Genomic DNA, 55108 nt, shown 5'->3' with positions numbered 1-55108 from the left:
AGTCTGCTCAGGATAAAATCGTTTATGCCAACAACGGTTCATTGAGTGATACCGACCGAGCATCGGTAGCAACCGATCTGCAGGGTATCCGCGACCAGCTGGTAAACCTGGCGAACAGCACGGATGGTAATGGCCGTTATATCTTTGCGGGTTTTAAAACCGACACAGCGCCATTTGATCAGACAGACGGTACCTATAAAGGCGGCAACACAGCTATCACTCAGCAGGTCGATTCTGCACGTGATATGCAGATTAGCCATACCGGTTCCGATGTGTTTGATAAATTTACCAGCAACGCAAAACCAGAGCCTGCCGGAAGTACGCAGGAAACCAATCTTTTCAAAATTCTGGATACCGCTATTGCGGCACTGAATACACCGGTTGCTGGCGATCAGGCGAAAACAGATGCTCTGGTGGCAAGCATTGATAAAGCCAACCGTGGGTTAAGCAACTCGCTGGATAACGTGCTGACCGTGCGCGCCGATCTGGGCACCAAACTGAATGAACTCGATAAGCTGGATGCGTTGGGTGATGACCGTGCGCTGGGCCAAACTCAGCAGATGAGCGACCTGGTTGATGTTGACTGGAACTCGGCGATTTCGTCTTACACCATGCAGCAAGCGGCGCTTCAGGCATCCTATAAAGCATTCAGCGATATGCAGGGAATGTCCCTGTTCCAGCTTAACAAGTAACAATTTTAGCCTCTTAAAACATGTCTTGAAACTGGATATGTTTTGTCTGCCCAACCCGGAGATTCCGGATTGGGCTTTTTTTTAAAGATTTTGTACTTGCATAGCCATCACTCGGGCATTTTCTATCAGGCGAATAATGAGTGCTATTGCCCCACAGACAGTGGCCAGGGCCACGACGCCTTGCCAGCCTGCCACGGCGTACACTTTGCTCCCCAACGCCGAACCGAGTGCCATCCCAATAAAGACCACGGTAAACAGTAGAGCATTAAGTCGCCCACGAGCCTGTGGCTCGAGGCTATAGACCAGATTTTGATGGGCGACCAGGCTTGACTGCAATCCGAGATCAAAACCGACGGCTGATATCGCAATCAGAACGAGCTGCCCGTGGGTGCCTACTGCGGGCATCAGGAACATCAGTGCAAACGACACGGTCACCAGCGCAGCACCGAGTTGGGTGACTTTGCCTGCACCGAGTTTATCTGCAAGATTTCCTGCCAGCGGGGCGGCAAGCGCGCCTGCGGCTCCAGCGACACCAAATCCACCTGCGACTGCGCTACCGAGGTGATACCGTTCCAACAGCATCACTGCCAGCGTTGACCAGAACGCGCTAAATGAAATGGACAGAAAACCCTGAGCCAGTGCTGCACGGCGCAGGGCCGGATAGCGACGCCACAGGTGTTCCATTGAGCGCATCAGGGCTGGGTAGCTGAGCGTGGAGTGAATCGCAAAGCGCGGTAACACGGTCCACATTACCACCCCGATAAAGGCGATGCTGACGGCAGCCAGTTGATACATCACGCGCCAGCCGAAGGCTTCGCCCACCAGGCCGCTGACGGTTCGGGATAGCAGGATGCCCAGCAGCAGACCGGTCATGACCGTGCCGACGGTTTTTCCCTGTTTGCCCTCCGGTGCAAGAATGGCTGCGGCGGGGACAATATCCTGCGCCATTGTCGCAGCCATGCCGATCATCAAGCTTGCCAGCAACAGCGAATGGAGTTGTCCGGTCACACTACAGCCGAGAAGAAAGAGCGCCAGCGCGGCACTTTTGATAAGAATTAACGTCCGGCGATCGTGACGGTCGCCCAGCGGCAGGAGAAACAATATACCCAGCGCATAACCCGCCTGTGTCAGCGTCGGGACCATCCCCATACCCTCAATACTCAAGTGCAGATCGGCGCCCATTAAGGGTAAAAGCGGTTGAGCATAATAAATGGATGCAACGCTGAATCCTGCGCCAATCGCAAGGATAAAAACAACCCAGCGGCTGGTGGTCTGAGTGATAGTGGTTTTGTTCATTAGGTGTACCTCATTCATGGAATGAGGCTATTTTTCAGCAATGACACTTGAGGCGGTAGCCAGCGGGGTGGTAAAACATCTATACGCGTAACGTATAGCCAGAATGATAATGAAACGAACAGAGCGTATAGATAGAGTCGAATTAATGCGGACCTTTGTACGCATCGTGGAATCAGGATCGCTTTCTGGTGCCGCCCGACAGATGGAAACAACCCAGGCGACCGTCAGCCGACGGTTACAATCACTGGAAACACTTCTCGGCGTGCGATTATTGTTGCGTACCACACATGCGACGAAGCTCACTGATGATGGCGAACGTTGTTATCAGCACGCCAGAAAGGTGATCGACAGCTGGCTGGTGCTTGAGGATGAAGTAGGGCAATCCGAGGATGAACCGGTCGGCACTCTTCGTGTGAGAGCGCCTCATGCTTTTGGTCAGGAGCAGCTTTTGGTGCCATTGAGCCAATTTTTAACCCGCTATCCGCAGCTGTCCGTTGACTGGATGCTCAATGACAGAACCGCTGATTTTCTGAGTGATAATATTGATTGCGCGATCCGGGTGGGCGCGGAGATTGATCCAAATACGGTTTCGGTATTGCTGGCCGAAGTCCCGCGCTGCGTTGTTGCGGCACCTTCTCTGTTGGCACAGTACACCGCGCCGGAGACACCTGAGGATCTTTGCGCATTCCCGTGGATAGCGCTCAAAAGTTTTTATCATCAGCATATCGAACTGTTTGAGGGGATGTCTGAGCCACCAAAACGCATTGCTATCTCCCCGCGTCTGAGCACCGACAGCCTGTATGTTACACGCAACATGGCGCTGAGCGGATTAGGCCTGGCGGTAGTATCAAGCTGGACGGTTGAAGAGGATATTCGTGAGGGGAGGCTAATTCATGTGTTGCCGGGCTGGCAACCGGCTGCGCTTCCGGTTCATTTGGTTTATCCGTGGTCGCGTTATTATCCGGCACGCTTAAGACGTTTTCTGGAAATGATGCGTGAAGTCATGCCGCAAATAGCCGGAATGCGCAAACCCATCCCGTAAACAAGAGGCAAAAAAAAAAGCCGACCCTCAAGGTCGGCTTTTCGTTATGACAGCGAGTTATTCAGCTGGCTGTGGGCGTGTCGCCGGAGCGGTTGCCTGGTGAGTGGCGCTATGACCACCCGCAGAACCACGGCCATCGAAATCGAACGCAGGGCGCACCCAGTCACTATGACGTGGCGCTTCTGGTACGTATTCCGGTGCTGGAGCACGCGTCATCGGTGCAGTCGCATAGTGGTGTTCAACCACTGCGGCAACAACAGGCTCTGGTTTTACAACCGGGGCTGGAGTCGGTGCTTGTGGCTCAGGAGTCACTTCAACAGGCTGTTCAACAACCGCTTCTGTGACAACTTCTTCTTCTACCACTGCTTCAGCGGGCTGAGCTTCTTCTGCAACCTGTTCAGCCACCACGGTATCTTCCTGGGCGATGAACTGCGGCTGTTCGTCTACCGGCGCAGCAATCACTTCCGGATGCGTGGTTTCGATTTCAGCGGTTTCAACAACCGGCTGAGGCTCGATAACTGGCGCAGACTCTACAACCGGCTGAGGTTCAGCAACGACCTGCTGTGTCTCTTCAACCACAACGGCGGCAGCTTCAGCCACTTCAACTGGAGCAGCAACGATTGGCTCAATGGCTTCAGGGGCCACGTTTTGCTCTTCAAACTGCTGTTCCTGAGGACGTGCAATCGGATAGCGGATAAAGACTTTACCGGAGGCCAATTCTGGTGACGCACAGGCCACGGTCAGAGGCATCGGAGACTGAGTTGGGTAACGCTCGTCACGATAGCGACGACGACGCTGACCGCTCACGCGCAGGTGGCGCGGAGAGCGACGGGAGCGACGTGGCATACCGTTGTTATCACGTGCTTCACCGTTGTCATCGTGCTCAGGAGTCGCTTCAACAACTGCAGGCAGATCCAGTTTTGCCAGCTGTGTGTTCTGGGCGGTTTCAACAACCGGTTCAACAACAGGGGCGATAACCTCAGACTGCTCAGTCTGGAAACGAACTTTCTGCGACAGTTGACGCTGCTTACGGCGCGGCATGACCTGGACGCGTTCTTCCTGCTCAGCATCTTGCTCAACCGGCGCTTCGGTGTTAACAACTTTCGCTTCCTGCTGCGCCTGACGTTTATCGTCATTGCGACGGCGGTTACGTTCGCGACGCGGCTGCTGCTGGTCGTCACGCTGTCTGGTGTTTTCAGACTCATCGCCCGCTGTCTGGCGGATTTCACGATCTTCCACTTTTTGCTGCTGTGGCTTCTCGCGACGGTTGCGACGGTTGTCTTCGCGCGCCTCACGACCTTCGTTATTGTCTGAACGGTTATCGCGATTATCGCGGTTGTCACGATTATCGCGGCGATCGTTACGATCGTTACGGTCATTACGATCGCGACGGTTGTTCTGACGTTTACGACGATCCTGCGGACGCTCTTGCTTCTCTTCCTTCGGCGCAACTTTAGGTTGTTCCGGTTGAGGTTCTTCGCTGGCGAACATTTTCTTCAGTGCGCCGAAGAAACGGCTCAGCAAGCCAGGTTCAGACGGTGTAGCGTTAGCTTCTGCCGCAGGCTTCTGCGCAGCAGATTTCGCTGGCGCTTGTTCCAGGGCAGGAGCCGGAGGCGCTTCTGGCATGATGAAAGTCGCCAGCGCCGGCTGTTCAGGCAGTTTGCGCTCTGCAGGCTCTGCATCAGACGGCATTGCCATCTCTTCTTCATGCAGTTTCGGCAGCAGGTAGCTCAGGGTGCTGGTCTCTTCGCCTTTGCGCACGCGCAGGACAGAGTAGTGCGGGGTTTGCATCTGATCGTTTGGCACGATGATGCAGCGCACGCCGCCCTGACGCGTTTCAACGGCGCTAACCGCTTCACGTTTTTCGTTCAGCAGATAGGAGGCAATAGGTACTGGAACAATCGCGTGAACCTCTTTGGTATTCTCTTTCAGCGCTTCTTCTTCGATGAGACGCAGAATGGAGAGAGAGAGAGATTCATTGTCACGCACGGTACCCGTACCGCTACAGCGAGGGCAGACGTGATGGCTTGATTCACCCAGTGACGGGCTCAGGCGCTGACGCGACATTTCCAGCAGGCCAAAGCGAGAAATATGGCTGATCTGGATACGTGCACGATCCTGACGAACGGCTTCACGCAGACGGTTTTCCACGGCGCGCTGATGGCGAACCGGGGTCATGTCGATGAAGTCGATAACGATCAGGCCGCCCAGGTCGCGCAGACGAAGTTGACGGGCAATTTCATCTGCAGCTTCAAGGTTGGTATTGAAGGCCGTTTCTTCGATATCGCCGCCGCGAGTTGCGCGTGCGGAGTTGATGTCGATAGCGGTCAGCGCTTCGGTGGAGTCGATAACGATAGAACCGCCAGAAGGCAGGCGCACTTCACGCTGGAAGGCGGATTCGATCTGAGATTCAATCTGATAGTGGCTGAACAGCGGGATTTCACCGGTGTACAGTTTAATTTTGCTGGTGAAATCCGGACGACCCAACGCTGCGATGTGCTGGCGAGCCAGCTCTAGCACTTTCGGGTTATCAATCAGGATCTCGCCGATGTCCTGGCGCAGGTAGTCACGGAACGCACGTACAATGACGTTACTTTCCTGGTGGATCAGGAATGGCGCCGGGCGGTTTTCTGCTGCTTTCTGGATGGCTTCCCAGTGCTTCAGACGGAAACCCAGGTCCCACTGCAGCGCTTCTGCAGATTTGCCAACGCCTGCGGTACGCACGATCAGGCCCATGCCATCAGGCAGTTCCAGGCTCGCCAGCGCTTCTTTCAGCTCGGTACGGTCGTCGCCTTCGATACGGCGGGAGATACCGCCCGCACGCGGGTTGTTCGGCATCAGAACCAGATAGCTGCCTGCCAGACTGATAAAGGTGGTCAGCGCAGCGCCTTTGTTGCCGCGTTCTTCTTTATCAATCTGAACGATAACTTCCTGGCCTTCGCGCAGCACATCTTTGATGTTCGGACGACCGTGGGAGTTGTAATTGGCAGGGAAGTATTCGCGGGCAATCTCTTTCAGAGGAAGGAAACCGTGACGCTCAGCGCCGTAATCGACGAATGCGGCCTCAAGGCTTGGTTCAATGCGGGTGATTTTGCCTTTGTAAATGTTCGCTTTTTTCTGTTCGTGTCCAGGACTTTCGATATCCAGATCGTACAGACGCTGCCCATCCACAAGGGCGACACGCAACTCTTCTTGCTGAGTTGCGTTGATTAACATTCTTTTCATCGTAACTTACTCATTATTCTTACATTGACGACTAAGCTGCGGGCAAGGTGACGCTTTCCGGGGTATGAACCGATGGCCTCGTGACTATTGACGTCGCCAACCTCACGGTTGTCGCGCGCTTAAGAGGCGCAAAGTGTCGGTTGCCTGTATTTCATACGGAAATACAGCGCGATTATTCAGGGGAACAGCCTGGGAACACTCTCCAGAGAAGATTCCATTTACCGGTAAGTACTGCAACCCGCAGCCCGCTAACTGTCTGAAAGATCAATACGTCTTACGCCATTGCTGCGTGGATGATCGGTCAGACAAAATGGGTCATTCCGTCGACATCCTTACAAAACCCGGATTTAACGCGGAAAACGGCTTCATTATTCCATTGCTAACCCAGATATAGCAAGATGACTTTTACCATTTATCACCCGGTTACTCACAGTTTCTTCACTTCAACGAGATGATTGGTTTAATAACCGCCAAATCGATTGCGCGCGAAGAACACTGTCCGGATGAAAGTAAATATAAGCATAGAAAAATGAGTGGCGCTAATGCGGATCGATATTTAGAATCGCCAACCATGAAAACAGAGACTCCATCCGTAAAAATGGTTGCTATCGCTGATGACGAAGCGGGGCAACGAATCGACAACTTTTTGCGCACTCAGCTGAAAGGCGTGCCAAAAAGTATGATTTATCGCATCTTGCGTAAGGGCGAGGTGCGGGTGAACAAAAAACGCGTCAAACCTGAGTACAAACTGGAAGCGGGCGATGAAGTGCGTATTCCGCCAGTGCGTGTCGCCGAACGTGAAGAAGAGGCTGTTTCGCCGCATCTGCATAAAGTGGCGGCGCTGACTGACGCTATTCTGTATGAGGACGATCATATCCTCGTGCTGAATAAACCTTCTGGTACAGCAGTACATGGTGGCAGCGGTTTAAGTTTTGGCGTAATCGAAGGTCTGCGCGCGTTGCGCCCGGAAGCGCGTTTCCTTGAGCTCGTTCACCGTCTGGACCGCGACACCTCCGGCGTGCTGCTGGTGGCGAAAAAACGCTCTGCTTTGCGTTCGTTGCATGAACAGCTGCGCGAGAAAGGGATGCAGAAAGACTATCTGGCGCTGGTACGAGGCCAGTGGCAATCCCATGTCAAAGTGGTGCAGGCGCCTCTGCTGAAAAATATTCTGCAAAGCGGTGAGCGCATCGTGCGCGTTAATAGCGAAGGCAAGCCGTCAGAAACCCGCTTTAAGGTTGAAGAGCGTTATGAGTTCGCCACGCTGGTGCGCTGTAGCCCGGTTACCGGACGCACGCATCAGATTCGTGTGCATACGCAACATGCCGGACATCCGATTGCGTTTGATGACCGCTATGGCGATCGTGAATTTGACAAGCAGTTGGTTAAAACAGGGCTGTCTCGCCTGTTCCTGCACGCCGCTGCGCTGAAGTTTACCCATCCTGGCACGGGTGAAATCATGCGCGTCGAAGCGCCGCTGGATGACCAGTTGAAGCGCTGTCTGAAAGTCCTGCGCGGCTAATTTAGCCCGACGGCGTTGCGCTTACACGGGCCTACGGGATTGTAGGTCGGGTAAGCGTAAGCGCCACCCGACGATTCCCCCGCACAGTGCATTCCTGGGCCGGGTAAACGCAGTGTTACCCGGCAACATTCATGCAGAAAGCGGATTACAGTGTTCGCGCCTCAGCATCTGGCACAGCGCAATCAGCGGCAGGCCGACCAGCGTATTCGGGTCGCGTCCGTCCAGTTTCTCAAACAATGCAATCCCCAACCCCTCGCTTTTAAAGCTCCCTGCACAGTTAAGCGGGCGCTCTTTACGCACGTAATCCTCAATCTCCTGCTCGCTCAAATGACGGAAGTGAACGTCAAAAGGTTCGCATTCGGTTTGGAGATGGCCTGTAGCGGAGTTGTAGAGCGCGAGGCCCGTGTAAAAGGTGACGATCGAGCCACGTGCTTTCATTAATTGCAGACGCGCGTTCTCTTCGGTATGCGGTTTACCCGTAATTTCCCCGTCCAGCACGCAAACCTGATCGGAGCCTATAATCAGGTGATGTGGATAACGTTCGGCAAGGCTTTGCGCTTTCTCTTGCGCCAGTCGTAACACCAGATGGCGAGGAGATTCAGCAGGTTGCGGCGTTTCGTCCGTGACAGGCGCGGCGCATTCAAATGGCACGCCTAACTTTTCAAGCAACGCACGGCGGTAGGGTGAAGTGGAAGCAAGCACGAGATTTGGCATATTTTTTTCACCAGATATAGCGTATCGATGCCAGCCATTTTAAACTACAGGCCGCAATGTGTGCGAATAATTGGCAAAAGGCAGCCCTGGTTGCCTTTTTCTTTGACTCTATGACGTTACAAAGTTAATATGCGCGCCCTATGCAAAAGGTAAAATTACCCCTGACTCTTGACCCGGTTCGTACGGCTCAAAAACGCCTCGATTATGACGGTATCTATACCGCCGATCAGGTCGAACGTATCGCCGAGTTTGTGGTCAGTGTGGATACTGATGTGGAATGCTCCATGTCGTTCGCTATCGATAACCAGCGCCTTGCCGTTTTAACCGGTGATGCAAAGGCCACGGTAACGCTCGAATGCCAGCGTTGCGGGAAACCGTTCACCCGTCATGTTCACACAACGTATTGTTTCAGTCCGGTTCGTTCAGACGAGCAGGCTGAGGCACTCCCGGAAGCGTATGAGCCGATTGAGGTTAACGAATTCGGTGAAATCGATCTGCTTGCATTGGTTGAAGATGAGATCATCCTCGCCTTGCCGGTAGTTCCGGTGCATGATTCTGAACACTGTGAAGTGTCCGACGCGGACATGGTCTTTGGTGAATTGCCTGATGAAGCGCAAAAACCAAACCCATTTGCCGTATTAGCCAGCTTAAAGCGTAAGTAATTAAGGAGTAAGGTCCATGGCCGTACAACAGAATAAACCAACCCGTTCCAAACGTGGCATGCGTCGTTCCCATGACGCGCTGACTGCAGTTACCAGCCTGTCTGTAGACAAGACTTCTGGTGAACAACACCTGCGTCACCACATGACTGCCGACGGTTTCTACCGTGGCCGCAAGGTAATCACTAAGTAATCACGCGCAAGCGTGATGAAGCTTAGTGAGGCATTCCCCGTGAAAGCGGGGGATCCACCGAACCGGGCAGTGAAACTATCTTGACACGTCTAACCCTGGCGTTAGATGTCATGGGAGGAGATTTTGGGCCTTCCGTGACAGTGCCTGCAGCATTGCAGGCACTGAATTCTAATTCACAACTCACACTTCTTTTAGTCGGTAATCCCGATACCATCACGCCATTACTTGCAAAAGCTGACTTTGAACAACGTTCACGTCTGCAGATTATCCCTGCGCAGTCAGTTATTGCCAGTGATGCCCGGCCATCGCATGCGATCCGCAACAGTCGCGGAAGCTCAATGCGAATTGCGCTGGAACTGGTGAAAGAAGGGCGGGCTGAAGCCTGCGTCAGCGCCGGAAACACCGGTGCGCTGATGGGGCTGGCGAAATTAATGCTCAAACCCATTGAGGGGATTGAGCGTCCTGCGCTGGTGACGGTATTACCGCATCAGCAAAAGGGCAAAACGGTTGTGCTGGATCTCGGCGCCAACGTAGATTGTGATAGTACGATGCTGGCCCAGTTTGCCATTATGGGCTCGGTGCTGGCAGAAGAAGTCGTGGGGATTGTGAATCCCCGTGTGGCGTTGCTGAATATCGGCGAAGAAGAAACCAAAGGTCTGGATAGCATCCGCGATGCCGCAGAATTGCTAAAATCCATGCCGTCAATCAACTATATTGGCTATCTTGAAGCTAATGAATTATTGACCGGTAAGACCGATGTTCTGGTGTGCGATGGGTTTACGGGCAACGTAACGTTAAAAACGATGGAAGGGGTGGTTCGGATGTTCCTTTCACTGCTGAAATTGCAGGGCGAAGGGAAAAAAAGGTCCTGGTGGCTGATTTTATTAAAGCGTTGGTTACAAAAAAGCCTGACGCGGCGATTCAGTCACCTCAACCCCGACCAGTATAATGGCGCCTGTCTGTTAGGATTGCGTGGCACGGTGATTAAGAGTCATGGTGCGGCCAATCAGCGAGCGTTTACCGTCGCGATAGAACAGGCAGTGCAGGCGGTGCAGCGACAAGTCCCACAGCGGATTGCCGCTCGCCTGGGATCTGTATTAGCAAAAAGTGACTGAGCGTACATGTATACGAAGATTTTAGGTACCGGCAGTTTTCTGCCTGAACAAGTGCGAACCAACGCCGATCTGGAAAAAATGGTAGATACGTCTGACGAGTGGATTGTCACGCGCACAGGTATCCGTGAACGCCGTATCGCCGGTCCAGATGAATCTGTTACGACTATGGGCTATGAAGCGGGCGTCCGCGCGCTGGAAATGGCCGGTATTGATAAAGAAGAGATCGGGCTGATCGTGGTTGCCACCACGTCAGCACCTAATGCTTTCCCAAGCGCAGCGTGTGAAATTCAGAACAAGCTGGGCATCAAGGGTTGTCCGGCGTTTGATGTCGCTGCTGCCTGTGCCGGTTTTACCTATGCACTGAGCATTGCCGATCAATACGTGAAGTCCGGCGCGGTGAAATACGCGCTGGTTATCGGTGCAGACGTGCTGGCGCGTACCTGCAACCCGGAAGATCGTGGAACCATCATTATCTTTGGTGATGGTGCGGGCGCTGTACTGTTAGGTCAGTCAGAAGAGCCGGGCATTATCTCGACGCATTTACATGCTGATGGACGTTATGGCGAACTGCTGACGTTGCCGAATGCCGATCGTGTCAATCCGGATAACTCCATTTACCTGACGATGGCAGGCAATGAAGTGTTCAAGGTTGCGGTAACGGAGCTGGCCCATATTGTCGACGAAACGCTGGAAGCGAACAATCTGGAGCGCTCTGCTCTGGACTGGCTGGTACCGCATCAGGCTAACCTGCGCATTATCAGCGCCACGGCGAAAAAGCTGGGCATGTCCATGGATAACGTTGTTGTGACGCTCGATCGTCATGGCAATACCTCTGCGGCGTCGGTACCGTGCGCGTTTGACGAAGCGGTACGCGATGGACGAATTAAACGAGGCCAACTGGTCTTGCTTGAAGCCTTTGGTGGCGGTTTCACCTGGGGCTCCGCGCTGGTTCGTTTCTAATTAAGGATTAAAAATGACGCAATTTGCATTCGTGTTCCCAGGTCAGGGTTCTCAGGCCGTTGGGATGTTGTCTGATTTAGCAGCGCAATACCCCATTATTGAAGAGACTTTCCGTGAAGCTTCTGATGCTCTGGGTTACGATCTCTGGACGTTGACTCAGCAAGGTCCTGCTGAAGAACTGAACAAAACCTGGCAGACGCAGCCAGCGCTGCTCACTGCGTCCGTTGCGCTGTGGCGTGTATGGCAGCAGCAGGGTGGCAAAGCGCCGGTATTGTTAGCCGGTCACAGCCTGGGCGAATACTCTGCGCTGGTGTGTGCAGGCGTTGTCGCCTTCGCTGATGCGGTACGTCTGGTCGAAATGCGTGGTAAATTCATGCAGGAAGCCGTGCCAGAAGGCACTGGCGCCATGTCCGCCATTATTGGTCTGGATGATGCGTCTATCGCTAAAGCCTGTGAAGAATCTGCTGAAGGACAGGTGGTTTCTCCGGTAAACTTTAACTCGCCAGGTCAGGTTGTGATCGCGGGTAACAAAGAAGCCGTTGAGCGTGCGGGTGCTGCCTGTAAAGCTGCGGGCGCGAAGCGCGCACTGCCGCTGCCGGTGAGCGTTCCGTCTCACTGTGCGCTGATGAAACCGGCTGCTGAGAAACTGGCTGTCGAGCTGCAAAAAATTACTTTTAACGCACCGACAGTTCCGGTTGTGAACAACGTTGATGTGAAATGCGAAACAGCGCCAGAAGCGATTCGCGATGCGCTGGTTCGTCAGCTTTACAGCCCAGTGCAATGGACCAAAACCGTTGAGTTTATGGCCTCACAGGGCGTTGAGCACCTGTATGAAGCAGGCCCAGGTAAAGTTCTGACCGGTCTGACTAAACGTATTGTTGATACCCTGACTGCATCGGCTATTAACGAGCCAGATGCCCTGTCAGCGGCACTCGCGCAATAAAAGAGGATTACCATGAGTTTTGAAGGAAAAATCGCGCTGGTCACGGGCGCAAGCCGCGGTATCGGACGCGCCATTGCTGAAACACTGGTCGCGCGCGGCGCGAAAGTCATTGGTACGGCGACCAGCGAGAATGGCGCTCAGGCCATCAGCGAATATTTAGGTGCAAACGGTAAAGGTCTGATGTTGAATGTGACCGACGCTGCATCTATCGAATCTGTTCTGGAAAATATTCGCGCAGAGTTTGGCGAAGTGGATATTCTGGTCAATAATGCCGGAATCACTCGCGACAACTTACTGATGCGAATGAAGGACGACGAGTGGGACGATATCATCGAAACCAATCTGTCATCTGTATTCCGTCTGTCAAAAGCGGTAATGCGAGCTATGATGAAAAAGCGTCATGGCCGTATTATCACTATCGGTTCTGTGGTTGGTACCATGGGAAATGCTGGTCAGGCCAACTACGCTGCGGCGAAAGCGGGTCTGATTGGTTTCAGTAAGTCGCTGGCGCGTGAAATCGCGTCACGCGGAATTACTGTAAACGTTGTTGCTCCGGGCTTTATTGAAACGGACATGACGCGTGCGCTTTCTGACGATCAGCGTGCGGGTATTCTGGCGCAGGTTCCTGCGGGCCGCCTCGGCGGTGCTCAGGAAATCGCCAATGCGGTTGCATTTTTAGCCTCTGACGAAGCGAGTTACATCACTGGTGAGACTCTCCACGTCAACGGCGGGATGTACATGGTTTAACCACGATCGAAAATATTTGCGTTATTAGGGTGAATGGCCTCAAAATAACGTAAAATCGTGGTACGACCTGCCGGGATTTAGTTGCAAATTTTTCAACATTTTATACACTACGAAAACCATCGCGAAAGCGAGTTTTGATAGGAAATTTAAGAGTATGAGCACTATCGAAGAACGCGTTAAGAAAATTATCGGCGAGCAGCTGGGCGTTAAGCAGGAAGAAGTTGTGAACTCCGCATCCTTCGTTGAAGACCTGGGCGCAGATTCTCTTGACACCGTTGAGCTGGTAATGGCTCTGGAAGAAGAGTTTGATACTGAGATTCCGGACGAAGAAGCTGAGAAAATCACCACCGTTCAGGCTGCCATTGATTACATCAACGGTCACCAGGCGTAAGTGAACATCTCCAGGCGGTCATTCGACCGCCTGAGTTTTATCTTTTTTAGTCCCACGAATCCCTTTTTTTATCCCTCCCTGGAGGACAAACGTGTCTAAGCGTCGTGTAGTTGTGACCGGACTTGGCATGTTGTCTCCTGTCGGCAATACCGTAGAGTCCACCTGGAAAGCTCTCCTTGCCGGTCAGAGCGGCATCAGCCTAATCGACCATTTCGATACTAGCGCCTATGCAACGAAATTTGCTGGCTTAGTAAAGGATTTTAACTGTGAAGAGATTATCTCGCGCAAAGAACAGCGCAAGATGGACGCCTTCATTCAATATGGAATTGTTGCAGGCTGGCAGGCCATGCAGGATTCTGGCCTGGTAATTACGGAAGAGAACGCAACCCGCATTGGCGCCGCTATCGGCTCCGGGATTGGTGGTCTTGGTCTGATCGAGGAAAACCACACATCTTTGATGAATGGTGGCCCGCGTAAGATCAGCCCGTTCTTCGTTCCGTCCACGATTGTTAACATGGTGGCAGGTCATTTGACCATCATGTTCGGCCTGCGTGGCCCAAGCATTTCTATCGCAACGGCTTGTACCTCTGGTGTGCATAACATCGGTCAGGCTGCGCGTATCATCGCTTACGGTGATGCAGATGCTATGGTTGCCGGTGGTGCTGAAAAAGCGAGTACTCCGCTAGGCGTGGGTGGTTTCGGTGCAGCGCGCGCGCTGTCTACCCGCAACGAGAATCCTCAGGCGGCAAGCCGTCCGTGGGACAAAGACCGTGATGGTTTTGTTCTGGGCGATGGTGCTGGCATGATCGTACTGGAAGAGTACGAACACGCGAAAAAGCGTGGCGCTAAAATTTATGCAGAAATTATCGGTTTCGGCATGAGCAGCGACGCTTACCACATGACGTCTCCACCGGAAGATGGTGCGGGTGCGGCACTGGCAATGGTTAACGCGATCCGCGATGCGGGTATCGAACCAGGTCAGATTGGCTATGTTAACGCCCACGGCACCTCGACGCCGGCTGGCGACAAAGCAGAAGCTCAGGCCGTCAAATCCGTATTTGGTGATGCAGCAAGCCGTATTATGGTGAGCTCCACCAAATCAATGACTGGCCACCTGCTGGGTGCAGCAGGCGCAGTAGAGTCCATCTACTCGATCCTTGCACTGCGCGATCAGGCTGTTCCGCCAACCATCAACCTGGATAACCCGGATGAAGGTTGTGATCTGGACTTCGTTCCACACGAAGCGCGTCAGGTTAGCGGTCTGGAGTACACCCTGTGTAACTCCTTCGGCTTCGGCGGCACTAACGGCTCTCTGATCTTTAAAAAGATCTAAGGCCCGCTGCCAGGTAGCGTTAAATAAAAAGGTCCGCTTGTCGGGCCTTTTTTATTCAGTTTTCTTCCCTTGTTCTGCATTATTCATCCTGCCAGACTAGTGAGTCACGCAAAAGGAGTCTCTATGTTCTTAATCAATGGCCATGAGCAGGATACTCTGCCCGCCAACGACAGGGCGACCCAGTTTGGCGATGGCTGCTTCACAACAGCACGTATTGCTGACGGCAACGTTTGCCTGCTCGAGGCGCATATCCAGCGTTTACAGCTGGCGTGTGAAAGGTTGCTGATTCCCTTTAAACAGTGGGCTGAACTTCAGCGTGAAATGATCGACATGGCGAAGGGCAACTCTCGCGGCGTGCTGAAAGTCATTATTAGCCGTGGCGCGGGCGGGCGCGGGTACAGCGGTGCCAGTTGCCTGAACCCCACTCGAATCCTCTCCGTTTCAGCGTATCCCGCACATTATGACCTGTGGCGACGCGACGGCATCAGCCTGGCGCTCAGCCCGGTTCATCTGGGGCGAAACCCACTCCTGGCAGGAATCAAACATCTCAACCGGCTTGAGCAGGTTCTGATTCGCACTCATCTTGAACAGTCAGACGCCGATGAGGCGCTGGTTCTTGACAGCGAAGGGCTGATTACGGAATGCTGTGCGGCTAATTTAATGTGGCGACAGGGTAGCGATGTCTTCACGCCAAAGATTGACCAGGCCGGTGTCAATGGCATCATGCGGCAGTTTTGTTTGCAGCACCTGGCACACTCTGGTTTTCGCGTTGTCGAAGTTCACGCTGGTGTTGAGTCATTGCTGACAGCTGATGAGGTCGTTGTCTGCAATGCATTAATGCCCGTTGTGCCGGTTCGTGCTTACGGTCAGTTGCAATGGTCATCGCGTGAGTTGTACTCGTTTTTAGCCCCACTGTGTGAGCAAACAAAATAGTCATGAAAAAAATGTTGCGCTTTGTCCTCCTCCTTCTCGTCGTGATGGGTCTCGCCAGCGGCGTAGGAGTCTGGAAGGTTCGTCAGATGGCGAACAGTCAGATCCTGATTAAAGAAGAAACCGTCTTCACGCTGAAAGCGGGCACCGGGCGCTTAGCGCTGGGCGAGCAGCTTTATGGCGATAAAATTATTAACCGTCCGCGCGTTTTCCAGTGGCTGCTGCGCCTTGAGCCAGAGCTGTCGCATTTCAAAGCCGGGACCTACCGCTTTACACCAGGTATGACGGTGCGCGACATGCTGGAGCTACTGGAAAGTGGCAAAGAGGCGCAGTTCCCGCTGCGATTCGTGGAAGGCATGCGCCTGAGCGACTATCTGAAACAGCTGCGCGATGCGCCGTACATCAGCCACACGCTCAAAGATGACAGCTATGCGACCGTCGCAGACGTCCTCAAACTTGAACATCCAGAATGGGTGGAAGGCTGGTTCTGGCCCGATACCTGGATGTATACCGCCGGTACGACCGATGTTGCGATTTTGAAGCGCGCGCACAAAAAAATGGTGACCGCCGTCGAAAAAGCCTGGGAAGGGCGCGCGGAAGGTCTGCCGTACAAAGATCAAAACCAGTTTGTGACTATGGCCTCTATCGTCGAAAAAGAGACGGCCGTGGCGAGCGAGCGCGATCAGGTGGCATCAGTATTCATTAACCGTCTGCGTATCGGTATGCGTTTGCAAACCGACCCGACGGTGATTTACGGCATGGGCGAGAGCTATGCCGGAAAGATAAGCCGTAAGGACCTCGAGACGCCAACGGCGTATAATACCTACGTGATTAGCGGTTTGCCGCCAGGCCCAATCGCCACGCCGAGCCAGGCATCACTGGATGCTGCCGCGCATCCGGCACATACACCGTATCTCTATTTTGTGGCTGACGGAAAGGGGGGGCACACCTTTAACACCAACCTTGTCAGCCATAATCGCTCTGTTCAGGACTATCTGAAGGCACTTAAGGAAAAAAATGCGCAGTAATTACATCGTCATAGAGGGGCTGGAAGGCGCCGGGAAAACCACCGCACGCAACGTGGTGGTCGACACACTGAAAGAGCTGGGCATCGCGGAGATGGTCTTTACCCGCGAGCCGGGCGGTACTCAGTTGGCCGAAAAGCTGAGAAGCCTGGTGCTGGATATCAAATCTGTCGGCGACGAAGTGATTAATGATAAAGCCGAAGTGCTGATGTTTTACGCGGCACGCGTACAGCTGGTCGAAACGGTCATCAAACCTGCGCTGGCAGAAGGGCGCTGGGTGATCGGCGATCGCCATGATCTCTCTACGCAAGCCTATCAGGGCGGCGGCCGCGGTATCGATCAGACCATGCTTGCGACCCTGCGTGATGCGGTATTAGGCGATTTTCGCCCTGACCTGACGTTGTATCTGGATGTCACCCCCGCAGTGGGCCTGAAGCGCGCCCGCGCCCGTGGTGAACTGGATCGCATCGAACAAGAGTCTCTGGATTTCTTTAACCGTACTCGCGCGCGGTATCTTGAACTGGCGGCGCAGGACAGCTCAATTCGCACCGTCGATGCGACGCAATCCCTGGAAGACGTCACCCGTTCTATTCGCGAAACCGTTATTGCATGGGTACAGGAGCAGCAGGCATGAAATGGTATCCGTGGCTGCGCCCGCACTTTGATCAGCTGATTAGCAGCTATCAGGCCGGTCGGGGGCATCATGCGTTACTGATTCAGGCATTACCCGGCATGGGCGACGATGCTCTGATTTATGCTATGACCCGTTTTCTGATGTGTCAGCAGCCGGAAGGTAATAAAAGCTGCGGCAAATGTCGTGGCTGTCAGCTGATGCAGGCGGGTACGCACCCGGATTACTACACGCTGGAACCTGAAAAGGGCAAAAACTCGCTCGGTATTGATGCCGTGCGTGAAGTCAGCGAAAAACTGTATGAGCACGCGCGTCTCGGCGGAGCGAAAGTCGTCTGGTTAAAAGACGCTGCGCTCCTGACGGAGGCGGCGGCGAATGCGCTGCTTAAAACCCTGGAAGAGCCGCCAGTGAATACCTGGTTCTTTATGTCCTGTCGCGAACCGGGTCGATTACTGGCCACATTACGCAGTCGTTGTCGTCTTCATCACCTCGCTGCACCGCAGGAAGCATGGGCCTTAACCTGGCTTGAACGAGAAGTGACGGTGTCACAAGATGCAGCGCTGACGGCTCTGCGTTTAAGCAGTGGGGCGCCCGCTGCGGCGCTAGAGCTGCTGCAAAAAGAGACCTGGGCGCAACGCACACAGCTTTGCGATGCCCTGAGCGCTGCGCTGGAAAGTCGCGACTGGCTGAGTTTGCTGAGTGCACTAAACCACGAACAGGCTCCCGCGCGCCTGCACTGGCTGGCATCACTGTTACTGGATGCGCTCAAGCTGCAACAAAGCGCGCAGCTTCTCAGTAACGCCGATGTCTGGCCGCTGGTGAATACGCTGGCGAATCATCTATCGGGTGCCATCCTGCGTGCGATTCTCCACGACGTCAGCCTGTGTCGTGAACAACTGTTAACCGTAACCGGCGTGAATCGCGAGCTATTACTCACGGACCTGTTACTGCAAATCGAACATTACCTGCAACCAGGCACGCTGCTGCCTGCTTCCCATCTCTGAGAGAGACATTATGTTTTTAGTCGACTCACACTGCCATCTCGATGGCCTGGATTATCAATCACTGCATAAAGACGTGGACGATGTGCTGGCGAAAGCCGCCGCCCGCGATGTGAAATTCTGTCTGGCGGTCGCCACGACGCTGCCCGGATATCGCTCAATGCGCGATCTGGTGGGCGAGCGTGACAACGTGGTCTTCTCCTGCGGCGTGCATCCGCTCAACCAGGATGAAGAGTACGACGTCGAGGATCTGCGCCGGATGGCGGCGGAAGAGGGCGTGGTCGCGATGGGCGAAACCGGGCTGGACTATTTTTACACGCCGGAAACTAAACCGCGCCAGCAGGAGTCCTTCCGTAACCACATTCGTATCGGGCGTGAGCTGAATAAGCCCGTTATCGTTCATACTCGCGATGCGCGCGCCGATACTCTGGCTATCCTGCAGGAAGAAAAGGTGACGGATTGCGGTGGCGTACTACACTGTTTCACAGAAGACAGAGAAACGGCGGGAAAGCTGCTTGATTTAGGGTTTTATATCTCGTTTTCCGGGATCGTGACGTTCCGTAATGCTGAGCAACTACGTGATGCTGCGCGTTACGTGCCTCTCGACCGGATTCTGGTGGAGACAGACTCGCCTTATCTGGCACCGGTGCCGCATCGCGGCAAAGAAAACCAGCCAGCCATGACGCGAGATGTGGCTGAGTATATGGCCGTCCTGAAGGGTGTCAGCCTCGAAGAACTGGCGCAAGCCACGACGGCAAACTTCGCCAATCTGTTCCACATCGCACCCTCCCGCCTGCAATCTGTTTGAAACACCTGTTTTTTTTAGGCTCGTAATTAATAAACAAAGCGAGTAAAGTTCACCGCCTTATTTAGGGCGGTGACGGTGTTTTTTGACATATCTGGAAATGGTTTTTGTAAATTACTGCAAGTTTTCCGAACGTCTTAAGCTGAAACGTGATAGCCGTCAAACAAAGTCACAGGGATTTATTTTACCCTGTGTAATAAATAAAGGACGCTTAGATGTCCTGTCCACGGCGCGGTTCTCCGCCCGTGCCCATGCGTGAAAGCGTAAAAAAAAGCACAAATACTCAGGAGCACTCTCAATTATGTTTAAGAATGCATTTGCTAACCTGCAAAAGGTCGGTAAATCGCTGATGCTGCCAGTATCCGTACTGCCTATCGCAGGTATCCTGCTGGGCGTCGGTTCTGCAAACTTCAGCTGGCTGCCAGCCGTAGTTTCACACGTGATGGCCGAAGCAGGCGGTTCTGTTTTTGCTAACATGCCGCTGATCTTCGCGATCGGTGTCGCTCTGGGCTTCACCAATAACGACGGTGTATCTGCTCTGGCCGCAGTTGTTGCTTACGGCATCATGGTGAAAACCATGGCTGTGGTTGCGCCACTGGTTCTGCATTTACCTGCTGAAGAGATCGCAGCGAAACACCTGGCAGATACCGGTGTTCTCGGCGGTATCATCTCCGGTGCTATTGCAGCCTACATGTTTAACCGCTTCTATCGCATCAAGCTGCCTGAGTATCTGGGCTTCTTCGCGGGCAAGCGCTTCGTACCGATCATCTCTGGTCTGGCTGCGATCTTCATGGGCGTTGTGCTGTCCTTCATCTGGCCTCCGATTGGTACGGCTATCCAGACCTTCTCTCAGTGGGCTGCATACCAGAACCCGGTAGTCGCGTTCGGTATCTACGGTTTCGTTGAGCGCTGCCTGGTGCCATTTGGTCTGCACCACATCTGGAACGTTCCTTTCCAGATGCAGATTGGTGAATACACCAACGCGGCAGGTCAGGTATTCCACGGTGATATCCCACGTTACATGGCAGGCGACCCAACTGCAGGCAAACTGTCTGGCGGCTTCCTGTTCAAAATGTACGGTCTGCCGGCTGCTGCAATTGCTATCTGGCACTCTGCTAAACCAGAGAACCGTGCAAAAGTGGGCGGTATCATGATCTCCGCAGCGTTGACCTCGTTCCTGACCGGTATCACCGAGCCGATCGAGTTCTCCTTCATGTTCGTTGCGCCGATCCTGTACGTAATCCACGCGGTTCTGGCAGGGCTTGCATTCCCTATCTGTATCCTGCTGGGTATGCGTGACGGTACGTCCTTCTCGCACGGTCTGATCGACTTCATCGTTCTGTCCGGTAACAGCAGCAAACTGTGGCTGTTCCCAATCGTTGGTGCGTGCTACGCAGTAGCGTACTACACCATCTTCCGCGTGCTGATCAAAGCACTGGACCTGAAAACTCCAGGTCGTGAAGATTCAACTGACGATGCGAAAGCGACTTCTACCAGTGAAATGGCTCCTGCTCTGATTGCAGCTTTCGGCGGCAAAGAAAACATCACTAACCTGGACGCGTGTATCACTCGTCTGCGTGTGAGTGTTGCTGACGTGACTAAAGTTGATCAGCCGGGTCTGAAAAAACTGGGCGCAGCGGGCGTAGTTGTTGCAGGTTCGGGTGTTCAGGCAATTTTCGGTACTAAATCCGATAACCTGAAAACCGAAATGGATGAATACATCCGCAGCAACTAAGTTGTGACCTGGGGAGACTAAGGCAGCCGAATGGCTGCCTTTTTTATTGTGCCCAAACACAAGCCCGGTGGCGCTGACGCTTACCGGGCCTACGATTTGTAGGTCGGGTAAGCGCAGCGCCACCCGACAATTCCCGGGTACCATGCAACCGTAGGTCGGGTAAGCGTAGCGCCACCCGACAATTTCCCCCTGGCACAGCACACAAAAAAGGGAGCCAATCGGCTCCCTTTGTCATCACTGCATACTTAGAAACTGTAGCTTCCGCTCACAGAGAAGTTACGCGGCGCACCATACACACCGTAGGAACCCAGGTAGTCGTAATACTCCTCGTCGAACACGTTGTTCAGGTTGCCCTGCACGGAGAAGTTTTTGGTGACCTGGTAGCGGGTAAAGAGATCCACCACGGTATAACCGTCCTGGGTAATCTGCTTCACGCCGTTCGGGCCGTTATCAATATCTTGCCAGGTTTTGTTCTGCCAGCGAGCGCCACCGCCCACGGTCAGCTCAGGCAACATTGGCAGCTGGTAACGGGTAAACAGCTTCAGTGAAGTACGTGGCTGACTCGGGTTGACTGCCGTGCCATCTTCATCGTCGGCAATGTAACGACTTCCGCCGAAGGTCAGCTGCCAGTTATCGGTTAACGCACCGTTCAGCTCGAACTCGATACCTTTGCTGACGGTACCGTCTACGGATTTATAGGCGGTCTGACCACCCGAACCAGGGATAGGTGTCCCGGTAGGCACTGCGACGTTATCCTGTTCGATACGGAAAACGGCAACCGTCGCAGTAAGGCGCGTATTGAACCAATCACCTTTCACACCGGCTTCATAGCTCTTACCGGTCGTTGGATCGATAAAGTTACTGTTGATATCACGCTGGCCAGAGGGCTGGAAGATTGAGGTATAGCTTCCGTACACCGACCAGGTATCGTCGATGTCATAGACCAGACCCGCATACGGCGTGACCTCATGGAACTTCGCGTTACGGATTTCATCCGGTTTACGCTCCAGGTTGTACTTGGCGCTCCATTCGGTATAACGCGCGCCAAGGATCAGGTGCAGCGGATCGGCCAAAGAGAGGCGGGTGGCAGCGTAGACTGATTTCTGACGGATCACGTCACGCTGGTACAGCGCGAAGTCAGACCAGGTCGGATTGGCCAGCTTGCCGTTGTAGTCATAAATACTGCCGACATCCATCAGGCCATAGTTGTCATTCACCGGATAGGAGTTGTCATAGTTATTGCGCTGACGGCTGTAGCTGCCGCCAAACATCGCTTCATGCTGACGCCCCAGCAGCTCATACCCGCCGCGCACGAAGGCATCCACCGAATCTTGTTTACGCTCACCTCTGTTCCAGCCGCCCCAGGCACCCTGGAAACTGGATGCATCGTACAGACCAGTGGTTTTATCCGGATAACCATCGATGTACATCAGCTTGCTGTCAAAGTTGGTTTCGGCGTGCATTGCGTTAACTTTGGCTTCCCAGCCGTTATCAAAGCGCTGGGTCAGGTTAGCAAAGACCTTCGTGGAGTCGTTGTTGGAATAGGTCCAGTCGGCTGCGGTGTTAAAGCCGCGACGGAAATCGGTTTTGCTGCCATCGCTGAACATAGAAGGGAAACCGCCCCACGTTGGGCTGTCTTCTTCGCTTTCCTGATAGTCATATCCCAGAGAGAGGGTAGTGGAGTCGGTAATGTCTGCATCAAGGATGCCGGAGACGAATTTCTTGCGGTAGTGATTACGCTCAACCCAGGAATCCCGGTCCTCATAACCAGCGATCACGCGGCCGCGAACATTGCCGGATTCCGTCAGAGGTGCCTGCAAGTCCATCACATAACGCTGTTTATCCCAGCTGCCATAGGTGGCGGAGACGTTACCTTTAAATTCTTTGCTGTCCGCATGTTTACGCACCATATTGACGTAGGCAGACGGGTTGCCCGTCCCGCTCATCAGCCCGGCGGCTCCGCGTACCACTTCGATTTTATCGAAAATAGCAGTGTCACCTGCGGTATCACCGAAGTTCCAGCGGCTGTCGAGGAACGTCGGCATATCTTCATAGGCGAAGTTACTGATAAAAAATCCACGGGCAAAGAAGTTGGTACGGCTGGTATCGATGCGGGAGGCACTCACTCCGACGGTGTTATCCAGCACCGCGCCGATGGTATTGAGTTCCTGGTCCTGCATACGCTGCTGGCTGATCACGCTGACCGACTGCGGAATATCGCGCGGAACCAATAATAACTTGGTGCCGGTGGTGGTGGTTTTGACGCTGTAGTCCTGATCCTGCGCGCTATTCTGATCTTGCGCGTTATCTGCACCGTCAACGACAACGGTATCTTCTGGATTGGTCTCAGCGAAACTTGCGGTCGGCATCAATGCCATAGCAATGCAGGCTGCCAGCAACGTTGGTGTTGCGGCAGGCTGACGTTGCCCATCCCTGGTGTGATTAATGAAAGACATCATCAAACCCTTTCTGAGTGAATGGAAAATTATCTGCCCCAGTCCCGATAACGGTCGGAGGTCATTTCTATGTTGAAAATGCGCATGAAAATGCAAATGCGAAATATACGCATTTGAATTAACCATGTAAACAGATGTAACCATTTCACCTGAAATTATGTTTCAGTAATTTCTGGGGGCACGATGGTCATTCAGCGACCATCAATCACACGAGAAGGAAAGAAATCACGGGATAAGGTTGAAAGGACAGGAGAAACTCGCTCATACTCTTGTGTTGTGTAGCAAGCTCCCTGTAACTATCTGATGAGCCGAGATAAAGTACATCTCACATCACCTTTGGGGGCACTATGGGGGCAAAGCCAAATTTTTCATTCAACATGTCGATCTGCTCTCCGTCGAACTCTTTAATCCAGGCAGAATAAACACGGTAAACCATCTCTGCGTCTTCATGGCCCAACTGGCTTGCTATAAAGCTTGGGTTAGCACCGGCTGAAAGCGCCCAACAAGCAAAGGTATGACGAGATTGATACGGGTTTCTGCTTCGGATCCCCGATTTTTTTATGGCTACTTTCCAGCGTCCGGAAATTGAAGACGGCGAAAAGTAACTCCCAGGTTGATCAGATCGAACCGCAGGCAAAAAAACAAAGCGGTGGTGCTGTACCTCGGTTTTGCCATATTCACGAAAATTCTGAATTATCTCAGTCTCAGGAAGATGGCCTGTAATGGCGTGCTGAGAACGTATCGCGTCCAGTGCTGGGGTGAGTAGGGTAATGATACGGTCTCCAGCTTTTGTTTTAGGTGGGACAAAATCCCCCAGCCGTGTCAGATTTCGCTTGATGTGAACTTTTCCAGCGACCAGGTCAATGTCATCCCAAGTCAGCGCAGCGAGCTCGCCATGACGTAATCCAGAGTTAATTGCAAACTGCCACATGTTTCGATCCTGGCCTTTGATGGCCAACATCATCGCTGCGTATTCATCACGAAAAAGAGGGTCGGGTTTTGTACGGTCTTTGTGAAGTTTTGGCACGTACTCAAACGGTTTATCTTTGATAAATTTACTTCGGTGGGCGTAACGCAAGATCTGGCATGCAAGGGAGATGTAGTCATTGACCGTGTTTACACTTCTGCCGGTTTTGTTGCGTTTATTCCCTTCGGCATAAAAAGTGTTCCCTCGCAATAACTCCTTCCGATAATTCATAATGTCACTGTGGGTAATATCAGTGATCGGTGTACCTCTCCCAATAACTCTCTCCAGTGTCTTTAGCTGATTTGTGATGCGGGACATCGTGTTTTTTGACACGTCCTCTTCTTTCGTATTTGCCCATAATTCTGCGAGCTCCCCCCAGGTGTGTGCTACACGTACCGTCGTGAATTTTTTAACAGCTTTTGACTCAGGAAAGCGCAGAGCATAATCGAATTCACCGATCTGAATTTCGCTAACAATAAGCGCACGTAAGTTCCCGGCTTTTTTTATGTTTGCGCTGGTTACGACCCATCCCTTCAGCACTTCACGACAGCGAGTACCTCGATACATAAAAGTAATTCGAATTTTTCCGCTATGCAGCTCAACCCCTGTGGGAAATGACATTACAACTCCTGAATAAGCTGATCAATCAGTGGGAGGTTGTACCAAAGCAGGCCACGCTGGGTTTCACCGCCATTCATTGCCTGGCGTTTAAAATGCACACCTTCAATCCAGACGCCTTTGCGTAGCGCTTTAATCTGGCGCTCACTCAGCCCTGTATCGTGAGTTAACCCCGCTTCAACTACCCACTGTTTGTTAAAAATGACCTGTGGCATGAGTCACCTCAGTGCCGGTCAGTAATATAAGACTGACCGGGTATCATGTTTTGATTATCAAAAATCAGTCGTCGATCAGGACGTCCAGCCAGACCGCAAAAACGATAAGCAGCACGACGACTACACAGACGATGGCCATCAAGATTTTGAACATGGTCATGATGGTTTACCTTCTTCCTGTGCCAGCTCTTCCACCGCCGATTCTGAAAGCCACCAGTAGCCATTTAGCTGCTGCACTTTTCCCTGCGTCTCCAGCGCCAGAAGCGCAAAGATGGAAGAGGAATTGTCTATACCCGATCTGGTTGCAATTTCCCGCGCGGGGGCTTTGCCACTCAGTTGAAGTGTCTGGACTACCAGCTGCGTGCACGTTTGTTTGTCCATCAGGCTTCTCCCTGCTGATTAATGATGCTGTTAGCCAGCAGAGTGGCCATACCGGGTAACTCCTCGAACGAGACGCAATAGGCCGGGTTAGCGCATAGCCCTTGTAAGGCGGCGATGGTTAGTTGCTGCCGGTAGATGAGGGTAAGTTCTAACTCTGGGGCTTTTTGGGCGGTGCTGGTGCTCTTCTGCTCCGTGCATTTTGGTGGTGCTGGCGTGCGGTATTCCACAATGGCATCCAGCATAATTTTCTGGCGTACATGCAGATCATCAGACCAGGACTCAAGAACAGTCGTGGCCACGTCATGAATCTCTTCATCGGTGAAGTCTGGCGACAAACTAAATTCTGTGGTGACAATATCGACCAGCACGAGGGGGATCAGATGTGATAGAGGATGACCGGCGATCACAGTCAGCTCGGCAACGTCCTTTTCGTTAATCATATCCGTGCGGGCACTGAGTAATTCATTCAGTTCGGTGGCGATCTTAATTTCACGGTCATTCAGTGCCGGTGGCACTTCCTGTTTTTCGACTTCATTTGAGAGGGGGTTATTGATTAGAGCGTCGACAGAGAAAACCCCGCCGCCTAGGTTCTCAATTTTTGGCTGTGCGCTGCCGTCAATCCACTTCGGGTCACTTGGGTCGCTGATTCCGGAAACAAATTCGCCGCGCCCGGCTGCCAGCTGTTTACCGGTTTGATTTTCAGAGGTATCCCGTTCCCGCTCCGCGCGGGCAATGTCAGCCTCGAATTCTTTATCGCTAAGTGGCATGTTTGCCGGTGCATCAGCTTCTCCTGGCGAAAGCGGTCGCGTTTCATCATTCTGGGTATCTCTTCTGACAGTGCCGCAGGCTATATCAATAATTTCCTGGGTTGGCTTTGCGTGATCGGATTCAATCAGTGCGCGGTTGATATATTCACGCAGCGCGACCGGATCGAGGCTAAGGCCTTCCGGCGCTGACTTTATGAGCGCGATAATGGCTGCACGGGAAAAGTCCAGAATGCCCGGCGTTCGGCGGAACTGTTTCCACCATGCAGTAAAGCGGGGATCCGTCTGATTCTCGGCCATTGCTTTTGCCGGGGTTAAAAAGTTACTCGGGATGGCGTAAATGTTTACCGGCTCGCCAGAGCTTATAATCGCCAGCGCCACTTCAACGGCAAGTGTCTTGAGGTTGTGAATCATATCCGGGCTGCGGTCGGTCTGGTTTCCGCCGCCCAGGGTTGTGCCGGATTCGGTGCGCTGCGTGGTGGCGTCGGTTGTGCTGGTGGTCTGTGGACGCTTATCAAGCGGAACATCCAGCCACTTCGCCATAAGCCTGGCGATTTCCGGCCACTGAGCTGTTTCTTTTGCTGTCTCGCGTACCCAGGCGAGCAACTGACCCTGACGTTCTGGCTCCAGCGACAGCACGCGAGTTTCTTTTGAGATAGCTTCTGCAAGGTTTTGCGTAAAGCTGCTTTCATCGTCATTAGTCAGATCAACTATCAGTCCGTACTGTGCAGCGGTGATTTCCTCAACCGGCCCGAACAGTGATAAGCAGGCGGCGCGGGAGCGCAGATCAAGGCGGGCGACAGATTTCGGCGCAGGCATGCTGTCATCCTGATCCATCGGGATTGGTGCAGGCTCACCAGACTTGTCAATCCACACAGCTGTTTCGAAAAAGTCAGATGAGAAAACATCCATCGCAGGACAAGGGAGACCATCACGATGCTCCCAGACTTTGGCTTTGAAATAGTCCTCAATCCACTCCGGATACTCAGCAGCGAGCTTGCCAAAAATTACAGCTTCAACCACAGCTTTAGTGGTGGAGTTAACAGCAATCACCAGGGGCTTCAAACCAGTATTTTTTTTCAACGCCTTATCTTTTGGAAAATAAGCGCCGCCGAACACTTTTAATTCTATAGACATAATAACCTCTGTGGGAATTAATAATTAAACCGGTAACTGGAGCGGGAGCGTAACGAACTTCTTAATTTCGCCTGAGTTGCCTTTAGTGCATTTTTTGCGGCTCTTTTATCTTTGCAGGCAGTACATAAAATATCTGAGCCTTTATAGGGGTAGTACTCTGTTGGCCGTGAGTGCATGTCTTCTTTATTATGCCTGCGACCGCAGTCGGTGCAGCTGCACTGAATATTATCCATTGTGTTACTTCCTTTTTTGTGTAGGGGAGTGCCTGCCGGTTAAGGCATAATTATTAATAAAGATTTTCTAAATCAGGTTTTAGAATGGTGAATTATTTCCGCCACTTCATAGCACTCGCCATTAATGTGCCGGGTTTTATTAACTGAGTTGCATTTGGATGCGCTTTCGTAAACATCCAGAATGGTATCCTGTTGATGGCCGTTCACAATGGCATGAAAGACGAGTGCCCACATCAATAATGCGAAGGTCAGGCGGTTCTTTTTTAAATGTCTCATCAGGTAGTTCCATATTTACAGTGAGTAATGCTCTTTGCATGTCGCCGTCGCAAATACTACAGTCACCAAAGGATTCATAATTCTCTGCCGCGTCGTGTATGTGCACGTTGCGGTAAAATGGATGCTGTCCGTAAATGACTCGTTTTCCGTCCGGCTGCATACCCGCTTTCATCAGAGCCTTTGCCTGGCGCCATAAAAGTAGATTTGAAAACTTTACTGCTACAAATGCGCGAACCTGTGCGGCCTTAATAATTGCTTTGTTCATATAAGCGCTCCAATTAACAGACTTTGCAGTGTGGTGCCGGGTGCCTCCCAGTGACCGTAACCAGCAATTACGGTCGGCATACAAGTTCCACGACTGATATGACTATTTGAAAAAATGCTGTGCCACGTGCGCATAGCCGTATTCACCACACTGCAAAGTCTGTTTTTTAAAAAGGGCGGTATCAGCCTAAGGAATAAAAACTGATACCGCCAAACGCGTACAGCATGACGTTGTGATGCCGGGACTTGAACCCGGATAACGTCCGGCCGGACCGCATGAGATACGCTGGGTTATGAACCTTGCGTAGTGCTCACCTCCCCACACAAGGGGCGCTCTGTCCAGTTGAGCTACACCACAACGGAGTGAACCATTCCCCCGGAGCTTCACTTCTCCGATAAGGTTCCCCGCGCTTAACTCCACTCGGGCCGCTTCGCGTTGCGGCTTGTGTGGCTACCCGTCCCCACCAGTCGCGATACCGGACCAGAGACAAGAATGATTCACTCCGTTGTGCGCCTGTCTTTTTGCCACTTCAGGCTCAGTGGATCCTGCTATTCCCCAACAACAAGGATTCGTTTAATCTGGATATCCCCAACAACATGATGAGTTATTAGAATGATTGCTGAGTTCACAGCAGCAATGGCTGCAATAAAAGAAACGGCCAGCCTTGCGAAGGTTATTTCGGATGCAAAAACGGAAGCAGAGGTAAATGCTGCCGTTAGTGACATGATTTCAAAACTTACTTCGGTTCAACGTGAATGCATGTCTCTCGTTGAGCTCGCACGCTCTTTTCAGGACGAGAACGTAACGCTCAAGGCAAAAATTGCCGAGTTCGAAAATTTTAAAGCTGATTCTGAGGGTTACACTCTTAACAAAACTGAAGCGGGTACTCTTGTTTACACCGTTAACAAGCTTATTAATGGCGAACAAGTTGCAGTGAATGCCTGCCCACATTGTTTTCAGCAAAAGAAAATATCGATACTTCAACCGGGGGTTGATAAAGCGGTAAAAGGATATCATTTGATTCATTTTTGTCCGTCCTGCCGTACTGAATTTAAAATGGGAAAAGTTCCACCAATTCAAGAATCAGCTATTTCGCGGTTAGCACGGTGATTCATGCTTACCGAAACCAACACTGAGTTAGGAATATCCAGATTTTTAAAGAGCAAAGCGTCCAATCGGGCGCTTTTTTTATGAATAATCCGGTGTTCATACTCCACCGATGGCTACTTTATGGGCTACATCCCTGTTCGCTTGCTACCCCCTTATCGCCGGGGAGGCGGAACGTTTTACTGATTACTGCTGTTAGGTTTTGATAACGCTTATTGTTATTTAAACCTAACAAAGTGGTCAAGTGTTTTTTTGAAAACTTAACAATTTTGCTTTTTGGGACAAAAGAAAACCGCGAAATTCGCGGTTTGTGATATGGGGGGGTTAGTCTATGTCGAGGTTCTTTATGATTTCGAGAATTTCTTTTTTTGACTTCGTTTTTAGTAAGTCATTGAATGTTTCATCGCACTCTTGAACTCTGTGCTTGAGGTTTTGTATGTGCTGTTCTTTTTCTGATACAGGCAATCGTTCAAATAAATCTATTAGCTCTTTTTGCTGAGGAGTCAGGACTACGGCAGCCTTATCTGATTCTGAATCGTTGCCTGTATCACCCCGTATTATCCACCCTGGCTCGACTGATAACGCCTCTGCAAGGTTGAATAAATTATCACCTCTCGGGGATGTCTCATCTCGTTCCCACTGTGAAATAGTCACATGAGCTACCCCAGCCCGTTTGCCGAGACTGCGTTGTGAGTATTTAAGCTCAAGGCGTCGCTCTTTTATTCGTTGACCGATCGTTTTCATAGTTCGGAAATCCTAACTTGTATTGACTCTCTTTTCCTTACCATTTAAAGTTAGGAAAACTTACCATTTGAGGTGTTAATGAAAACAGCAGATGTAATTAGCCATTTTGGGAAAAAAGCCAATGTGGCCAGGGCATTAAGAATATCTCGTTCATCAGTTAGTGAGTGGGGCGACATTGTTCCTGAGAAACGAGCTGCCCGTCTGGAGAAAATCACAGGAGGGGCATTGAAATACGATTCCGCGCTCTATGAAAAGGGTAACAAGCAAATCTTACGGGAGTCTGATTAATGGAAATCAATTACACCCAAATCTTACCGCTGCTAATCGCCTGGGCAGACGGTGCCGATCCCGACAGTCGGGTCCGGGGCCGCGAATCGGTAGGTGATGAAATTGCGCGTGCAGCAGCGCGGCTTGGTATTGCTGGTGGACTTCAGGAACCCAATACCGCGCAGGCGTTGCACAACAACCAGCAGCGTATTTTCCGCTGGGCTGCCGCCGAAACCATGGCGCAGCAGAGAAAGATCGCAGAGCTATACCCGGCGATTATTGACGCACTTCCGGAGGGCCTCTCCGCGCAGCTGCTTGCCAGAGACTCACTGCAATATCGGGCGCTACAGGCGGCAGAGCGTTCCGTTAAGACCGCGATGAAAGAGTTTGTACGTGCCAATAAGGCGATCGCCATTCAGGAGCTGTTGGCCGAACGTCAAAACGACGCGGTAGGTAGTTCGTCTGAAAGCTGTATTTACCACTGATCCGGAGGTAACCATGCGTACTGACCAGGAGATTATTGAACATGCTCGTGCGGTCCTGCAACGAAACGCAGCGAATGCGCCAGCAGATCGTCGCGCAGAGATTCTTCCGGGAAGGAAATTCCGCGCTCATCGCGGTGGCATGGTGACGCTGATTAACCGATCACTAACCCGCGTGACGTTTCGCCGCGAGGGGTATTCAGATATCTGCGAGATAAGCTGCAGAGAGTTTGATCGCAAGTTCACAGAGGTGAAGTCGTGAGCTCATTAATCAGGTTGTTTGATCGCCCCATTGCGTATCAACCAGCTTTTGCGCAACTCAGGGCGGGAAAAGTGAGGGCTGGGCCGGTGGCCGCTGTACTGCTTTCTCAATTCGTGTACTGGCATAACCGCATGGATGGCGAATGGATGTACAAGACGCGCGAAGACATCAAAAAAGAGACGGGATTAAGCCGCGACGAACAGGAAACTGCCAGGAAAAGGCTGGTTGCGCTTGGTGTTCTTGAGGAGCAGCTACGGGGTGTTCCTGCCACGCTGCATTACCGAATTAATTCTGTATGTCTTGAAGCGCTTTTACTGTCTCCAGGCCGCGAAGAATCACAGATGGTGGCAATCCCGCCAACTAGAAGGAGGCAATCCCGCCAACAAGGTGGTGGAAACACACCCAACAAGATGGTGGAAACCCCGCCAGCAAGTAGGGGGGAACCCTGCCAACAGGCTGGTGGTGATCCCGCCAACTTTCTTACAGGAGATTACACAGAGAGTACTCAGGAGATTACACAGGAGATCACTCAATCACCCGGCGAGAAAAATTCTGTGGATAACTTTTCTGCGGCGGCAATTTTTGACGCCGGGAAGAACCAGTGGGGATCTGATGATGATCTGGAATTTGCTGAGTGGTTCTTTGCCAGCATCGTCGAGCTGCACGAAAAGGCCGCTGAATATGACGGGATGATTTCCAGGCCAAGAGAACCGGACTGGCCATTGTGGGCAAATGAGGTTCGGTTGTTGCGTGAGGAGCAGGGCTGCAATCACCAGCAGATGCGAAACCTCGTAGAGCGGATTCAGGGGGATTCGTTCTGGTGCCCAAAGATTCAAACCGCTGATGCCCTGCGCAGCAAATGGCCAGATCTGGTTTTACGGCTTAGCCCGGTGAGCCTGGCCAAAGTCGGCGGCGCGTTTGCCGCTAGCTTCAAATGTGATGACGAGATCCCCAGAGGGTTTGCCGGGAACAAAGATTAAACGGAGGAGTTTATATGGCAATCACAAACGACGGTTTCAAGGGCCAGACGGTTTTTGAGTTCCTGAGAAAACACCAGGGAATGACAACAGCGGAAATTGCCTGTGCGCTGGGAAAGACCCATGCATCCGTTGCAGGAATACTGGCTCAGTTGTTCAATCATGGTCGAGTTATCAAGACCAGCAATCCAGAAGGGGGGCAAGCCTGGTATGTCAACAATCTGCCGTTCGGCTGCAGCAATCCCACGCTCATGTTGTTTAACCGGCTTTTGACGGAGTGTCGTCATGCAGCGAATTGAGCTACCAGAATGCCCGACATGCGGTAACACCGTTGAGTTGTTTTGCAAAGAAACTCGCTGGGCTGGTACCGCACAGATCCGCTGTGTTGGGCATCACCATATCGGCATGGGCTATTCCCCCGGTGGAGAACAGGGGGCGCGTGCAGAGCTGTTCCGGCGCTGGCAAGAACTGACAGAACTGGAAACACAGGGAAAAAATAATGGCTAATTCATTTAAAAAAATGACGACCAACGGCGTGATTAAGCGCCTTCACCACGGGATGTTTATCAGCATCGACGATATTCACATCCAACCTGGTTTTAACCGCCGCGACGATGACGAGACAACAAGGCGTGCTAACGACGAGCTCTATGAATACCTGGTGAACGGTGGAACCGTGCCGCCTCTTGAGGTCTACGAACGCGAAGAGGGTGGTGTGTGGATTGTGGAGGGGCACCGGCGATACAGCTGCTACCTGCGCTGCCGTGATGCTGGTAAACCGGTAAACCAGATTCATATCATCCCGTTCAGGGGCAATGATATCGAGCGAAAAGCTCGCGTCATGACGTCAAACCGCCAGCTGGCACTTTCAGATATGGCGAAGGCCGGTGTTATTCGTGACCTGGCAGCTTTCAATTTGACGACGCAGGAAATCGCGCGATACGTACACCTGTCAGTACCGACCGTCGAAAAACTGATGACGCTGGGCATGGCCAACCATGATGTGCAGCAGGCGGTTAAATCAGGTGATGTGGCCCTGAGTGCTGCCGTTGAGCGCGTGAAGGAGTTTGGTGAAAAGGCCGGTGAAGTTCTGGAGCAGGACAAAGCTGCTGCCGCAGCTGCAGGTAAGAAAAAGGTGACCCGTAGCTTCATTGCACCGGAAATCAGCGTGAAGAAAGCCCGTCGTCTGGTTGAGCTGGTGGCGCTGGCCAGCATCAGTGAAGAGGGCACCATCACGCTTGACGGTCTGCCGCTGGCGGAAGTTCTGAGCATCGTTGAAGAGCATAAATCCATTGCTGTACAGCGTAGCAAGGCGGTCAAATGAGCAAAGCCATGCTTCAGGGTAAAGCTGATGGCAACTCTCCGGTGATGCCGAATTGGCAAGCTGAAGCTGAAAAGATGGCCGAACTTCGCGGTAGCAGCTTTGTTTTATTCCGAAGCGGAGAATCGCCGCAATGCGCTGACCCATCTAAGGTCGTTATTTCATTCACTGATGAAGGGCATACATGGAGTCCAGGATTAATTCACCCGGAGAATTGCCAATGTGATGAACATCGCTCCGCCATGCTTCAGAGTGGTGCGAATAAAGACTAATCACCAATTTGTTATTAACAAATCTCAGGTTTGTCATTATGCGAATAATTACACGGAAGAAACCCGCTTTTATGGAGCTGTTCCAGACTGGCGTACTGATACGCATTGCAGCAGTAAAAACCGAAGATGGGGGCTGGAGATTATTTGGGGTATGGCGCGATAAAGATATCGCCGTTTTTGTTGAAGCGGCGCGTGGCGGTATTCGTGAATGGTCAGGGCTGGATTATCTGGCGGGGTTCGTCGCCAGCTGCGGTATAAGCCTGTGGGAGGTTCACAATAAAACGGAACGGCAGGGACCAGTATAATAATGCTTTGAAAAATTTAGGGAATGAAAGAGAATCATGTCGGGTGCTTGAGGCTATCTGTCTCAGGCATGAACACCGAATGGCAGATAGAGAAAAGCCCCGGAAACATTGAGCGTCTTGCTGGACGCTTAACATCAACCGAGGCCACATCTAATGCTGAACACATTTAGAGTAGCCTCTTACTGGCCGAAAGGTCAAGGAGTAGCAGGCTATGAAGCAGCAAAAGGCGATTATTATCGCCCTGATCGTCATGTGTATCACCGTCATTATGGCGGTGCTGGTCACGAGGAAAGACCTCTGCGAGGTACGAATCCGAACCGGTCAGACGGAGGTCGCTGTCTTCACAGCCTACGAATCTGTTAAGTAAGAGCAACCGGCGGGGGAGCGTTCTCCCGCCACTCTTTTTATGGTTTAGGTATCCTCAACGCACCCACACTTCTATAACCCGCAAATGGCGGGTTTATTTTTATTACATAATATGAAAATTTTTAATCGTTACCATCAATAAAAACCCAGAAATTAAGCACGTATTGAATCACAATTCCTTATTGATCATGATGATAGCTAGATGAAACGTTTCAATATTGCTAACGGTAAGCATAAGTAAAACTTAAGCATTGACTGATCTTTTTCACAGACCGGTAAGTGGTATTTCGATCTGTCTCACCTATTAGACTTACAGCTGTATTTGGGATAAATCTTAAGCCCGCGCGCGGATTTACCCCGAAAGGGATGTGTCCAAAACGGAATTTGCGAAATGAAGCTGAATGACTTTGCTAAAGGTTTAACCCAGAATGGCATTATTGTTCTTAATGTATCGAATGGTGAGATCACTGATTATCTTGTATCTGAAGCAGCAGAACGGACAATAATCAGCAGAGAGGATACACGCTTGTCAGCCAGTATACTTGATCGGAATACCTACATTTTAAGTGAAGATACAATAAACATATTGCGAGTGTTAAAGGACTAAAAGTGATTTATAATAATCAAAAGGGCTGAACCCCCTCTGATTATTGCGCCTAACTGAGAGTATTTAATGGCGCATCAAAACAGCACTTCTTCCCCACACCGCACCGACTGGCGCGGTGTCTTCGTTTGTTCTGTGCACCCAGGCGGTGCAGCATGAGCAAGAAACGCGCAACGAAAGCCGAAAGAAAACACATGGACCGCGTTACCGCGCTCGGCTGCATTGTTTGCACTCAGCTTGGTTATTCGGATTCCCCTGCTGGAATTCACCATATCCGTGCCGGTCAGGGCACGGGCCAACGTGCCGATCACTACCACACTATTCCTCTTTGCCCCATTCATCACCAGACCGGTGGTTATGGCGTTGCCTATCACGCCGGGCCGCAGGTATGGGAAAACAATTTCGGTACCGAAAGCGAGCTGCTGGTGCAGGTCATGTACGAGTTGGAGGGAAAAAAGTATGCGTGATATGTATGAAGTATTGGATCGTTGGGGGGCATGGGCAGCAGCAGACAGCAGTGGAGTAGATTGGCAGCCGATTGCAGCAGGATTTAAGGGATTACTGCCACATGGAAAGAGGTCTCGTCTGAAGTGTAATGATGACGATGGTATAATGATCGATAGTTGTGTGGCGCAATTACGGAAATATAACTTGGAAGTATATGAGATTGTAGTTGCTCATTTCATTTTCGGGTTATCTTTGCGTGAAATAGCAAAAAAAAGAAAATGTTCTGATGGCACCATTCGGAAAAGAATGCAAATGGCTGAAGGATTCGTGTGTGGCTATTTGGCAATGTTTCACTTACAAAATTATGCTAGTGCTTAATTTTTAAAATATAATAATTTCAAGAATGTAACTCGAATCTTTCTAGAAATAGCTCTTTTATTCTAAGGGGGATAAACAAAGAGCTTAAAAATGAGAATGAGGTGAAAAATGCGATTCCATACTCAAGCGTTAGCTTGATAGAATCGTGGTATTTCAATGTTTCATTGTTTTCTTTTGATAATAGGTAGTATACGAAAATCATAACAAGCACCATGAAATACATAAAAAATAGAGAGTAATATCGATAAAATCTTGTGGTAAAACGGTCTTTTTGGTTTTTTTTCTCAGCAGCAGATAATCCATCTAATATAGATGCGGTATCACTTGTCATAGTAATAACGAGTAATAAAAAACCTGTTAATACAGCGAAGACATTAGCTACAAGATTAAGTGCATCTGTATTACCGACAAGAGTGCCATGTAGAAAAAACGAAAAGAGACCAGATACCACTAAAAATAAAAAAGTGAGACCAATAGCGAGGTAATCAAACTTGGTTGTTTCTGTTGCCATGATCTCACCCTCTAGCATGATAATTATTTTATTTATTATAACACATTGGCTCTAAAATGGGAAAGTATTTCATTGGCACACTGAGGCGTTATCGTCTTTGATCCATAAGGGAGTGTATAATATATTTTATGGAGTTTAATTTTATCACCAGTTATTTTATTCCCTTTTTTAGTCTCGATGTAAAAATCACCATCTAATTCATTCACCCAGATTTGTGGCGTTTGTTCTATAGAGTTGGCTATCTCAGGGTTACCTTTCCCGCTAATTCGAATATTCCCATAGACTCCTTTATTACCTACTTTGGGGACTTTTTTTGCAATTCTGGTAACAATATTATCCTTCGAAGATGTTTTGGATGAATGAATTACGGTGTTTATATGTAATGCTTTAAATCCTTCATCTTGTAAACTAGATACTACCTGAGAGTCCAGAATAGGTGTTGGGGTAATATAAATATCTAATTGCTCAAAAAACAGATGAAGCTTGTTTTCAGGCCATGTGAATGAAATTTGAAAAATAACTCTTATATAATTTTCATTAATGAGCATGAAAAAATGGCAGGTATCATAATTGTCAACATCAATTAAGTCTGTAGGGTTATTTTGAGCTATTGGAGTAATTGATACGCTTTCTTTTGGATTATATATTGTTACATGACAGTAACATTCTCTTGCAGTATATGATATTTCTCTAATCCGAATTTTCTTTATTTTTGATATTTGAAAATCAGCATCAGCTTTGAATTTTTTGTTATTTTTTAATTGCTCGAATAGCTTATCTTTTGAAGTGTGGTTTACTTCAAAAGCCCTAACAATAGATTTTTTTGTATAACTTCCTTCTTTGCTTTCTCTAAAATTCATAACCTGTCCTTATGGATGATGTTTCTGTGCTAAAATTTGAATTTATAAATCAGTTCATGTTTTTTCTTGAATGATTCGAATAAGTGGTTGAATTAAATATTCACTTATCAACCGTAAAGCGATAGTACAAAATAACTAACGCGTACGCAAAAAATAAAGTAGCGTGTTAAAAGTGGTCACTTCGACACACAGCTTAATCATCGAAACCCTGCCAGTAATTGGCGGGGGTTGTCGTATCTGAATGTTGTGAAAAAAATGATTGATGTGGTAACTAATTGTTAACACGTGGTTGCAACGAATATTTCCCGTTTCCATTATCACTCCCACGCCGACTTAGCTCAGTAGGTAGAGCAACTGACTTGTAATCAGTAGGTCACCAGTTCGATTCCGGTAGTCGGCACCAAAATTCAGCAACAGGAAAGCGCACTGACAAAGGTTGCGTGGGGTAGCCTAACTCTGGCTGGAGTGCGGTCAGTGTGCTTCCCTGTTGTGATGAATCCCCCTAAGCGGTGGGGCAAAACCAGTGCAAACAGGTGATACCCGTTTTGGTGAGACTGAACATTGCGAGGCATGGCTACTGACCAAAGCCTCACCGGGAGGCACCCGGCATCACAGCATCTAACAGTATTGAGGTAGAGGATTTTTATTCCGCAGGTCATTTAACAAGTAAGCGCTCTACTTGGGCGAATTCCGGTGTTTAGTACAACGGGGCAGTGTGTTTACTTGTTGTGATGAATCTCCCTATGCGGCGAGGCGTAAACAGTAAAAGCACGGCCTGTTATTACAGCTAAGCACATCAATAAAGCGCGGACCGGGTGGCTGACCTATGGTCCACCTGGAGGCACCAGGCATCACAACAACTGAGAAAGAAAAATTGGACCTGCCAGTTCATTCAACAAGTAAACGCTCTGCAGGGATGAATCCCGGCGTTTGGGTTCGCCGGGACAGTGCGTTTACTTGTTGTGATGAATCCCCCTGTGCGGAGGGGCAAACCAGCAATCTTTACCTGTTTGTAGCAACGACTGTCGATTGCGAGTCATGGCTGCTGACCAACGGCTCACGGGGAGGCACCCCGCATCACAACAGCTTTAAGGCCCTTTAGCTCAGCGGTCAGAGCGTGCGACTCATAATCGCCCGGTCGCTGGTTCAAATCCAGCAAGGGCCACCAACCGCCACTAGCTCAGCTGGACAGAGCCGATAACCTGAGGTTGTAGGTGCGGGGTTCGAGGCCCCGGTGGCGGACCATGCGTTGTTAGCTCAGATGGACAGAGTATTGCTTTCCGAAGGCAAGGGTCACTGGTTCGACTCCAGTACAGCGCACCAATGCGGTCATCGTATAATGGCTATTACCTCAGCCTTCCAAGCTGATGATGCGGGTTCGATTCCCGCTGACCGCTCCATATTTGCTTTCTGGCCTGCGAAGACGGGAGTGCCCTGAGTGGCCAGAAAGCGCATTCGCATGGGTGCTGCTCATATTTGTCTTCAGTTAATGTGGGCAGGTTTGGAGAATGAGTTAGCACCCAGTCGAATGCGGAAAGTGTCGGCCGTAACAGGAATGCAATCTTCATACAGTTAGTTTTCCTGTTGGGGTGAATTCCACTCAGCGTAGGGGGCGTAGCTGCAGACGGAGTGCAAAAAGTCGCGAGTCATGGTGGTCGACCAAAGGCCCACCAGGATGCACAAGGCACCACAACAACTCTTCAGGACGTTTAGCTCAGTGTTTAGAGTGTGTGGCTCATAATCGTCTGCTGGCGGGTTCAAACCCAGAAAGGGCCACAACCATCGCTAATATAGTTCCAAAGAACTGGTGACCCTAATTTGCAGTTACAACTGACCGCTCCATATTTAGCTTTCTAGTTTACGATGACGGGATTGCTTCTGGTGACTGGTGGATAAAAGCATCTATCAAGTTAAAAGTGAGTTACAGATGACGTTGTGCACATTTCGCTTTTACTGTGTATGTGACTTTATCTGCGATAAAAATGCCATTGATGAGATGGCATGTATCATTCTGAAATGTAATTTAATTAAAGGGTGTTAATATGAGTTTTGAATGGAAATCAGATGATAATGCAGTTTATACAGCTGACGAGGGTAGTCGAGTAATTTATGGCGATGGTTTTGATAAGTTACTTGGTTTCAGCTTTACAATGGACGCCCTCGATTGTGAACTTAATTTAAAAATAAACGCTGACTCGGATTGTGCATTCATGTGGCCTGTGGCCACTGAGTTTTCAGAGTCCAAAAAAACAAATATCAATGTTCAAAATGGTACATTGGTAATATCCCCGGAGAGGCTTACTCCAGTCGGAATTATTGGGAAGACTGGTGAGAAAGGCAATAGAGTTTATATCACAGTGAATGATGGTGCTGTACTGAAAATCAAAGATATCCACATGGTAACTCATGAAAAAGAGGCAGGGCGTTGTGACTGGAAAGTTTCTGGTGACCTGATAATGAATGGTGGTTCGTATGATAGTACTTCAGCATTTAAGTTACTGGAAGGTGGATGTTGGACTCTGAACCAAGAGTATGTGAATCTATCTGGGGATTTTGTAATTGATAGTTCTTCCGTAAATGATTTTGGTTATTGCTGTTTGATTAATGCAGCTAATTTATCGTTGGTTGGTATTGAGAGTGTCGAAAATGATGGGTCATTTTTCATTAAAGGGAACTCTAAAGTGAAAATATCCATAGATAAATCACCTATCAGTGAGTATGCGGGGGAGGTTAGTATTGAGGGGTGGGTTATATTGCAAGATAAAGCAAAACTTACATTTTCAAGTTTTAAACGTGACAGTGATATCAATATTAGCTGTGGTTTTGAATTAAGAAAGGGCACGACTGAGCTCACTTTTGGTGAGGCAGGAAAACCGTGTCCAATTATTTTTGATTCTAGTGACGTTAAATCAGGTCGCTATAAAGGGATATTTAACTTCATCCATAATCAGGTTGATGGTAACGGTGGGTCGTTAGTTTTTATTAATCCGGCCGATAACTTCTTCGACCTTCTAATTAAGGGCGATTACATCAATATTAATGGCGCGCCAGCTACCTATAAAAAGGATTATCTTGCATATCCTTTCAAACAGGGTGGTGTTGAATCGGTTGTCGTAGCATTAAAACAGTAAAATATTCTTCCTAGGTTACCCCAAAAAGCCGCACTAATTTGCGGTTTTTTCATTTCTGGTAAGAGATCACATGAAGAAGAAAAACAGGCGTCTGTTAATTAACGGGCTGCTGGTGGCCGCTATTGCATCAATGGCCGCCTGTTCTGCTGTGTCATTCACCCACGTAAATGGCGCGAAAGGCCAGGGGGTCACTAACGCAGAAGTGCAGCCAAACAACACGGTAGTCGTGACGTATCCGAACGGCTCCGCGTGCATCGATACCAATCCTGGCGAAAGCCAGGTCTGCAAAGGAAACTGATATGCGAACGCTGTTGCTGTATCTGGCGTTGTCGTGTTTGCTCACCGGCTGCGTGTCTCAGCGATACCTCGGCGTGCAAATCAGTTCAACGGACCCGGTGAGTTTTACCCGCGTGCTGGTGAATGGTAATGCGGTGGTGGTGTGCGAAGTCTCGGAATAAAAAAGCCCGCCAGGCGCGGCGGGCGAAAGTACAGCTGAAGGTACTAGGCTGAAGATTTGACTATTGTGACGCGTTTTTGGGTTGTCAAATTAGGGACAAAAAAAAGCCCACACGGGAGTGGGCTAAAAATAAAACAATTCTTTATCAGAGCGACCTTCTGGTGTCGCCTTTTCAATGTCAGAACGGTTTTTAAATTTGTCAATGCAGCAGCATGTTTATTCATAGGCAATCAAATAGTATTGGTACATATCGGGTTATTTGTCATGCGCGGACTTTGTGCCAGTACTAGGGGCATGGTCTGTTATCCCGTCAACAGTTGTGGGGAAAAATGCCCTTAACTCAAGTAAAGGAAAAGTTTTACATTTTGAATAAAGATAACCAATTTTTAACAATGGGTGAGTTTTATGTTTCGGAAGGGTTGACTACATCCCTAAGAGTGATCCTCTGGGAGCAGTGAATTGGATTTGGAATGATCCCTTAGGAAAGTCCTATGACATTCAGCGATTAATTCTTATAGTTTGTCTTAAGGTGAGAAATAATTCATTGTAAGCTGCGTGTTATAATAAATTTAATTTCTGCCTAGTCCTTCTTTGAGTTGAAAGTGCATTCACATTGAACTATTATTTGTCCTTTAAGTGCTGAATGATAAATAATGTAATTTTGATTGATTTATCGAGTATTTGTAATGATCACGATTGCTTTGTTAAATTATCAGCTGAAGATATTAATGAATAGGGACGTGTCAGAATGCCTCTTCTTTATGATGAGTTTATAAAACATTACTGTAATCTTTCAAATATCAATAAATTTCGACGGCTATATGAACACGCATGGGATGGTATACCAAGAACTAATGAGGTTGATGCAATAAAGTCTTTTTTATTAGATCCTAAGGTCGGTATTGATTTTTTAAATGCAAGCGTTTCTAAGAAAATAAATAACTCAAAATTTAATATGAAGTTTGCTAGTATTTTCTGTCACAAAAAACCACGGGTTCTAAGGACGCATTACAATGCAAGCAAAAATCCAGGGAAGCGGCCCGGTTGCGAATTAGGAGATTTATTTGTTCTTTTTTTGTTAATGGATGCAAGTGATAATATTCATTATTCATCAGGAGCACTCTTTCAGGCTAAGTTAGAGCCAAAACTAGATTCTGCGACTCAACGTCATCTTTATGACGATGATGATGGTTTTATATTGCCGAAAAACCTCCTGACTGGGCGTGGGATAACAAACAGCTTCCGAAAAATGCCTACATACAGTGAGGGGAGAGGTAATGCTCTCCGGTATTTAATTCTGAATCCGAAAGTTTTAAAAAACCATGTTCAGGCTAGGCATACCCCTTGGAGCAATGACTACCAAAGTCGCTGGTCTACATTTGTTGACAACTTGATATCTGGTACGGATGGGTTAGCTCTAAATTTGAATGCTGCTACACCCAATGCTTGGGAGCAAATAGCACATGATTTGTTATGGATGATTAACTCAGTTAAGAAAAATAAGCCTCCGCGAGGTAATAACGTTGCAGCTAATATCGCGACTGGGCTATTTAATAACTATGCGAGTTATGAAAGATATTGTGTGGAACTTGAGGAAGGTGATGGTATTCCAACAATGTTGATAATTGCACATTCTCCAGAGCCTTATGAGGAGGTGCATATTAATCCTTTTGAAAAGCGTGACTTATTTAAATCTGAGTCAAGTTAATTTTGCCTGTGCTAAATAAAGCTAAAACAATAGGCCTCGCATGTGCGAGGCCTATTGTTTTAGTTCTAAGTAAGAATGACTAAGGGGCTCTATGCCAGATATTAAGGGTTTGCATAAAACACTTTTTGCTATAAGAAAGCAAATCCCTTTTGCAACAGCACAGGCGTTGACCAGTGTAGCGCGCCAGATTGAGCAAGCTGAGAAGAAAGGACTGCAGCGGCAGCTGGAGAACCCTACACCGTTCACCGTGAATGCGGTTCGTTCGACTGCCGCGCGCAAAACAAACCTGATAGCCAAAGTCTTCGTGATGGATACAGCGGCCAGCTATCTCGACCCTTTTGAGTTTGGTGGGCCTCATAAGTTAAACGGTAAGGCTCTGCTGAACCCCAAAAACATCAGGCTGAACAAGTACGGCAACCTGTCGAGGAACAAGCTGGCGCAGTTGAAAGCCAATCCCAATGACTTTATTGGTACGGTCACAACGAAAGCCGGTAAGTCTATTAATGGTGTATGGCAACGCCGGAAAGGAAGAAAGGTTAAGAGCAGGAGAAAGCGCTCACCAAACGGAGAGAGACGCGAGCGGAAGAAGCAGCGAGCACCAAAACTACTCCTTCGCTTCGGTAACGCACTCCCCGTTAAAGAGCATCTGGATTACTTCGCGCGAGCAAACAAAATGGCAGAGGCGCTGATGCCATCAGCATTAAGCCAGGCGATGGCTGAGGCATTGAAAACAGCGAATTAGCCCCTTTAACAGCATATCTGACCCAGGCATATGTCTGGTTTTTTCGTATTGGAGAACCTATGAACGAGGTAGCAACGATTTTAATGAAGCCTGGTAGCGGCATGTCGTTATCTGCTGTGGCATTGGCATCAGGTTTAATAACACAAGGCCTGAGAATTTGTTTAATCGTACCGACACTTGCAGACGCCAAAAAAGTCCCTGAAATTATTCCCAGAAACATGGTGGGTTCGGCTGACATTGTTACCTCGATGATTTGGGCAATTCCATGGGTATATATTTTTGATGATGCTTTACGCTGTGCTGAGGAATTTCGCCACCACGGTGAAGGTGAGTTGGTGAATATCGCTCTTGACCGTTTAAGCATTCACCAGGATCGACAGACGAGACTTTATCTTTTTCAGTACACAGCATGAACAAAAACAGACCGGGGGAGGGGCTCAAAAATGGGTCCCTCCTGGCGACTATTTGTTTCACGGGCATTGCGCGCCGCGTTGTTTTTCTAGCTAAAAATTTTTGAGTTTGTGTCCCATGTCCCACGTGCATACTTATGCATAATCTTCTGTAAGCCTTGCGGTTGCTGGATTTATTGCTTTAGACCGTGGGACATTTGCATGGGACATTGGCAGGTATGTCCCATGATATGTCCCATGGAATGTCCCATGGAATGTCCCACGGATATGTCCCACGAAGATGAGGCCAGTTTGTCCCATGACTACAATGAACCGGATCGATTACGCCCGTCATGCTGGCGTGGATCGTAAAACGATTTCTCGCTGGATTAAGGCGGGGAAATACATCGTTCTTTCAGGTGAGGATATTGACGTTGAGGCAAGCGATCGGGCTGTTGCTCTCTGGCGCGACAGCACTGACGGCAGAACCAAAAATGCGGCTAAGTCAGAGCCCTCCCCTCGGAGCGAAACAGGCGACGCTGATCCCGATAGTGCAGATTCTTTTGTTAAGACGTTTATGCTGGCTAACGGAGCAAGCTGGACAAAAGAGGAGGCCAGCCGCGTTAAAGAGAACTACCTTGCCCTGCTGACCAAATTAGAGTTCCAGCAAAAGGACGGGCAGCTCATTGAGCTGGAGCAGGCCGAAAAGGTGCTGTTTGATTGCTTCCGGGCTCAGCGGGATTCCTGGCTGAACTGGCCCGCAAGGGTCGCCCCTTTGATGGCCGCCGATCTTGATGTGCCTGCTGACAGGATGACCGAGGTATTAGCTGAGCATGTCCACAAACACATTACCAGCCTCGGAGAGCCTGAGTTTAACGCAGAGGAAGACTGATCGCCTTGCGGCCAGCGTTCGTAAAGGCTGGACACCTCCGCCGAGAATAAGCGTTCCCGACTGGGCTGATGAATACCGCAAGCTCGCCAAAGAGTCCGGTAGCACGTCGGGGAACTGGGAAACCGCGACCGTCGAAATTGCCAGGGGGCCGATGCTTGCGGCCACGGAGTCCGGGGTCCATATCATCACCGTGATGTGCTGCACTCAGTTGATGAAAACAGCGCTGTTGGAAAACCTTTTTGGGTATTTTGCGCATCTTGATCCGTGTCCGATGTTGCTGCTGCAGCCGAAAGAGGCCGCCGCTGAGCAATTCTCAAAAGAACGTATCACCCCTATGTTGCGCGTTACGCCGGTCCTGAGAAAGCTGGTGGGCGGTAACAAGCAGAAAAATTCGAAAGAGACCCTGCTGTATAAATCATTCACCGGCGGCTTTCTGGCGCTGGCCGGTGCCGGGAGTCCTGACAACCTTGCCCGTCGCCCCATTCGTATCTTGCTGGCGGATGAGGTGGACAAATATCCCGTCACCCGTGAAGGGGATCCGATTGCCCTGGCTGAGGAACGAACGGCAACGTTTGGCCTGAACTGGCTTTCCATTCGTGCCTGCTCCCCCACAGTGGAGGACGAAAGCCGGATTGCGGACAGCTACGCGGATTCAGATCAGCGCCGCGCATCGGTGAAATGTCCGCACTGTGCTCACAGGCAGTTCCCGGATTTTTTTAAACATGTGCACTGGACCAAAGACGAGGACGGCGGACACCGGCCTGAAACGGCACGTCTGCATTGTGAGAACTGCGGTGTGGCATGGTCGGAAGGGGATCGCCTCCGGTCGCTGAAAACCATTCGCTGGCACCAGACCCGCACCTTTGAGTGCTGTGGTGTCAGGCAGTCGCCACTGATGGAGTATGAAAACGCCTGGCGCGATAGCGACAGTACAGCGATAGAGCAGGTCTGGTCATGGTCTGCTGATGATCGCCATGCGGTATATCGCGCGCGATGCCGGTGCTGTGGCGCGCTGCCGGTGAGTAATGTCCACGCCGGCTTTCAGGCGTCGAAGCTGTTCAGCCCCTGGCAGAAAGATAAACCGTCCGATATCGCGGGCAAATACATGAAGGCCAAAGGTGACCCGGATAAAGAACAGGCCTGGTGGAACACGCAGATGGGCCTGCCGCACCGGCCGGTGCACGGTAAGGCTATCCAACTGGATGTGTTGCTGGCCCGGCGTGAAGTGTACGGGGCTGAGGTGCCTGATGGTGTGGCCGTGCTGACGGCAGGGATAGACACGCAGGATAACCGGCTTGAAATTGAAGTGGTGGGCTGGGGGCGGGATGAAGAGTCCTGGTCCATAGCCTATGACGTGATTGAAGGTGATCTGGAGACCCCTGAACCGTGGGAGCGTCTCGATGCATACCTGCAGCAAATATGGCGACGGGCTGACGGTCGCGGTTTTGTTATCAAAGCCGCCTGTCATGATTCCGGGGGCTCGCACTCCCAGAAAGTTTATGACTTTGCAAAAGCCAGACTGGCCCGGCGTATCTGGGCCATAAAAGGGGAGTCGGCCCGTAACGGTAAACGCTCACCGGTGTGGCCGAACAAGCAGCCGACGTCCCGAAGTAAAAAGTCATACCGCCCTGTGATACTGGGGGTGAACTCCGCCAAGGATTCTGTCCGTGGCCGTCTGCATATCGAGGCACCCGGTCCGGGGTATATGCATTATCCATCCGACCGGGACATGGGATGGTTTGAACAGCTCCTGTCCGAGCGACTGGTGGTGAAAGAAATCAGTGGTCATCGTTTTACCGTCTGGGAGTTGCCGGGCGGAAAGGCAAACGAAGGCCTGGACTGCAGGGTATACGCCTACGCGGCTCTGCACGGTCTGATGCATATCGGCTTTAAGCTCAACGCAACGGTGGAGAGTGTCGCCGCAAATCCTGAAAGCCTGTTACCGCCACCGGCGGCACCAGAGGAAAAACACAGTCTGCGCCTGCCTGGTGCAGAATTGCCGGCGACGCCGGAAAAACCGAAAAAACTCCCTCGCCATAAACGATTAGCAAGGTAATTCCATGACAGCGAACTGTGGCCCGCTTGCGGGTATGACGCAGGAGCAGCTCCGTGCGGCGCTTGCGGCTGCGCAAAAGGCCTACACCGAGATGATGTTGGGGCAGATGGGCGTGTCATTTTCCTATGCCCAGGGGGACGGGACCCGCTCTGTGACGTACAAGGCAACGAGCCTGGAGAACCTGAATCAGTTTATTCGGGACATTCAGATAAGGCTTGGCATCTACTGTGGCCCGCGTAGTCGCTATCAACGATTCAGGTACTGATATGACCAAAATTACACTGTTAGGACCGGATGGCCATCCGCTTCCGCCAAAGGCACTTCCTCCCTCCGGTCGTAGCCGGAACGCAGCGCTGGCGGGAAACCGGGGGATTGCTTACGACGCGGCAGATGTGACCAGCGACCAGATGGCTAACTGGCGACCGTCCCTCTGGTCTCCGGACAATGAAATCAACCCGTACCGTGACCGGATGGTATCGCGTACCCGTGATCTGGTCCGCAATGACGGCTGGGGCGCGGGGATTATCACCCGCACCCAGGATAACGTTGTGGGTCCGAGTTTCAGGCCGATACTGAGTCCGGACTACCGGGCGCTGGCGCATATGAGCGGTAACAGTGCGTTTGATATTGGCTGGTCACGGGAATACAAACGCGCGGTCGAGGCCGCATGGCGCAGCTGGGTCTCGGATCCGGGGCGCTGGTGTGATGTGGAGCGCCAGCTGACTATCTCACAGCAGTTGCGACTGGCCTTCCGGCACAAGCTGATAGACGGTGATGCGCTGGGGTATCTGCAGTACCGCCCGGAGCGTCTCGGGTACGGAAAAGCGAAGTTCGCCACCACCCTGCAGATCATCGACCCGGACCGGCTGAGTAACCCGCAGCAGATGATGGATCTCAAGTACATGCGCGGTGGGGTGGAAATCGACGATGACGGCGCGCCGGTGTTTTACCACATCCGGGAGGCTCATATGGGGGACTGGTGGAGTGCTCCGGAAACGGTTATCTGGAAGCGTATTCCTCGTGAAACCCGCTGGGGCCGCCCGGTGATGGTGCACGACTTTGACCACGACCGGGGCGCGCAACATCGAGGTGTCGGCCTACTGACGCCGATTGTGCAGCGTATGAAGATGCTCACAAAGTATGACCAGAGTGAGCTTGAAGCCGCAATCCTCAACGCCGTGTTCGGGGCTTATCTCAAGTCGCCGTTTGACCCGAGCGTGGCCGCTGAAGCGTTGGGCGACACTGCTACAGATGTGGCGAACGCGGAAGGCTGGACCGGCTATCAGGATGCCCGCGCAGACTATTACAGTGACAACCGCCTGATGATGAATCATGGGGTGGGGATCATGAAGCTGTGGCCCAGTGAAGAAATCGGGACGGTGGATGCGCAGCGGCCAAACAGCAATTTTGCTGACTTTGAAAGCGCCATGCTGCGCAATCTTGCGGCGGCGACGGGGCTCTCTGCCCAGCAAATCAGCCAGGACTGGTCTGATGTGAATTACAGTTCGGCCCGCGCGGCCATGCTGGAAGCATGGAAAACGCTGACCCGGCGACGCGAGGACTTTGGCTCCGGTTTTGCCCAGCCTGTGCTGGTGGCCTTTATGGAAGAGTTGCACGAATTTCACGATCTCCCGCTCCCCCGAAACGCTCCGGACTTTGCCGAGGCACGTGCGGCCTATTCGCGCGCCCGCTGGCAGGGGCCGGGACGTGGCTGGGTTGACCCGGTTGCGGAGAAGAAGGGGGTGATCCTCGGTCTCGATGCCGGTATTTCCACTATGGAGCAGGAGGTGGCTGAGAGCATGGGGGCGGACTGGGAAGAGGTAGTGGACCAGCGAAGCTTTGAAATTAATTACTTTAAGGAAAAGGGGATGCCGCCGCCGAGCTGGGCGCAGGCCAATGTGATGGCCCCTGAAACGATAAAAGATCCGGAGGAAAAGTGAATCTACCCCATCTCGCCCAGCGGGTGTTTAACACGCCGCTGATGCTCCACCCGCTTAAGGCGGAAATCGTGATGACCGCGCTGATGGAGCGCTTTGGTATTGCCCGCGTGTCGGCTGGTGCCTGGTCAGATGAAGAAGAAAAACCCTTCCGGCGTAAGGGTAAGGAGACCGGCTATGACGTACTGGAAGGGGTGGCGGTGATCCCCGTCCATGGCACGCTGGTTCAGAAGCTGGGAAGCCTGCGGCCGTACAGCGGCATGACCGGCTATGACGGTATCCGACAGTCCTTTCTGAATGCCCTGCATGACCCGGAGGTCACGGCGATCTGTCTCGATGTGGATTCGCCGGGCGGTGAAGTGGGCGGCTGCTTTGACCTGGTGGATTTGATTTACGCCAGTCGGGGGAAAAAGCCGATACACGCCATTCTCACCGAAAGCGCTTACTCAGCGGCTTACGCCATCGCCAGTGCGGCGGACAGGATAGTGGTTCCCCGCACCGGTGGTGTGGGCTCGATTGGCTGCATTGTCATTCACTGCGACTGGTCACAGCGTATCGAGAAGGAGGGCCTGCAGGTCAGCATTATCACGTTCGGTGACCGTAAAGCCGAAACCAATTCCCTGCGCCCGCTGAGTGACCAGGCGCGTGCAGGAATACAGGCCGAAGTGGATGCCGCCGGGGTGCTGTTTGTGGACACCGTGGCCCGTAATCGCGGGCTGGCGGCTTCCGTGGTCAGGAACACCCAGGCGGCGTGCCTGCTGTCGGAGGAGGGGGTGAGGCTCGGTTTTGCTGATGCCGTGCTCTCCCCGGATGACGCATTTTATGAGCTGTTAACAACAACAGGAGTTAGTCATGTTTAAATTTGGACACCTTCTCGGCGGGAAAGCCTCCCGCAGGCTGGAAGAGGATAACCAGGACGATCCGGAGCTGGTGGACGACACCCAGCCTCAGGGGAAGACGCGTGGCCGTCGCGTGGATGACAATCCGGACGATCCGGATAACAACCCTGATGCAGTTGATGATCCTGAAGACCCGGACAACAAGGGCCGCAAGGCGAAGAAAGCAAAAATAAAATCCCGCCGCGCTGATGATGATTCAGACGTGGAGGGTGAAGACGATGACGGCGACGATAATGTCGATGACCCGGCCGACAAAAAGGCGCGTATGGACGAACGTACCCGCTGCGCCCGCATTTTCGGCAGTCCTCACTCCGCCGGAAACACTGCGCTGGCGGCCTCTCTGGCGTTCAATACCGGTATGAGTTCCGCCGCTGCGATTCAGGTGATGGAAAACACCGCACCACCGGTTTCAGCACCTTCAGGGCCGCGCCGAATAAGTCTCGATGATCGGATGCGGGCGGAAGCTCTGCCGAAACTTAAACAGGATACGCGGCAGCAGGGCGGCCTTAATGCGCTGGTCAGCCAGTATCAGAATCTCTCCGGGAAAAGGAAATAATCATGGTTGAAGTAATTGGCGATAACCCGTGTACACCGGGGATGCAGAGCTATACGTATGTGCCCGACCAGCTGATCGCAGGTAACCTGCAGCTGGTGACGGACACCGTTGATATCGGCGGAGCCAACCCGCTGGTGCGTGGGACCATTCTGGGTCAAATCACCGCGACCGGGGTGTATGTCCTGAGCGTACAAACCGCCACCGATGGCAGCGAAGTGCCCAGCGCCGTGCTGGTGGATAATGTCACTCCGGGCGGCGCTACCGTTCGCGGAGGCATTTATGAGCTGGGGATCTTTAACCAGAACCGTATCACCTTTGACAGCAGCTGGACGATCCCGGCACTGAAAACGGCCCTGCGTCCGTTCTCTATTTTCCTGCGTGACAGTCTGCAGGCTTCGGCCTCCTGATTTTTAGCTAATCCCTTTTTAGTGTGGCTATGCCGTTCATCCGGCAGGGCTTCGCACATTCTTTTATCGAGGTTTTTAATGGATCATCAATTCAATATTTACGACACCCTGACGCTGGTCGAGGTGGTGCCGAACCTGATGACGTCCCAGAACTTTCTTCTGGATAAGTTCTTCCCGAACGTCATTGAGTCGGATACGGAGTTTGTCGCCATCGATGTGGATGTGGGCCGCCGCCGTATGGCCCCGTTCTGTTCCCCGCTGGTGGCCGGCAAGCTGGTAGAGAGCCGCCGTTACCAGACCAACGTGTTTAAACCGCCTTACGTTAAGGACAAGCGCGTCCCTGACCTGCGTAAGCCTATCCGCCGCCAGATTGGTGAGCAGATTGGCGGCAATATTCCGGCGGCAGATAAAGCCGCGTTAAACATGATGTTTGAGATGTCCGATCAGGTGGATGTTCTGAACCGCCGGCAGGAGTGGATGGCCGCCAACGCAATGATGACCGGCACCATTACCGTTGTGGGGGAGGGGCTGGACCCGGAAGTGATTGATTTTCAGCGCGACCCGGCACTGACAATCGCACTTTCTGGTGCGGACAAATGGCCGCTGGCCGTTGCGGCCGGCGCAACCAATAACCTGCCCACGCAGGATATTGAGCGCTGGCAGACGATGATCCTGCAGAAAAGCGGTGCGGTAGCGACCGACCTGATTTTCACTAACTCGTCCTGGGCGGCGTTCCGTCTCGATACCACTATCAAAGATAATGCGATTACGTTCCCTGCTCTGAGCCCGTACGGTAACCAGGTGGATGCGGGCGCACGCGTGGAGCAGGGGGCGGTATATAAGGGCCGCTGGGGGCAGTTCGACCTGTGGCTGTACAACGACTGGTATATCGACCCGGTTGATGATTTAGAAAAGCCGATGCTGACGGATGGGGCGGTGATTATGTCTGGTCCAAATCTGATGGGGACGCGTGCTTATGGCGCCATTCTCGATCCCGATTTTGACTATGGCGCCATGGCCTATGCGCCGAAGACCTGGACTGAGAAAGACCCGGCGCAACGCTTCCTGCTGATGCAGTCTGCCCCGCTGGTTATTCCCAGCCGTGTCAACGCCGCCCTGTGTGCCACAGTGGTTTAAGGAGACTCCATGACCCGATTAATTGAAATGGTGGTGACCAAAGGCCGCAGCGTTGTTCATGACGGTAAAACGTACGGGCAGCACAGCCGTATCAGACTGCCGCCAAATGAAGCCATCCGCCTGGAGGAGATGGGTTTTGTTCTGGATCTGTCAGTCGTGCGCGGCCTGCTTCATGATCCGGATGGTGGTGGTTCTGCCGGCGGCGGTACTGGTGCAGCTGGTGACGGTTCTGCCGGCGGCGGTACTGGTGCAGCTGGCGACGGTTCTGCCGGCGACGGTGCTGGTGCAGCTGGTGACGGTTCTGCCGGCGGCGGTGCTGGTGCAGCGGATGATGGTTCTGCCGGCGACGATACTGGTGCAGCTGGTGACGGTTCTGCCGGCGACGGTGCTGGTGCAGCGGATGATGGTTCTGCCGGCGATGATACTGGTGCAGCGGGTGATGGTTCTGCCGGCGACGATAATGGTATAGCTGGTGCTGGTTCTGCCGGCGATGGTGCTGGTGCGGCTGGTGCAGCTGGTGCAGCTGGTGCAGGCCAGAAGACCAGCAACGCAGCGGCTAAAAATGCCACAGGCAAAAACGCGAAGAAATCCGGAGCGTAATCATGGGACCGGTTGACTGGGATAATAAACTGTTGGGTCCCTGTCACGGTGTGTTCGGGGAGCCGGTGGAGTACCGGCCCCGGCACGGGACGCCGTTTGCCCTCACCGGCATCTTTGACCGCGCGTACACCGTGGACGTTGAGCCCATCGACGATAACGGCCCGACCGTGAACACCACGCGGCCGGTGCTGGGGGTTCGGGACAGCGCCTTTGAGTCTCCGCCAGTGCAGGGGGATATGCTCTATATCCCCCGCGTCCGGACGCTGTTTAAGGTGGCGGATGTGCAGCCTGACAGCCATGGCGGAAGCCGTCTTGAACTGAACAAAGTCAGGGAGGTGCCATGAATTCAGCCAGACTCCGGGAGCTGGCCGTTCAGGCTATCAGGGGAAAGACACTCGCAGAGCACCGCGTCTATTCCCCGCGAGACTGGGCTACCCGCAGCCGGGATTACCCGCTCATTCTGGTGCAGACGGTCTATGAGGAGAAGTTTTCCAAAGGCCGTAATTCTCCCCAGTTCGATACCGTCACCACGCTACAGATAGCCGCCAGGCTTGAGGAGCTCGACGGCGAACTGGACGATGACGGGGCCATGAAGGTGCAGCTGAATCTGGAGCGGTTGAAGGAGGAAATCGAACGGGCTGTGATTAACAGCTACGAGATAACCCGCTTCACGCAACAGATTAAGCATGTCCGATCACAGCTTAACCTGAGCCCGGAAGGCGAGGCCCACACCGGGCAGCTCGTCATTCAGATGGATATCGAGTATTTCCAGGGACCTGACGACTTTTACCCCATCGAGGGTGACGAGTTGCAGGAGCTGCATCTGGAAATAGCCATGCAGGACGGTACCGCGCGTCCTGGTCTGGATATCAAATTTCCCCAACAGGCTCCGGATCTCACATCCAACAATACTGATTCTTAATCAGGAGTATCCCATGTTTGTAAAAACTGCGCCGGGGCGGCTGGTTCGCTGCCCGGTGAAGGGCGCCCTTTTGCCTGAAGAAGGGGCTGAAGTGCCCGATGACGCCATTTTCTGGCGAAACCGTCTGCGTGATGGCGATGTGGTGAAGGTGGTCAAAAAAACCAGCGTCGCCGCCCCCAAAAGCGCGCCTAAAAATACCGTGAAAGACGATAAGGAGCCTGAGGCATGAACGCAATTGATTCGAATCTTCGCACGCCGCTGTTCTGGGCGGCGATGGATAACAGCCAGGCGAACACGGCGCAGGCCGTACAGCGCACGCTGCTGATTGGGCAGATGCTGACTGCCGGCACCACTCCGCCAGGTATCGCTGTGCCCTGTGGCTCCTCACAGATGGCAACTGAACTGGCGGGGGCGGGCTCTATGGTGGCCGAAATGGCCCGCGTCTACATGGATAACGACACCGGCGGGGATGTTTATCTGCTGCCGTTAGAAGATGGTGATGATGATGCGGCGGCCACCGGTAGTGTGGCAATCAGCACCGTCCCCACTGAAAACGGGGTGTTGTCGCTGTATATCGGCGGAATTCGTGTTCCGCTGACGGTCGTGACAACAGATACCGTGGCCGTCATTGGTACTGCACTGGCAACGGCCATTAACGCTAATGCCAGCCTTACGGTTACGGCATCGAGCGCGGAGGCATCCGGGACCGCGACGGTGACGCTGACGGCCAAAAATAAGGGCGATGCCGGCAACAGTATTGATTTGCGACTGAATTACCAGGGCAGCGCCGGCGGTGAGAAAACGCCGGTGGGCATGACCGTTGATCTGACGGCCATGAGCGGCGGGGCGGGTACACCTGAACTGCTGGATGCGCTGTCGAGTCTGAAGGACAAGCCGTTTGATTTTATTGTGCTGCCCTATACCGACACAACCAGCCTCGACACCCTGAAGCAGTTCATGAATGACAGCACGGGGCGGTGGAGCTATCAGAAGCAGATTTACGGGCACGTGTTTGCCACGGCGACCGGGACATACGGCCAGCTGACGGCGACGGGGGAGGCGCGGAACAATCAGCATGAATCCCTGATGGGTGTTTATGACTCACCGTCCCCGGCCTGGCTGTGGAGCGCCGCTTATACCGGCGCGGTGGCGAGCAGCCTGCGAACCGATCCGGGTCGTCCGGTTCAGACGTTGCCGGTATACAGCGTTCTTGCCCCGCCGGTTATCTCCCAGTTTGACCAGCCCGAACGTAACAACCTCCTGCACAGTGGGATCGCGAGCTATACGGTGCAGGATGACGGGACGATTCAGGTTGAGAACCTCATCACCACGTATCAGAAAAACGCCTATGGCACGCCGGATGACAGCTATCTGGAAGTGGAGACCCTGTTCACCCTGATGTTTGTCACGCGTGACCTGAAAACGCTTATCACGTCGAAGTTTGGCCGGATGAAACTGGTGGATGACGGGACCCGTTTCCGCGCCGGCTCACCGATTGTGACGCCCAAAATCATCAAAGGCGAGCTGTTGTCACGTTACACGCAGCTGGAGTTTGATGGCTATGTGCAGGACAGCGACGCCTTTGCGGCGGGACTTCTGGTCACGAAGAGCAGGCAAAACCCGAACCGGGTTGATGTACTGTGGGATGGCATCCTGGTGAACCAGCTGCGCATCGTGGCGCTTATGAATCAGTTCAGGCTGCAGCCGGCAGCGTAAGGATAAACGATGAGTGACAATTTACTGGCCGGTACGGCCTACGTATCAGTGGACGGCTCGACCATTATGGTCGGTGGTCAGTTCAAGTATGCCACGGGGCGCGTGAAGCGCGAGACGCTGATCGGGATGGACGGGATCCACGGTTACAAAGAGACGTTTGTCGCCCCCTATATTTCCTGCCAGGTACGTGACGCGGGGAATACGGTGCTGTCGGACTACAACGACATGACAAACGTGACGCTGGTAGTGGAGCTTGCCAACGGCAAGACCCTGACCGGGAGCGGGATGTGGACGACGGATCCGCAGGAAGTGGACAGTGAAGAGGCGCTGTTCACCGTGAAGTGGGAAGGCATGACCGGCAGCGTGAAGGAGAGCTGATATGCAGGAT

Annotated in this window: 66 protein-coding genes and 6 tRNA genes (2 of these 72 only partly in view); 58 read left to right on the top strand and 14 right to left on the bottom strand. The window is 51.8% G+C overall.

What is annotated here, in order from left to right; translation table 11 throughout:
• Positions 1-692, top strand: partial view of a flagellar hook-associated protein FlgL gene (flgL, locus tag C3708_RS08660; RefSeq protein ID WP_103948654.1) — the 3' portion only. 262 nt of this gene lie to the left of the window's left edge; the window shows 692 of its 954 coding nt (coding positions 263-954); its start codon lies beyond the left edge, outside the window; it ends in the stop codon at positions 690-692.
• A gap of 81 nt (positions 693-773) precedes the next feature.
• On the opposite strand, the gene C3708_RS08655 is transcribed toward flgL, so the two are convergent.
• Positions 774-1988 (bottom strand): MFS transporter, encoded by a 1215-nt coding sequence (locus C3708_RS08655; RefSeq protein WP_103948653.1) that lies wholly within the window; start codon positions 1986-1988, stop codon positions 774-776.
• 109 nt (positions 1989-2097) lie between these two features.
• Here C3708_RS08655 and C3708_RS08650 point away from each other — a divergent pair, with 109 nt between their 5' ends.
• Positions 2098-3030 (top strand): LysR family transcriptional regulator, encoded by a 933-nt coding sequence (locus tag C3708_RS08650; RefSeq protein WP_103948652.1) that lies wholly within the window; start codon positions 2098-2100, stop codon positions 3028-3030.
• A 57-nt stretch (positions 3031-3087) separates the two neighbouring features.
• Here C3708_RS08650 and rne read toward each other — a convergent pair whose 3' ends face one another.
• The gene (gene rne, locus C3708_RS08645; protein WP_103948651.1) at positions 3088-6255 is read right to left on the bottom strand and encodes a ribonuclease E; all 3168 of its coding nucleotides are present in this window, start codon (positions 6253-6255) and stop codon (positions 3088-3090) included.
• Between the two features lie 571 nt (positions 6256-6826).
• Between rne and rluC the strand changes: the two genes are divergently transcribed.
• Positions 6827-7774 (top strand): 23S rRNA pseudouridine(955/2504/2580) synthase RluC, encoded by a 948-nt coding sequence (gene rluC, locus C3708_RS08635; RefSeq protein ID WP_167551113.1) that lies wholly within the window; start codon positions 6827-6829, stop codon positions 7772-7774.
• A gap of 129 nt (positions 7775-7903) precedes the next feature.
• Here the strand turns inward: rluC and C3708_RS08630 are convergent, their stop codons facing one another.
• The gene (locus C3708_RS08630; RefSeq protein ID WP_095281590.1) at positions 7904-8488 is read right to left on the bottom strand and encodes a nucleoside triphosphate pyrophosphatase; all 585 of its coding nucleotides are present in this window, start codon (positions 8486-8488) and stop codon (positions 7904-7906) included.
• A gap of 140 nt (positions 8489-8628) precedes the next feature.
• Between C3708_RS08630 and yceD the strand changes: the two genes are divergently transcribed.
• The 14 genes from yceD to ptsG all read left to right on the top strand — a co-directional run bounded on the left by yceD (position 8629) and on the right by ptsG (position 20956).
• On the top strand, positions 8629-9150 hold the full coding sequence (gene yceD, locus C3708_RS08625) for a 23S rRNA accumulation protein YceD (protein WP_095281591.1): 522 nt from the start codon (positions 8629-8631) through the stop codon (positions 9148-9150).
• Between the two features lie 16 nt (positions 9151-9166).
• Complete coding sequence (rpmF, locus tag C3708_RS08620; RefSeq protein WP_095281592.1) at positions 9167-9340, top strand: 50S ribosomal protein L32; 174 nt, start codon at positions 9167-9169, stop codon at positions 9338-9340.
• Positions 9341-9420: 80 nt separating this feature from the next.
• A complete protein-coding gene (gene plsX, locus C3708_RS08615; RefSeq protein WP_095281593.1) occupies positions 9421-10455 on the top strand; it encodes a phosphate acyltransferase PlsX in 1035 nt (344 codons plus the stop codon).
• 6 nt (positions 10456-10461) lie between these two features.
• Positions 10462-11415: a beta-ketoacyl-ACP synthase III gene (locus tag C3708_RS08610; protein ID WP_103948003.1), complete on the top strand. Its 954-nt coding sequence runs from the start codon at positions 10462-10464 to the stop codon at positions 11413-11415.
• A 13-nt stretch (positions 11416-11428) separates the two neighbouring features.
• Positions 11429-12358, top strand: coding sequence for an ACP S-malonyltransferase (gene fabD, locus C3708_RS08605; protein ID WP_103948650.1), 930 nt, complete (start codon positions 11429-11431; stop codon positions 12356-12358).
• 12 nt (positions 12359-12370) lie between these two features.
• Positions 12371-13105 carry a 3-oxoacyl-ACP reductase FabG gene (fabG, locus tag C3708_RS08600; protein WP_095281596.1) on the top strand — a complete coding sequence of 245 codons (735 nt, stop codon included), beginning with the start codon at positions 12371-12373 and terminating at the stop codon, positions 13103-13105.
• A 154-nt stretch (positions 13106-13259) separates the two neighbouring features.
• Positions 13260-13496, top strand: coding sequence for an acyl carrier protein (gene acpP / locus C3708_RS08595; RefSeq protein ID WP_003857954.1), 237 nt, complete (start codon positions 13260-13262; stop codon positions 13494-13496).
• A 91-nt stretch (positions 13497-13587) separates the two neighbouring features.
• Positions 13588-14829, top strand: a complete 1242-nt coding sequence (gene fabF / locus C3708_RS08590) for a beta-ketoacyl-ACP synthase II (RefSeq protein ID WP_095281597.1) — start codon at positions 13588-13590, stop codon at positions 14827-14829.
• Between the two features lie 123 nt (positions 14830-14952).
• Positions 14953-15762: an aminodeoxychorismate lyase gene (pabC, locus tag C3708_RS08585; RefSeq protein WP_103948649.1), complete on the top strand. Its 810-nt coding sequence runs from the start codon at positions 14953-14955 to the stop codon at positions 15760-15762.
• A 2-nt stretch (positions 15763-15764) separates the two neighbouring features.
• Entirely contained in the window at positions 15765-16787 is a 1023-nt protein-coding gene (gene yceG, locus C3708_RS08580) for a cell division protein YceG (protein ID WP_103948648.1), read from the top strand.
• Positions 16777-17418, top strand: coding sequence for a dTMP kinase (tmk, locus tag C3708_RS08575; RefSeq protein WP_095281600.1), 642 nt, complete (start codon positions 16777-16779; stop codon positions 17416-17418). Before yceG ends, tmk begins: the two co-directional genes overlap by 11 nt.
• Positions 17415-18419 carry a DNA polymerase III subunit delta' gene (gene holB, locus C3708_RS08570; protein ID WP_103948647.1) on the top strand — a complete coding sequence of 335 codons (1005 nt, stop codon included), beginning with the start codon at positions 17415-17417 and terminating at the stop codon, positions 18417-18419. Before tmk ends, holB begins: the two co-directional genes overlap by 4 nt.
• A gap of 10 nt (positions 18420-18429) precedes the next feature.
• Positions 18430-19224 (top strand): metal-dependent hydrolase, encoded by a 795-nt coding sequence (locus tag C3708_RS08565; protein ID WP_103948646.1) that lies wholly within the window; start codon positions 18430-18432, stop codon positions 19222-19224.
• Positions 19225-19522: 298 nt separating this feature from the next.
• Positions 19523-20956 carry a PTS glucose transporter subunit IIBC gene (ptsG, locus tag C3708_RS08560; protein WP_095281603.1) on the top strand — a complete coding sequence of 478 codons (1434 nt, stop codon included), beginning with the start codon at positions 19523-19525 and terminating at the stop codon, positions 20954-20956.
• 245 nt (positions 20957-21201) lie between these two features.
• On the opposite strand, the gene fhuE is transcribed toward ptsG, so the two are convergent.
• The 8 genes from fhuE to C3708_RS23720 form a co-directional block, all read right to left on the bottom strand.
• Positions 21202-23412, bottom strand: coding sequence for a ferric-rhodotorulic acid/ferric-coprogen receptor FhuE (gene fhuE / locus C3708_RS08550; RefSeq protein ID WP_095284240.1), 2211 nt, complete (start codon positions 23410-23412; stop codon positions 21202-21204).
• 325 nt (positions 23413-23737) lie between these two features.
• Positions 23738-25000 carry a site-specific integrase gene (locus C3708_RS08545; protein WP_103948644.1) on the bottom strand — a complete coding sequence of 421 codons (1263 nt, stop codon included), beginning with the start codon at positions 24998-25000 and terminating at the stop codon, positions 23738-23740.
• Positions 25000-25212, bottom strand: a complete 213-nt coding sequence (xisR, locus tag C3708_RS08540) for an excisionase family protein (protein WP_103948010.1) — start codon at positions 25210-25212, stop codon at positions 25000-25002. Before xisR ends, C3708_RS08545 begins: the two co-directional genes overlap by 1 nt.
• A 156-nt stretch (positions 25213-25368) precedes the next feature.
• Positions 25369-25593 carry a hypothetical protein gene (locus C3708_RS08535; protein WP_103948011.1) on the bottom strand — a complete coding sequence of 75 codons (225 nt, stop codon included), beginning with the start codon at positions 25591-25593 and terminating at the stop codon, positions 25369-25371.
• Positions 25593-27494, bottom strand: a complete 1902-nt coding sequence (locus C3708_RS08530) for an exodeoxyribonuclease VIII (protein ID WP_103948643.1) — start codon at positions 27492-27494, stop codon at positions 25593-25595. Before C3708_RS08530 ends, C3708_RS08535 begins: the two co-directional genes overlap by 1 nt.
• Before the next feature lie 305 nt (positions 27495-27799).
• Entirely contained in the window at positions 27800-27907 is a 108-nt protein-coding gene (locus tag C3708_RS24045; protein ID WP_370446871.1) for a hypothetical protein, read from the bottom strand.
• On the bottom strand, positions 27867-28268 hold the full coding sequence (locus C3708_RS23885; protein ID WP_233210406.1) for a hypothetical protein: 402 nt from the start codon (positions 28266-28268) through the stop codon (positions 27867-27869). The genes C3708_RS24045 and C3708_RS23885 overlap by 41 nt, the downstream gene beginning before the upstream one ends.
• 230 nt (positions 28269-28498) lie before the next feature.
• Positions 28499-28625 (bottom strand) — tRNA-OTHER (locus tag C3708_RS23720).
• A gap of 255 nt (positions 28626-28880) precedes the next feature.
• On the opposite strand from C3708_RS23720, the gene C3708_RS08520 reads away from it, so the two are divergent.
• Positions 28881-29378: a hypothetical protein gene (locus tag C3708_RS08520; RefSeq protein ID WP_103948014.1), complete on the top strand. Its 498-nt coding sequence runs from the start codon at positions 28881-28883 to the stop codon at positions 29376-29378.
• 321 nt (positions 29379-29699) lie between these two features.
• Here C3708_RS08520 and C3708_RS08515 read toward each other — a convergent pair whose 3' ends face one another.
• Positions 29700-30119 carry a helix-turn-helix domain-containing protein gene (locus C3708_RS08515; RefSeq protein ID WP_103948015.1) on the bottom strand — a complete coding sequence of 140 codons (420 nt, stop codon included), beginning with the start codon at positions 30117-30119 and terminating at the stop codon, positions 29700-29702.
• A 78-nt stretch (positions 30120-30197) separates the two neighbouring features.
• Between C3708_RS08515 and C3708_RS08510 the strand changes: the two genes are divergently transcribed.
• The 13 genes from C3708_RS08510 to C3708_RS08450 all read left to right on the top strand — a co-directional run bounded on the left by C3708_RS08510 (position 30198) and on the right by C3708_RS08450 (position 35800).
• Positions 30198-30407, top strand: coding sequence for a Cro/CI family transcriptional regulator (locus tag C3708_RS08510; protein WP_103948016.1), 210 nt, complete (start codon positions 30198-30200; stop codon positions 30405-30407).
• Complete coding sequence (locus C3708_RS08505; RefSeq protein WP_103948017.1) at positions 30407-30871, top strand: toxin YdaT family protein; 465 nt, start codon at positions 30407-30409, stop codon at positions 30869-30871. The genes C3708_RS08510 and C3708_RS08505 overlap by 1 nt, the downstream gene beginning before the upstream one ends.
• Before the next feature lie 13 nt (positions 30872-30884).
• Positions 30885-31130 (top strand): DUF4222 domain-containing protein, encoded by a 246-nt coding sequence (locus C3708_RS08500; RefSeq protein WP_103948018.1) that lies wholly within the window; start codon positions 30885-30887, stop codon positions 31128-31130.
• Positions 31127-32110, top strand: a complete 984-nt coding sequence (locus C3708_RS08495; RefSeq protein ID WP_103948019.1) for a primosomal protein I — start codon at positions 31127-31129, stop codon at positions 32108-32110. Before C3708_RS08500 ends, C3708_RS08495 begins: the two co-directional genes overlap by 4 nt.
• 14 nt (positions 32111-32124) lie before the next feature.
• Positions 32125-32406 (top strand): helix-turn-helix transcriptional regulator, encoded by a 282-nt coding sequence (locus C3708_RS08490; RefSeq protein WP_103948020.1) that lies wholly within the window; start codon positions 32125-32127, stop codon positions 32404-32406.
• Complete coding sequence (locus tag C3708_RS08485) at positions 32393-32614, top strand: hypothetical protein (RefSeq protein ID WP_103948021.1); 222 nt, start codon at positions 32393-32395, stop codon at positions 32612-32614. Before C3708_RS08490 ends, C3708_RS08485 begins: the two co-directional genes overlap by 14 nt.
• Positions 32607-33431 (top strand): chromosome partitioning protein ParB, encoded by an 825-nt coding sequence (locus C3708_RS08480; RefSeq protein WP_103948022.1) that lies wholly within the window; start codon positions 32607-32609, stop codon positions 33429-33431. The genes C3708_RS08485 and C3708_RS08480 overlap by 8 nt, the downstream gene beginning before the upstream one ends.
• Positions 33428-33700: a hypothetical protein gene (locus tag C3708_RS08475; RefSeq protein ID WP_103948023.1), complete on the top strand. Its 273-nt coding sequence runs from the start codon at positions 33428-33430 to the stop codon at positions 33698-33700. Before C3708_RS08480 ends, C3708_RS08475 begins: the two co-directional genes overlap by 4 nt.
• Before the next feature lie 38 nt (positions 33701-33738).
• Positions 33739-34005: a hypothetical protein gene (locus C3708_RS08470; RefSeq protein ID WP_103948024.1), complete on the top strand. Its 267-nt coding sequence runs from the start codon at positions 33739-33741 to the stop codon at positions 34003-34005.
• A gap of 211 nt (positions 34006-34216) precedes the next feature.
• Positions 34217-34372 carry a Hok/Gef family protein gene (locus C3708_RS08465; protein WP_103948025.1) on the top strand — a complete coding sequence of 52 codons (156 nt, stop codon included), beginning with the start codon at positions 34217-34219 and terminating at the stop codon, positions 34370-34372.
• A 390-nt stretch (positions 34373-34762) separates the two neighbouring features.
• The gene (locus tag C3708_RS08460) at positions 34763-34978 is read left to right on the top strand and encodes a hypothetical protein (protein WP_103948026.1); all 216 of its coding nucleotides are present in this window, start codon (positions 34763-34765) and stop codon (positions 34976-34978) included.
• A 152-nt stretch (positions 34979-35130) separates the two neighbouring features.
• Entirely contained in the window at positions 35131-35442 is a 312-nt protein-coding gene (locus C3708_RS08455; RefSeq protein ID WP_103948027.1) for a Ref family recombination enhancement nuclease, read from the top strand.
• Positions 35435-35800, top strand: a complete 366-nt coding sequence (locus C3708_RS08450; RefSeq protein WP_103948028.1) for an antiterminator Q family protein — start codon at positions 35435-35437, stop codon at positions 35798-35800. The genes C3708_RS08455 and C3708_RS08450 overlap by 8 nt, the downstream gene beginning before the upstream one ends.
• A 19-nt stretch (positions 35801-35819) precedes the next feature.
• Here the strand turns inward: C3708_RS08450 and C3708_RS08445 are convergent, their stop codons facing one another.
• Both C3708_RS08445 and C3708_RS08440 read right to left on the bottom strand, forming a co-directional pair.
• Positions 35820-36311 carry a hypothetical protein gene (locus C3708_RS08445; protein WP_103948642.1) on the bottom strand — a complete coding sequence of 164 codons (492 nt, stop codon included), beginning with the start codon at positions 36309-36311 and terminating at the stop codon, positions 35820-35822.
• 35 nt (positions 36312-36346) lie between these two features.
• Positions 36347-37171: a hypothetical protein gene (locus C3708_RS08440; RefSeq protein WP_103948029.1), complete on the bottom strand. Its 825-nt coding sequence runs from the start codon at positions 37169-37171 to the stop codon at positions 36347-36349.
• 327 nt (positions 37172-37498) lie between these two features.
• On the opposite strand from C3708_RS08440, the gene C3708_RS08435 reads away from it, so the two are divergent.
• From C3708_RS08435 to C3708_RS08315, 27 genes are all read left to right on the top strand, one after another.
• A tRNA-Thr gene (locus C3708_RS08435) sits at positions 37499-37574 on the top strand.
• 689 nt (positions 37575-38263) lie between these two features.
• Positions 38264-38339 (top strand) — tRNA-Ile (locus C3708_RS08430).
• A gap of 1 nt (position 38340) precedes the next feature.
• Positions 38341-38416, top strand: a tRNA-OTHER gene (locus C3708_RS08425).
• Between the two features lies 1 nt (position 38417).
• A tRNA-Arg gene (locus C3708_RS08420) sits at positions 38418-38494 on the top strand.
• Positions 38495-38496: 2 nt separating this feature from the next.
• A tRNA-Gly gene (locus tag C3708_RS08415) sits at positions 38497-38571 on the top strand.
• Positions 38572-39213: 642 nt separating this feature from the next.
• Complete coding sequence (locus C3708_RS08410; RefSeq protein WP_103948030.1) at positions 39214-40302, top strand: hypothetical protein; 1089 nt, start codon at positions 39214-39216, stop codon at positions 40300-40302.
• 70 nt (positions 40303-40372) lie between these two features.
• Positions 40373-40600, top strand: coding sequence for a hypothetical protein (locus C3708_RS08405; protein ID WP_103948031.1), 228 nt, complete (start codon positions 40373-40375; stop codon positions 40598-40600).
• Between the two features lies 1 nt (position 40601).
• Positions 40602-40760 (top strand): hypothetical protein, encoded by a 159-nt coding sequence (locus C3708_RS23715; RefSeq protein ID WP_158251359.1) that lies wholly within the window; start codon positions 40602-40604, stop codon positions 40758-40760.
• A gap of 747 nt (positions 40761-41507) precedes the next feature.
• Positions 41508-42467 (top strand): hypothetical protein, encoded by a 960-nt coding sequence (locus tag C3708_RS08400; RefSeq protein WP_103948032.1) that lies wholly within the window; start codon positions 41508-41510, stop codon positions 42465-42467.
• Between the two features lie 91 nt (positions 42468-42558).
• Positions 42559-43209, top strand: coding sequence for a hypothetical protein (locus tag C3708_RS08395; protein ID WP_103948641.1), 651 nt, complete (start codon positions 42559-42561; stop codon positions 43207-43209).
• A gap of 59 nt (positions 43210-43268) precedes the next feature.
• Positions 43269-43622: a hypothetical protein gene (locus C3708_RS08390; RefSeq protein WP_103948640.1), complete on the top strand. Its 354-nt coding sequence runs from the start codon at positions 43269-43271 to the stop codon at positions 43620-43622.
• Between the two features lie 304 nt (positions 43623-43926).
• Positions 43927-44490 (top strand): hypothetical protein, encoded by a 564-nt coding sequence (locus C3708_RS08385; protein WP_233210405.1) that lies wholly within the window; start codon positions 43927-43929, stop codon positions 44488-44490.
• Positions 44432-46546, top strand: coding sequence for a phage terminase large subunit family protein (locus C3708_RS08380; protein ID WP_103948035.1), 2115 nt, complete (start codon positions 44432-44434; stop codon positions 46544-46546). Before C3708_RS08385 ends, C3708_RS08380 begins: the two co-directional genes overlap by 59 nt.
• Before the next feature lie 4 nt (positions 46547-46550).
• Complete coding sequence (gene gpW, locus C3708_RS08375; protein ID WP_199184157.1) at positions 46551-46811, top strand: gpW family head-tail joining protein; 261 nt, start codon at positions 46551-46553, stop codon at positions 46809-46811.
• 1 nt (position 46812) lies between these two features.
• Entirely contained in the window at positions 46813-48486 is a 1674-nt protein-coding gene (locus C3708_RS08370; RefSeq protein WP_103948036.1) for a phage portal protein, read from the top strand.
• A complete protein-coding gene (locus tag C3708_RS08365) occupies positions 48483-49343 on the top strand; it encodes a S49 family peptidase (RefSeq protein WP_103948639.1) in 861 nt (286 codons plus the stop codon). The genes C3708_RS08370 and C3708_RS08365 overlap by 4 nt, the downstream gene beginning before the upstream one ends.
• Positions 49336-49938, top strand: a complete 603-nt coding sequence (locus tag C3708_RS08360) for a DNA primase (protein WP_103948405.1) — start codon at positions 49336-49338, stop codon at positions 49936-49938. Before C3708_RS08365 ends, C3708_RS08360 begins: the two co-directional genes overlap by 8 nt.
• A gap of 2 nt (positions 49939-49940) precedes the next feature.
• Positions 49941-50345 carry a head decoration protein gene (locus tag C3708_RS08355; RefSeq protein WP_103948638.1) on the top strand — a complete coding sequence of 135 codons (405 nt, stop codon included), beginning with the start codon at positions 49941-49943 and terminating at the stop codon, positions 50343-50345.
• Between the two features lie 78 nt (positions 50346-50423).
• Positions 50424-51482, top strand: coding sequence for a major capsid protein (locus C3708_RS08350; protein ID WP_103948637.1), 1059 nt, complete (start codon positions 50424-50426; stop codon positions 51480-51482).
• Between the two features lie 172 nt (positions 51483-51654).
• Positions 51655-51951, top strand: coding sequence for a hypothetical protein (locus tag C3708_RS08345; protein WP_133160117.1), 297 nt, complete (start codon positions 51655-51657; stop codon positions 51949-51951).
• A gap of 3 nt (positions 51952-51954) precedes the next feature.
• A complete protein-coding gene (locus C3708_RS23710; RefSeq protein WP_158251358.1) occupies positions 51955-52098 on the top strand; it encodes a hypothetical protein in 144 nt (47 codons plus the stop codon).
• Entirely contained in the window at positions 52085-52426 is a 342-nt protein-coding gene (locus C3708_RS08340; protein ID WP_103948356.1) for a hypothetical protein, read from the top strand. Before C3708_RS23710 ends, C3708_RS08340 begins: the two co-directional genes overlap by 14 nt.
• Positions 52423-53004, top strand: coding sequence for an ATP-binding protein (locus C3708_RS08335; RefSeq protein ID WP_103948357.1), 582 nt, complete (start codon positions 52423-52425; stop codon positions 53002-53004). The genes C3708_RS08340 and C3708_RS08335 overlap by 4 nt, the downstream gene beginning before the upstream one ends.
• Positions 53005-53017: 13 nt before the next feature.
• Positions 53018-53233 carry a DUF2635 domain-containing protein gene (locus C3708_RS08330; protein WP_103948358.1) on the top strand — a complete coding sequence of 72 codons (216 nt, stop codon included), beginning with the start codon at positions 53018-53020 and terminating at the stop codon, positions 53231-53233.
• Entirely contained in the window at positions 53230-54720 is a 1491-nt protein-coding gene (locus C3708_RS08325) for a phage tail sheath subtilisin-like domain-containing protein (protein ID WP_103948635.1), read from the top strand. The genes C3708_RS08330 and C3708_RS08325 overlap by 4 nt, the downstream gene beginning before the upstream one ends.
• Before the next feature lie 9 nt (positions 54721-54729).
• Positions 54730-55098 (top strand): phage tail tube protein, encoded by a 369-nt coding sequence (locus C3708_RS08320; protein WP_103948395.1) that lies wholly within the window; start codon positions 54730-54732, stop codon positions 55096-55098.
• Position 55099: 1 nt separating this feature from the next.
• Positions 55100-55108: the start of a phage tail assembly protein gene (locus C3708_RS08315; protein ID WP_103948397.1), read on the top strand. Its footprint extends 324 nt past the window's final position; 9 of the gene's 333 nt are visible here — the first part of the coding sequence; its start codon is at positions 55100-55102; its stop codon lies off the right edge, out of view.

This window comes from Lelliottia sp. 7254-16 (assembly GCF_002922995.1).
Taxonomy (GTDB): Bacteria; Pseudomonadota; Gammaproteobacteria; order Enterobacterales; family Enterobacteriaceae; genus Enterobacter; species Enterobacter jeotgali.
This window is presented reverse-complemented; position numbering and strand designations above follow the sequence as displayed.

Excerpts from the sequence above, each read along its gene's own strand:
- holB (WP_103948647.1), top strand. The coding sequence starts at position 17,415 with ATGAAATGGTATCCGTGGCTGCGCCCGCACTTTGATCAGCTGATTAGC.
- C3708_RS08650 (WP_103948652.1), top strand. The coding sequence starts at position 2,098 with ATGAAACGAACAGAGCGTATAGATAGAGTCGAATTAATGCGGACCTTT.
- C3708_RS08370 (WP_103948036.1), top strand. The coding sequence starts at position 46,813 with ATGACCAAAATTACACTGTTAGGACCGGATGGCCATCCGCTTCCGCCA.
- C3708_RS08345 (WP_133160117.1), top strand. The coding sequence starts at position 51,655 with ATGATCCGGATGGTGGTGGTTCTGCCGGCGGCGGTACTGGTGCAGCTG.
- C3708_RS08330 (WP_103948358.1), top strand. The coding sequence starts at position 53,018 with ATGTTTGTAAAAACTGCGCCGGGGCGGCTGGTTCGCTGCCCGGTGAAG.
- C3708_RS08445 (WP_103948642.1), bottom strand. The coding sequence starts at position 36,311 with ATGGCAACAGAAACAACCAAGTTTGATTACCTCGCTATTGGTCTCACT.
- C3708_RS08480 (WP_103948022.1), top strand. The coding sequence starts at position 32,607 with ATGGCTAATTCATTTAAAAAAATGACGACCAACGGCGTGATTAAGCGC.
- rpmF (WP_095281592.1), top strand. The coding sequence starts at position 9,167 with ATGGCCGTACAACAGAATAAACCAACCCGTTCCAAACGTGGCATGCGT.
- C3708_RS08655 (WP_103948653.1), bottom strand. The coding sequence starts at position 1,988 with ATGAACAAAACCACTATCACTCAGACCACCAGCCGCTGGGTTGTTTTT.
- tmk (WP_095281600.1), top strand. The coding sequence starts at position 16,777 with ATGCGCAGTAATTACATCGTCATAGAGGGGCTGGAAGGCGCCGGGAAA.
- C3708_RS08470 (WP_103948024.1), top strand. The coding sequence starts at position 33,739 with ATGCGAATAATTACACGGAAGAAACCCGCTTTTATGGAGCTGTTCCAG.
- C3708_RS08405 (WP_103948031.1), top strand. The coding sequence starts at position 40,373 with ATGAAGAAGAAAAACAGGCGTCTGTTAATTAACGGGCTGCTGGTGGCC.
- C3708_RS08450 (WP_103948028.1), top strand. The coding sequence starts at position 35,435 with ATGCGTGATATGTATGAAGTATTGGATCGTTGGGGGGCATGGGCAGCA.
- C3708_RS08610 (WP_103948003.1), top strand. The coding sequence starts at position 10,462 with ATGTATACGAAGATTTTAGGTACCGGCAGTTTTCTGCCTGAACAAGTG.
- yceG (WP_103948648.1), top strand. The coding sequence starts at position 15,765 with ATGAAAAAAATGTTGCGCTTTGTCCTCCTCCTTCTCGTCGTGATGGGT.
- C3708_RS08505 (WP_103948017.1), top strand. The coding sequence starts at position 30,407 with ATGGAAATCAATTACACCCAAATCTTACCGCTGCTAATCGCCTGGGCA.
- rluC (WP_167551113.1), top strand. The coding sequence starts at position 6,827 with ATGAAAACAGAGACTCCATCCGTAAAAATGGTTGCTATCGCTGATGAC.
- C3708_RS08475 (WP_103948023.1), top strand. The coding sequence starts at position 33,428 with ATGAGCAAAGCCATGCTTCAGGGTAAAGCTGATGGCAACTCTCCGGTG.
- C3708_RS08490 (WP_103948020.1), top strand. The coding sequence starts at position 32,125 with ATGGCAATCACAAACGACGGTTTCAAGGGCCAGACGGTTTTTGAGTTC.
- C3708_RS08510 (WP_103948016.1), top strand. The coding sequence starts at position 30,198 with ATGAAAACAGCAGATGTAATTAGCCATTTTGGGAAAAAAGCCAATGTG.
- C3708_RS08360 (WP_103948405.1), top strand. The coding sequence starts at position 49,336 with ATGTTTAAATTTGGACACCTTCTCGGCGGGAAAGCCTCCCGCAGGCTG.
- C3708_RS08500 (WP_103948018.1), top strand. The coding sequence starts at position 30,885 with ATGCGTACTGACCAGGAGATTATTGAACATGCTCGTGCGGTCCTGCAA.
- C3708_RS08535 (WP_103948011.1), bottom strand. The coding sequence starts at position 25,593 with ATGGACAAACAAACGTGCACGCAGCTGGTAGTCCAGACACTTCAACTG.
- pabC (WP_103948649.1), top strand. The coding sequence starts at position 14,953 with ATGTTCTTAATCAATGGCCATGAGCAGGATACTCTGCCCGCCAACGAC.
- C3708_RS08325 (WP_103948635.1), top strand. The coding sequence starts at position 53,230 with ATGAACGCAATTGATTCGAATCTTCGCACGCCGCTGTTCTGGGCGGCG.
- C3708_RS08395 (WP_103948641.1), top strand. The coding sequence starts at position 42,559 with ATGCCAGATATTAAGGGTTTGCATAAAACACTTTTTGCTATAAGAAAG.
- C3708_RS08340 (WP_103948356.1), top strand. The coding sequence starts at position 52,085 with ATGGGACCGGTTGACTGGGATAATAAACTGTTGGGTCCCTGTCACGGT.
- C3708_RS08455 (WP_103948027.1), top strand. The coding sequence starts at position 35,131 with ATGAGCAAGAAACGCGCAACGAAAGCCGAAAGAAAACACATGGACCGC.
- C3708_RS08565 (WP_103948646.1), top strand. The coding sequence starts at position 18,430 with ATGTTTTTAGTCGACTCACACTGCCATCTCGATGGCCTGGATTATCAA.
- C3708_RS08385 (WP_233210405.1), top strand. The coding sequence starts at position 43,927 with ATGAACCGGATCGATTACGCCCGTCATGCTGGCGTGGATCGTAAAACG.
- fhuE (WP_095284240.1), bottom strand. The coding sequence starts at position 23,412 with ATGTCTTTCATTAATCACACCAGGGATGGGCAACGTCAGCCTGCCGCA.
- C3708_RS08350 (WP_103948637.1), top strand. The coding sequence starts at position 50,424 with ATGGATCATCAATTCAATATTTACGACACCCTGACGCTGGTCGAGGTG.
- fabG (WP_095281596.1), top strand. The coding sequence starts at position 12,371 with ATGAGTTTTGAAGGAAAAATCGCGCTGGTCACGGGCGCAAGCCGCGGT.
- fabD (WP_103948650.1), top strand. The coding sequence starts at position 11,429 with ATGACGCAATTTGCATTCGTGTTCCCAGGTCAGGGTTCTCAGGCCGTT.
- C3708_RS08355 (WP_103948638.1), top strand. The coding sequence starts at position 49,941 with ATGGTTGAAGTAATTGGCGATAACCCGTGTACACCGGGGATGCAGAGC.
- C3708_RS08630 (WP_095281590.1), bottom strand. The coding sequence starts at position 8,488 with ATGCCAAATCTCGTGCTTGCTTCCACTTCACCCTACCGCCGTGCGTTG.
- C3708_RS08380 (WP_103948035.1), top strand. The coding sequence starts at position 44,432 with ATGTCCACAAACACATTACCAGCCTCGGAGAGCCTGAGTTTAACGCAG.
- C3708_RS08520 (WP_103948014.1), top strand. The coding sequence starts at position 28,881 with ATGATTGCTGAGTTCACAGCAGCAATGGCTGCAATAAAAGAAACGGCC.
- C3708_RS08545 (WP_103948644.1), bottom strand. The coding sequence starts at position 25,000 with ATGTCATTTCCCACAGGGGTTGAGCTGCATAGCGGAAAAATTCGAATT.
- C3708_RS08390 (WP_103948640.1), top strand. The coding sequence starts at position 43,269 with ATGAACGAGGTAGCAACGATTTTAATGAAGCCTGGTAGCGGCATGTCG.
- xisR (WP_103948010.1), bottom strand. The coding sequence starts at position 25,212 with ATGCCACAGGTCATTTTTAACAAACAGTGGGTAGTTGAAGCGGGGTTA.
- C3708_RS23715 (WP_158251359.1), top strand. The coding sequence starts at position 40,602 with ATGCGAACGCTGTTGCTGTATCTGGCGTTGTCGTGTTTGCTCACCGGC.
- C3708_RS08460 (WP_103948026.1), top strand. The coding sequence starts at position 34,763 with ATGAAGCTGAATGACTTTGCTAAAGGTTTAACCCAGAATGGCATTATT.
- yceD (WP_095281591.1), top strand. The coding sequence starts at position 8,629 with ATGCAAAAGGTAAAATTACCCCTGACTCTTGACCCGGTTCGTACGGCT.
- gpW (WP_199184157.1), top strand. The coding sequence starts at position 46,551 with ATGACAGCGAACTGTGGCCCGCTTGCGGGTATGACGCAGGAGCAGCTC.
- C3708_RS08530 (WP_103948643.1), bottom strand. The coding sequence starts at position 27,494 with ATGTCTATAGAATTAAAAGTGTTCGGCGGCGCTTATTTTCCAAAAGAT.
- C3708_RS08465 (WP_103948025.1), top strand. The coding sequence starts at position 34,217 with ATGAAGCAGCAAAAGGCGATTATTATCGCCCTGATCGTCATGTGTATC.
- C3708_RS08335 (WP_103948357.1), top strand. The coding sequence starts at position 52,423 with ATGAATTCAGCCAGACTCCGGGAGCTGGCCGTTCAGGCTATCAGGGGA.
- C3708_RS08410 (WP_103948030.1), top strand. The coding sequence starts at position 39,214 with ATGAGTTTTGAATGGAAATCAGATGATAATGCAGTTTATACAGCTGAC.
- C3708_RS08515 (WP_103948015.1), bottom strand. The coding sequence starts at position 30,119 with ATGAAAACGATCGGTCAACGAATAAAAGAGCGACGCCTTGAGCTTAAA.
- acpP (WP_003857954.1), top strand. The coding sequence starts at position 13,260 with ATGAGCACTATCGAAGAACGCGTTAAGAAAATTATCGGCGAGCAGCTG.
- ptsG (WP_095281603.1), top strand. The coding sequence starts at position 19,523 with ATGTTTAAGAATGCATTTGCTAACCTGCAAAAGGTCGGTAAATCGCTG.
- rne (WP_103948651.1), bottom strand. The coding sequence starts at position 6,255 with ATGAAAAGAATGTTAATCAACGCAACTCAGCAAGAAGAGTTGCGTGTC.
- C3708_RS08440 (WP_103948029.1), bottom strand. The coding sequence starts at position 37,171 with ATGAATTTTAGAGAAAGCAAAGAAGGAAGTTATACAAAAAAATCTATT.
- C3708_RS23885 (WP_233210406.1), bottom strand. The coding sequence starts at position 28,268 with ATGAACAAAGCAATTATTAAGGCCGCACAGGTTCGCGCATTTGTAGCA.
- C3708_RS08400 (WP_103948032.1), top strand. The coding sequence starts at position 41,508 with ATGCCTCTTCTTTATGATGAGTTTATAAAACATTACTGTAATCTTTCA.
- C3708_RS08485 (WP_103948021.1), top strand. The coding sequence starts at position 32,393 with ATGCAGCGAATTGAGCTACCAGAATGCCCGACATGCGGTAACACCGTT.
- C3708_RS08320 (WP_103948395.1), top strand. The coding sequence starts at position 54,730 with ATGAGTGACAATTTACTGGCCGGTACGGCCTACGTATCAGTGGACGGC.